Raw genomic sequence first — 56,079 nt, forward strand, 5'->3', positions numbered from 1 at the left:
GCTGCGGCCGCCCTTGGGGGCCTGGACCGCCTCGGCCTTGGTGATCTTGCCGCCGGTCACGGTCACCCGCACCTGCACCGGCCCGTACTGCGTCTGCGCGACATCACCGGTCAGCGTCTGCGCCCCGCCGGAGCCCTGCTGGGCACCGGCCGACGCCTTCGCCTTGTCCAGGGCGGACTGGAGGGACTTCTTGTAGCCGGCGCTGGTGTACGTGGCGCCCGACACCGCGTCGATCTCCGCGCTCTGCGCCGCGACCGCCGCCTGGTTGAGGCGGGGGACCGAGTCGGCGGTGATCTGGTCGCTGCGGCCGCCCTTGGGGGCCTGGACCGCCTCCGCCTGGGTGATCTTGCCGTTGCTCATGGTCAGGCGGACCTGCACCGCGCCGTACTGCGTCTGCGCCGCGTCACCGGTGACCGCGCCGTTCACGCCGCCCTGCGGGGCCTGCCCGGCCGCCGCGGGCGGGGCCTGTCCCGCCGCCTGGGCGGCCCCCGGGTCGGAGGCCGGCTTCAGGGACAGCAGCAGCACGATCCCGGAGACGGTGGCTGCGCCGGCGAGCACGGCACGCCGGACGGGGTGAGACTTCCTCATCGTTTCCCAAACTCCTGAAAAAGGGCCGTTGGTGTCCCGTCGCTCACATCTCGAACGACTCGTGATGGATGCGGCGGGCGGGTACTCCCGCTCCGCGCAGTGCCTCGTAGACCGACTGCGCGAAACCGGGCGGCCCGCACATGAAGACGTCGTGGTCGCCGATGTCCGGGATCTTCCGCTGGAGGGACTCCGCGGAGATGTCCGGGCGTTCGCCCTCCGGGCTGTTGACCGCGTACATCAACCGGGCGCCGCGCTCGTCGGCGATCTTGGCGAGTTCGCCCCACAGCGCCAGGTCCTGGGTGGTGTTGGCCCGGTAGAGAAGGGTGATGTCACCGGACGCGCCGGGCAGCGTCTCGAACAGCGCACGCATCGGCGTGATGCCGACACCACCCGCGACCAGCAGGACCTTGCCACGGCTGCGGCGCTGCGCGGTCATCGCCCCGTACGGGCCCTCGGCCCACACCTTGGTGCCGGGCTCGAGGTCCCGCAGCCGGGAGGTGTGGTCACCGATCGCCTTGACCGTGATGCGCAGCATGTCCGGACGGGGGGCCGCCGACAGCGAGTACGGGTGGGAACTGAAGCGCATGCCCGGCGCCTTGAACCGCCAGCGGAAGAAGTGCCCGGCCTCCGCGCCCATCCGGTGCAGCTTGCGCCCGCTGATCAGTACGGACACGATTCCCGGAGTCTCCTCGATGACCGCCGCGACGCGCATGCGGTGTCGCAGGTTCAGCCGGATGGGGGTGAGGATCCGGTACCAGACGACCAGCGCGGTCACCACGCCGTACAGCCCGTACCAGAAGGTCTTCGCGGCCGGCTCGACGGCGAACTCGTTGCCGGTCGTGATCTGGTGCCAGAACGTCATGTACACCGAGGCGTACGTGAGCAGGTGCACGTGGTACCAGGTGTCGTAGCCGATGAGGCGGCGCACGCCGCCGATCGACAGGATCCCGATGAGGAACAGCAGGCCCGTGCCGATGGCGGCCTTGCCCATGTCCGGCAGCTGGTTGACGGAGTCCACCGTCTGCTGGACGACGTCACCGAGCCCCTTGCCCGCCTGGAGCGCGTAGCCCCACATGGTGAGGAAGACGTGGGCCAGCACCAGACAGAGCGTGTAACGGCCGGTCATGGCGTGCCAGCGCGCCACCCGGTCGGTTCCCACCCGGCGCTCCAGCGCGGGCACCCGGGCCATCTGGAGCACCACCAGCGCCATGAGGTAGCCGGCGAGCAGACCGGTGATCCGGCCCGCGGCCAGGATCTTGCTCGTGTTGTCGGCGAGGGACGGTGTGTTGTCCCACCACAGCCACAGCACGGCCGCCGCACCGGCCCACAGGGCGATCAGCAGCGGAACGGCCGGGGAGCGGCGCGGGCGGATGCGGCGCATCGTCTGGCGGCGGGCGGCACGTCCGCCTGCGAGCGTGGTGGTCACGGTTCCTCCGTGGGGACTTGACCCTTGGCCCACAGATACGGACCGCGACACAGGAGTGTTCAGTCGTGCACCGGGTCGCGTCCGGGCAGGAGTGACCGCCGGTCGCGCTCACGCGCCTCCCTCCATCACAGGCGGGTGACGGCCGTGCTCCCGCTCCGCGTGCCCACGGCGATGTGCGGCCGCCGCGCGGGATCGGCCCACACGAGGATCCGCCGCATCGCCTTCTCGGACACGGAGACGCAACCGGCCGTCGCCCCCCGGCCGTTGACGTGGAGGAAGATGCCCGCACCGCGCCCCCGGACGGGCCGCTCGTAGTTGAAGCCGATGACGAGCGCGTGCGCGTACTGCGCGGAGTAGGTGATCAGGTGCTCGGACTCGGCGGCCCGGCAGTCGGCCGCACGCGGCTCGCTCCAGCGGTTGTAGGACCGGGAGCCGTTGTCCTGGCACCACCAGGAATCCTGGCGCACCCGGCGGTAGGTGTACGCCGTCCCGCGCGGCGCGGCCTTGATGCCGAAGGCGTACGGCAGGTGGTAGAGGCCGGTGGGTGTGGTGTTCGTGCCCTGCTTGCGGGTGGCGCCCGCGGCGAGTCCGTTCGCTCCGAAACGGGCGGGGGCGGAGCCCCTCTTCACCCAGCGCCCGTCCTCGCGGTCCCACCAGGTGACCGTGCCCGTCGTCGAGGCCCGCTTCGGGGCCACCGCGGTGATCAGCTGGGTGCCGCCGCCTGTGTCCGCCATCCGGGCCGGCAGCGGCGGCGCGGGGGCGGCCGGCCCGGCGCCGAGCGCGAGCAGGGAGGAGACGGCGAGGGCGACGGCACCGGGGCGCATGCCTCAGACGGTAGAGGGCGGCAGCGGCAGCGGCAGCCCGGGTAGTCCGTCCAGGCTGGTGGCGATGTGCTCCTTCTTGCCGAAGTACGCGTTGAGCGAGGCGTCGTCCTCCCGGGCGAACCGCTTGCCGTGCAGGTCCCGGTCCTCCTCGTACGCCATGAAGGGGACGCCGTAGCCGCAGGTGTCGCGGACGAGTTCGGCGGTGACGACGATGATCGCGCGCAGGCCGTGCCGCGCCGGGTCGATGTCCGGGAAGTGCGCGAGCAGTCCCCGGAAGCGGGGGTCGTCACGGAAGACCGGCTCGCCCCTGCCGTGCACGCGGACGATGTTCGGCGGGCCCTGGAAGGCGCACCACATCAGTGTGATCCGCCCGTTCTCCCGCAGATGGGCGATGGTCTCGGCGTTGGAACCGGCGAAATCGAGGTAGGCCACCGTGAGCTCGTCGAGCACCGCGAAGGAGCCCGTGAGGCCCTTGGGGGAGAGGTTGACGGTGCCGTCGGCGGCCAGGGGCGCGGTGGCGGTGAAGAAGACCGGCTGTGCCTCGATGAAGGCGCGGAGCCGGCCGTCTATGCGCTCATAGGTCTTTCCCATGTCGAACGATTATGACCGCATATCTTTTGGCCGTCTAAGGAATAGCGGGGTCCGGTCACCTCTGCCGGACCCCGCGTGCGGACGTCTGCCGTGGCCGCCCCGGCCGGCGCTCCCACGGGGCGGCCACAGCACCTGTCACCTCACTTGTTGAGGGTGCAGGCGGCCAGGGAGTCCAGGCCCTGGGGCTTTGCGGCGGTGCGGCCGATGGCGGTGGCGATGCGGTTGACGGTCGAGACGCGCTTGTCCTTGAGGGGGCCGAGGATGGCGTTCTGGACGAAGTTGGGGCCGCCCTGGCCGACGGTGTTCACCAGACGGGTGTTGGCTTCCCGGATCTGGGTGTCGAGGAGGGCGAGGTTGCGGTCGACCTCGGCCTTGGCGGAGGCGGGGACCGCCGGGAGCTTGGAGCGGACGTCCGGGCAGGTGATCGTGCCGGCGGCGGCGTTGCCGGCATTGCCCGCATTCCCGGCGTTGCCCGCATTCCCGGCGTTGCCCGCATTCCCGGCGTTACCCGCGTTGCCCTTGTTGCCGCCGGCCTGCGGCTTGCCGGCCGCGCCGCCGCCCGCGTTGGTGCCCGCGCCGTTCAGCGTGCAGCCGGCCAGGGCGTCCAGGCCCTGGGGCTTGGCGGCGGTGCGGCCGATGGCGGTGGCGATGCGGTTGACGGTCGCGACGCGCTTGTCCTTGAGGGGGCCGAGGATGGCGTTCTGGACGAAGTTGGGGCCGCCCTGGCCGACGGTGTCGACCAGGCGCTTGTTGGCCTCCTGGATCTGCGTGTTGAGCAGAGCGAGGTTGCGGTCGACCTCGGCCTTGGCGGAGGCGGGGACCGCCGGGAGCTTGGAGCGGACGTCCGGGCACGTGATGGTGCCGGGGCCCGCCAGCGTCCGGGCGTTCTTGGCCCCGCTGTCGGGCGACTCCCCGGCGAGGGCGAAACCGGCGATGACCGTGCCGGACAGAGCCACCGCGGCGGCGCCGCCGATGAACGTGACGCGACGCTTGTTGTACTTCGGAAGAGCCCTGGACATGCGGATGCCTCACTAGGGAGTCGGAGTGTCGTCGGTGTCGTAACGCGGCGCCTGCGTTCGGCGAGAGGTACGGGTAAGCGGTTTCCCGTGTTCAACGGATCTTCAAATTCCTCAAACTTCTCTCATGCGACCGGAAACCGACCCTCGGCCCCACCGAATTGACGAATCATGCAGTCGTCTGCATACTCATGCATGACGGTGAGGCACATCCACACCCCTTGAGGAGCGCGCAGGTGAGCAGCAACAGCGGTGACGTCCGGCTCTGGGGCGGCCGTTTCGCCGACGGTCCCGCCGAGGCGCTGGCGAAGCTGTCCGCGTCCGTCCACTTCGACTGGCGGCTCGCGCCGTACGACATCGCCGGTTCGCGTGCCCACGCGCGCGTGCTGCACAAGGCGGGTCTGCTCACCGAGGACGAGCTGACCCGCATGATCGCCGGCCTCGACCGGCTCGAGGCGGACGTCGCCGACGGCTCCTTCGTGGGCACCATCGCCGACGAGGACGTCCACACCGCTCTGGAGCGGGGCCTCCTGGAGCGTCTCGGCCCCGACCTCGGCGGAAAGCTGCGCGCGGGCCGCTCCCGCAACGACCAGGTCGCGACCCTCTTCCGCATGTACCTGCGCGACCACGCCCGGATCGTCGGCGGCCTGATCGCCGAGCTCCAGGACGCGCTGATCGGACTCGCCGAGGCCCACCCCGACGTGGCGATGCCCGGCCGCACGCACCTCCAGCACGCCCAGCCCGTCCTGTTCGCCCACCACGTGCTGGCCCACGTCCAGTCCCTGTCCCGGGACGCGGAGCGGCTGCGCCAGTGGGACGCCCGCACGGCGGTCTCGCCCTACGGCTCGGGCGCCCTGGCCGGTTCCTCCCTCGGGCTGGACCCGGAGGCGGTGGCCGCGGACCTCGGCTTCGAGCACGGCTCGGCCGGCAACTCCATCGACGGCACGGCCTCCCGGGACTTCGTCGCCGAGTTCGCCTTCATCACGGCGATGATCGGGGTCAACCTCTCCCGGATCGCCGAGGAGGTCATCATCTGGAACACGAAGGAGTTCTCCTTCGTGACCCTGCACGACGCGTTCTCGACGGGCTCGTCGATCATGCCGCAGAAGAAGAACCCCGACATCGCGGAGCTGGCCCGTGGCAAGTCGGGCCGTCTGATCGGCAACCTCACGGGCCTGATGGCCACGCTCAAGGCCCTCCCGCTCGCGTACAACCGCGACCTCCAGGAGGACAAGGAGCCGGTCTTCGACTCCATCGACCAGCTGGAGGTCCTGCTCCCGGCCTTCACCGGCATGATGGCCACCCTCACCGTCCACCGCGAGCGCATGGAGGAACTGGCCCCGGCCGGCTTCTCCCTCGCCACGGACATCGCCGAGTGGCTGGTGAAGCAGGGTGTGCCCTTCCGCGTGGCCCACGAGGTGGCGGGCGAGTGCGTGAAGGTCGCCGAGTCCGAGGGCAAGGAACTGGACGCCCTGACGGACGAGCAGTTCGCCAAGATCTCCGCCCACCTCACGCCCGAGGTGCGGACGGTCCTGAACGTCCCGGGTGCCCTGGCCTCCCGCAACGGCAGGGGCGGCACGGCCCCGAGCGCCGTCGCCGTCCAGCTGGCCGAGGTGAAGGCCGACGTGGCCGCCCAGCACGAGTGGGCGGTGGCGAAGAAGCAGGCCTGAGAGGCACGCCCCCTCAGGGGTGCGGGGAACTGCGCGACCAGCCGCACACATCCCGCACCCGCCGAAACACCGCACGTCCCGAGCTCCGAGGCGAAGGTCGTCGCGGGTTACGTTGAGTCGAAGCCGAACCGGAGCCGACCGAACGGAGCCCGCGATGCCCTTCGCCCGCCTGGCCACCGCGACCACCCCCACCTGCCACATCGGCCTCGGCCTCGCCGCCGTAGGGCGCCCCGGCTACATCAATCTCGGCCGGGACGAAGACCTCCCCTCGGAGCGCACGGTCGACGCCCTGCGGGAACGCACCCACGAACTCCTCGACGCCGCCTACGCCCAGGGCGTCCGCTATTTCGACGCGGCCCGCTCCTACGGCCGCTCCGAGGAGTTCCTCGCGGACTGGCTGAAGGACAGGCCCGGCCTCGACGACATCGTCGTGGGCAGCAAGTGGGGTTACACCTACACCGCCGACTGGTCCACCGACGCCGAGAAGCACGAGGTCAAGGACCACACCCTCGCCACCTACGAACGGCAGCGCGCGGAGAGCGACGCCCTGCTCGGCGACCGGCTCGACCTCTACCAGATCCATTCGGTCACCCCGGACAGCCCGGCCCTCACCGACAAGCAACTGCACGCGCGGCTCGCGGAAGCCGCCGCCCAGGGCCTCACCGTCGGGTTCTCCACCAGCGGCCCCGCCCAGGCGGACGCGATCCGCGCCGCCCTCGCCGTGACCGTCGACGGCGAACCCCTCTTCCGGACCGTGCAGTCCACGTACAACGTGCTGGAGACCTCCGCGGCGCCCGCCCTCGCCGAGGCCCACGACGCCGGACTCACCGTGATCGTGAAGGAGGGCATGGCCAACGGCCGGCTCGCCGGGCCGCACGCCCCGGACCTCGTACGGGAGATCGCCGAGCGCTCCGGGCTCGGCTGCGACGCCGTAGCCCTGGCCGTCATCCTGCGGCAGCCCTGGGCCGGTGTCGTCCTGTCCGGCGCGGCCACCACCAACCAGCTCGCCTCGAACCTGCACGCGGCCGTGGTCGACCTCGACGACGACCAGCTGACCCGCCTCGCCACGCTGGTGGAGGAGCCGCACGCGTACTGGCAGCGGCGCGCGCAACTGCCCTGGCACTGATCACCCCGTCACCCACAGAGTGCGGCCGGCGTGAGTCACGCACGCACCGGATGAGACATCAGTGTCTCATCCGGGTTATGGTTGTCTCATGGCTGTCGACCCCGAGCACGTGCTGCGCGCCGCCGCTGCCCTGCTGACCCGCAAATCCACCGCGACCTTGGACGAGGTCGCCAAGGCCGCCGGCATCAGCCGGGCCACACTGCACCGGCACTTCGCGGGACGTGACGCCCTCGTCCGGGCGCTGGAGGCGCTCGGCATCGCGGAGTGCGAGGCCGCCCTGGACGCGGCCCGGCTCGACGAGGGCTCGGCGAGTGACGCCGTGCGCCGACTGGTCGGGGCCATCGAGCCCGCCGCGGGGCTGCTCGCGTTCCTCTACACCGAGAACCAGCTGTTCGAAGGCGAGGAGCAGAACGCCGGCTGGGCCACGATCGACGACCGGATCTCCGCGCTGTTCCGGCGCGGCCAGCTCGGCGGTGAGTTCCGCATCGACCTCACGCCCGCCTGGCTCACCGAGGCGCTGTACGGCCTGATGGCCTCCGGCGCCTGGATGGTGCACAGCGGCAAGGGCGCCCCCAAGGACTTCCAGCACATGATCGTCGAGCTGCTGCTCGGCGGCGCGCTCAGAAGAGAGGAATCATGACCAGCACCCTGCAGCCGGCGAAGACCACCGAGGCGGTGGAGCGCCCGGGCCGCTGGCTCGCGCTCGGCGTCCTCGTGCTCGCCGTGCTGCTGGTGGCCGTCGACGCGACCGTCCTCGGTCTCGCGACCCCCTACATCAGCGAGGACCTGAAGCCCTCCGGCACCCAGCTGCTGTGGATCGGGGACGTCTACTCGTTCGTCATCGCCGGTCTGCTCGTGTCGATGGGCAGCCTCGGCGACCGGATCGGCCGCAAGCGGATCCTGCTGATCGGTGCCACGGCGTTCGGTGCGATATCCGTCGTCAACGCGTACGCCACCACGCCCGAGATGATGATCTTCGCGCGGGCGCTGCTGGGCGTCGCCGGAGCGACCCTGATGCCGGCCACCCTCGCCCTGATCCGCAACCTCTTCCACGACCCGCGCGAACGCAGTCTCGCCGTCGGCATCTGGGGCGCCACCGCCTCCGCCGGCACGGCGGTCGGCCCGATCGCCGGAGGGTTCCTGCTGGAGCACTTCTGGTGGGGCTCGGTCTTCCTGATCAACCTGCCCGTGATGGCCGTCCTGGTCCTCGTCGGGATCAAGCTGCTGCCCGAGTCACGCACCGCGAACCCCGGACCCTGGGACCTGGTCAGTGTCGTGCTGTCGCTGGTCGGCATGATCGGCGTGGTGTACGCGATCAAGGAGGCCGCTTCCCACGGTTTCGGGTGGAGCACCCTGGCCGCGGGACTGCTGGGCGCCGGGGCCCTGTACGGCTTCGTCCGCCGTCAGCTCAGGCTGCCGACGCCGCTGCTGGACATGCGGCTGTTCCGGCACCGGGGCTTCAGCGGGGCGGTGCTGGCCGACCTGCTGACCATCCTCGGCCTGTCCGGACTGGTGTTCTTCCTGTCCCAGTATCTCCAACTCGTACAGGGCAGGCGCCCGTTGGAGGCCGGGCTGGCCGAGCTGCCCGCGGCCGTCGGCGCGGTGGCGGCCGGACTGGTCGCGGGGCGTGCGGCACGGCGCTTCTCCGTGCGGGCCGTCGTCTCCGGGGGCCTCGCGGCGATCGGCCTCGCGCTGGCCGTGCTCACGGTGCTCGACCGCTCCACCGGCTACCCGATGCTCGGGATCGCGCTGCTGGTGGTCGGCGTCGGCGCCGGCCTGTCGTTCACCGTGACCGCAGACGTGATCCTCTCCAGCGTGCCCAAGGAGCACGCGGGCTCCGCGTCCGCCGTGTCCGAGACCGCGTACGAACTCGGTGCAGCGCTGGGTATCGCCGCGCTGGGCTCCATCGTGACCGGCGTCTACCGCGACTTCACCGGGCCCGCGGGCACACCGGCCGCTGCCCACGAGTCGCTGGGCGGCGCCGTCGAGGCGGCGGCCCACATGCCCGCCCACACCGCCGTTCCGATGCTGGACGCGGCCCGCACGTCGTTCGTCGACGGCCTGGCCCTGGCAGCGGGCGCGGGCGCGGCGGTCCTGCTGGCAGCGGCGGTGGCGGCGTGGTTCCTGCTACGGGGCCAGCGCCTGGAAACCTCCCCGGACCACCCGTGACCCGCCCGGACGAAACAACGCCCCTGAGGTCCTGCCCTCAGGGGCGCCGGGAACTGCGCGACCTCGGGCACAGGGCTGCACGCGGCCACGCCCTGCAGGTCATGCCCTCAGGGGCGCGGGGAACTGCGCGACCAACCCCCACGACCCGCAGCCGCCCACGGCCCCCAGCAGCCCGAGCCCGCCCACCAGAGCAAGCCCACGCCCGACAAGAACTACGCCGCTTCCTTCGCCTTGCTCGCGTACATGTCCACATACTCCTGCCCGGAGAGCCGCATGACCTCGGCCATCACCGAGTCGGTCACGGCCCGCAGCACGTAGCGGTCCCGGTCCATCCCCTCGTACCGGGAGAACTCCATCGCCTCACCGAACCGCACCGTGACCTTGCCCGGCCGCGGCAGCCCGGCCCCACCCGGCTGCAACTTGTCCGTGCCGATCACGGCGAAGGGAACCACGGGCGCACCCGTCATCAGGGTCAGCCGGGCGATCCCCGTCCGCCCCCGGTACAGCCGCCCGTCGGGCGACCGCGTCCCCTCCGGGTAGATACCGAAGACCCGGCCCTCCTCCAGCACGCGACGCCCCGTCATCAGCGCGGCGACACCGCCCCGGCCGCCGTCGCGGTCGACGGGGATCATGCCGACGCCGGTGAAGAACCAGGCCATCAGCCGGCCCTTGAACCCCTTGCCGGTCACGTACTCGTCCTTGCCGATGAAGAAGACCTGCCGGTCGCAGACCAGCGGCATGATCATCGAGTCGATGAAGGTCAGGTGGTTGCCGGCCAGGATGACCGGGCCATCACCCGGAATGCGCTCCGCACCCTCCACCTGTGGGCGGAACATCAGGCGCATGATCGGACCGAGCACTGCCTTGATGAGCACGAAGCGGGACAACGGACCCTCCGGTGTCAAGGAGTTCTGTATGAGTCTGTGCAGGTGAGGACGATACTCGTGGCCCCGGCCCTCGCGCACATCGGGCACGGCGACTTCACCGAGGCCTTACGCACTGTTGACGCACGTTTACCTGCGGTGGTGCCCCGCCGACGGCGCGAAACGCGACCGACATGCTGTGACGCACATCGCCCCGGTGGCCCCCGCACGCGTTCCCAGAACGGCCGAGCCGAATCGAACAGACACGACGAGCCGTCACATCATCCTCCCCACCAGCCTCTACGACATCCCACATCACCCGCGTGTTCCGCCCGCGGTCTCCCACTCGTCATGTACGCGCCCCTACGATCGGCGCGCACGGACGAGCCGAACCGGCGGAGAGGGCGCTCATGGGAACACGGGAGTCGAACGAAGAAACGAGTGGTACCGGGCGGCGGGCCCTGCTCGGCGCGGCGGTGCTCGGCGCCGGGGGAGCGGTCCTCGGCATGGCCGGCGCGGCGCGTGCCGACGGCGCCCGGCACGGCGGCGGAGCCGGCGGCGTCAAGAGCCTGCGCAAGCCGACCATCATCGGCCACCGCGGCGCCAGCGGATACCGCCCCGAGCACACCTTCGGTTCGTACCAGCTGGCCCTCGACCTCGGTGCCGACGTCGTCGAGGCGGGCGACCTGGTCCCGACCAGGGACGGGCACCTGGTCTGCCGTCACGAGCCGGAGATCGGCGGCACCACGGACGTCGCCGACCACCCCGAGTTCGCCGGCCGCAAGAAGACCAAGCTGCTCGACGGCGTCTCCACCACCGGCTGGTTCACCGAGGACTTCACGCTCGCCGAGCTGAAGACGCTGCGCGCTGTCGAGCGCATCCCGGCCAACCGCCCGCACAACACGCTGTACGACGGCCGCTGGGACATCCCCACCTTCGAAGAGGTCCTCAGGTGGCAGGACGAGCAGACCCGCAGGCGCGGCAAGCAGGTGTGGATCTACCCCGAGCTCAAGCACCCGACCTATTTCCGCAAGCAGGGCCTGCCCCTGGAGGAGCGGGTAGCCAAGCTGCTGGGCAAGTACCGCAAGGACCGGCGCACCTCCCCGGTCATCCTCCAGTCCTTCGAGCCGACCAGCGTCCAGCGCCTGCGCAAGCTCGTCGACAACCCGCTGGTCGTCCTGCTGTCCTCGGCGGGATCCCGGCCCTGGGACTTCGTCGAGACCGGTGATCCGCGCACGGTCGCCGACCTGGTCAAGCCGGCCGGCCTGAGGGAGATCGCCTCCTACGCGCAGGGCATCGGCCCGACCCTGGACCTGGTGATCCCCCGCGACGCCCAGGGCAGGCTCACCGAGCCGACGACGCTCGTCTCCGACGCGCACAAGGTGGGCCTGATCCTGCACCCCTACACCATGCGCAACGAAAACCCCTTCCTGCCCGCCGACTTCCGCAAGGGCGCGGACCCGGACGCCTACGGTGACGTCTTCGGTGCCTACGAGGCGTACTTCGCGACGGGCATCGACGGCGTCTTCACCGACCAGCCCGACACGGGTCGGCTGGCCCGCGAGGACTTCACCGGCTGAGCCGGGTCAACGTCCGGGCCCAAGGCCCCCGGACGAGTGAGCTTCGGCCGCCCGGGCAACCCGCCGCCCGGGCGGCCGCGTCGCTCCGCATATGACGCACGACCTGGTCGCCGCCCTGCGCCCGCTGCTCACCGCCGAGGCCTCCGCCGAGGCATATTCCACCGGAACCGAGCCGGGTGACCTGGAACAGGCGGTCTGGCTCCGTCTGCTGGAGCGGCTCGCCGCCGAAGGGCCGCCGCTCGACCCCGCGCGGTGGCTCCGCAGAGCCGTCCGCTCCGAGGTGCGCCGCGCCCGCCGGACCAGCCGCCTCGAACGGCCGTACTCAGGTGAACCGGTCGACGACGGGGGCCGCGACCCCGAACAGCTCGCCCTCGCCGCGGCCCGTGGCCGGGCCCTGCGCGAGGCCGTGCGCCGCCTCCCGGGCCGCTGCCCCCGGCTGATGGAGGCGCTGCTCTCGCCTGAGGACCTGACATACCGGGAAATCGCAGGGGAGTTGGGTATCTCACAGGGGAGCCTTGGCCCGGAACGTTCCAGATGCCTGGGATGTCTCAGGAGATTACTGACGCCGGAGGTTGCGGCCCGCTGAGGACGGGGATAGGAGTGGGGACACCAGGTGATCAGATGAGCGGGAGGCGTGCGCACATGGGCATGAGCGTGACCATCTCTGCGGCGACCGGGCAGGACGCGGAGCAGATCTTCAGACTGCAGTACCTGTGCTTCCAGTCGGAGGCGGCCCTGTACGGGAACTACCGCATCGACCCGCTCGTCCAAACCCTCGACTCGGTCCGCGAGGAGGTCACGCGCGACTGCGTCTTCGTGGCTCGGCTCGGCGAGGAGGTCGTCGGCTCGGTCCGGGGCTCGGTCACCGAGGACGGCGCCGCCGCGATCGGCAAGCTCTGCGTCCACCCCCGCCTTCAGGGCCACGGCATCGGCGCCCGTCTTCTCAGGGCGGCCGAATCGGCCCTCGCCGGCGACCACGGCGCCACCCGCTTCCGCCTCCACACCGGCCACCGCAGCGAGGGCAACCTCCGCCTCTACCGGAAGGTCGGCTACGAAACGGTCGGCACGTCCCAGGGCACGGACGGTGTCCCGATGATCGTCCTGGAGAAGCCGGCGAGCACCTACGCGGCGACGGCGTGATCTTCGCCCCATCAGGGGCGCGGGGAGTTGCGCGAGCAACCACACACGGCCCGCGGCCGCCTGACGAACCTCAGGCGGCACCGTCGCGAGGCGCACCCTTCCGCAGCCAGTAAATGGCGGACACCGGCAAGATCACGGGGATGAACAGATACCCCATCCCGAAGTCCGACCACACGGTCGCATCCGGGAAGGCGGACGGCTCGACCAACGTCCAGGTCCCCACCGTCAGCACACCCACCAACTCGGCGACACAGCAAGCCAGCGCAGCCTTCCGCGCTGTCTCCCCACCCCGCACCAGCGAGTACGTGATGAACCCGTACACGACACCGGCCACGGCCGACAGCGAGTAGGCCAGCGGCGCCCGGTCGAACTCCGTCGCGATCTGGAACGCGGACCGCGACACCGCCCCCACGACCATCACGCCGTACAGCCACACCAGCAGCGTGCCCGGTCCGCTGATCAGCCTGCGCCGGCTCACCTCAGCCTCCCCAGATGTCATAGAGACGCACCTCCAGCACCGCCAGCACCACACCGCCGGCGGCCACCGTCACCGAACCCCACCGGGTCCGCTCGGCCAGCGACATGAACCCCGCCGCCGGGACGCACGCGAACGCCCCCAGCAGATACGCCACGAAGATCGTCGTACCCTGCTCCGGCTTCTCGCCCTGCGCCAGCAGCACGATCCCGACGACCAGCTGGACCAGCGACAGGAGCGTGACCACGGCCATCCCGATGAAGTGCCAGTCCTTCGTCGGCTGGTCGCGGTAGGCCGCCCAGCCGCACCAGGCGGCGAGCAGCAGCGCGGCGACGCCGGTCACCAGCGTCAGGGCATTCAGCATGCAGCGACCTTATTACGGCCGAAAAGGCCCCCTGCTTCCGGCCCTGGCCTGCACCGTAGGGTCGAGGCCATGACGATCCACGCCCAGGCCCTGCTGTTCGACAACGACGGAACCCTCGTCTCCTCCCTCGCCTCGGTGGACCGCTGCTGGACGCGGTGGGCCGGGGAGTACGGGATCACGGCCGAGGAGTTCGCCCGCGTCGAGCTGCACGGACGGCCGGCCGCGGAGATAGCCGCCGACCTGCTGCCCGCCGAGATCGTGCCGGCCGCCGTCGCGCGGATCGAGGACCTGGAGGTGGAGGACGTGCCCAACGACGGGGTGCACCTGCTGCCGGGCACCCGGGCCTTCCTCGACGCGCTGCCCGCCGAACGCTGGGCCGTCGTCACCTCGGCCACCCGGCGCCTGGCCGAGGCCCGGCTCGACGCCGTCGGCATCCTGCCCAAGACCCTCGTCGCCGCCGACGACATCACGCGCGGCAAGCCCGACCCCGAGCCCTATCTGCTCGCCGCCCGCGCGCTCGGCGTCGACCCGGAGCACTGCGTCGTCTTCGAGGACGCCCCGGCCGGCCTGACGGCCGGCCGCGCCGCGGGCATGACCACCGTGGCGTTGACCACAACCCATCAGGCCCACGAACTCCACGCCGATCTGGTCGTCGGGAATCTGTCGGCCCTGTCCGCACTGGTCACCGAGCGGGGTGTGGAGATCTCCGTGCGCGGCTGACACTCCGGGACCCCGTCCACCGCTGTCCAGCATGCGGACAGCGGAGGGCCGGTCAGGACCGTACGCGTGTTTTACTGACGGCATGACCACGACGAGCGACCGCATCCCCGCGACCGAGGCGACCATGACGCCCGGTGCTCGTTGTATGTGTCGAATGTGCGCCTTCTAGAGGGCCCCTGCACCACCCCTGAGCTCGCGCCCCGAAGCGAGACGCGGCCTGTCCGCACGCCCTGAGCGTCGCGTGACCCGAGCCGCCCCGCGCACATGTTCTCCCCGGTTCCACTCCCCAGCGAGAACCGTGTCGCGTCTCTGACCGAATGCACCTGTGCCCGGGCACACCCACGCCCGCGCACTCGACAGTGACGGAATCCCAGTGATCACCACTTCGGGCCTGACCAAGGTCTACCGTGCACGCGGCCGTGAGGTCACCGCCCTGGACGGCGTCGACCTGCACGTCCGCGAGGGCGAGGTGTACGGCGTCATCGGCCAGTCCGGCGCCGGCAAGTCCTCGCTCATCCGCTGCGTCAACCTGCTGGAACGCCCCACCGCCGGGACCGTGACCGTCGCCGGGCAGGACCTGACCGCCCTGGCCGGCCGCGGCCCGCGCGCCGGGAGGGAACTGCGTCAGGCGCGCAGCCGTATCGGCATGGTCTTCCAGCATTTCAACCTGCTGTCCTCCCGGACCGTGCAGGACAACGTCGAGCTGCCGCTGGAGATCCTCGGGAAGTCCGGGCGGGAACGCTCCCGCAAGGCGCTGGAACTGCTCGACCTGGTCGGCCTCGCCGACAAGGCCAAGTCCTACCCGGCGCAGCTATCCGGCGGCCAGAAGCAGCGCGTCGGCATCGCCCGCGCCCTCGCCGGGGACCCGAAGGTCCTGCTGTCCGACGAGGCCACCAGTGCCCTCGACCCGGAGACCACCCGTTCGATCCTGGCGCTGCTGCGCGACCTGAACCGCCAGCTCGGCCTGACCGTCCTGCTCATCACCCACGAGATGGACGTCGTCAAGTCGGTCTGCGACTCGGCCGCCCTCATGGAGAACGGGCGCATCGTCGAGTCCGGCACCGTCAGCGAACTCCTCGCGACCCCCGGTTCGGAACTCGCCTCGGCGCTGTTCCCGCTCGGCGGCGAGGCCTCCGGCGAGGACCGCACCGTCATCGACGTCACCTTCCAGGGCGAGAGCGCCACCCAGCCGGTCATCTCGCAGCTCGCCCGCACCTACAACATCGACATATCGATCCTCGGCGCCGCCATCGACACCGTCGGCGGCCTCCAGGTCGGCCGCATGCGCATCGAACTGCCCGGCCGCTACGAGGACAACGTCGTGCCCATCGGCTTCCTGCGTGAAAAGGGCCTCCAGATCGACCTCCTGGGCCACGACTCCGAACCGGTGAAGGAAGGTGCCAAGTGACCTGGTCCGAGATGCAGCCCCTGCTGGAACAGGCGTGTTGGGACACGCTCTACATGGTCGGCTGGTCCACGCTCATCGCCGTCGCGGGCGGACTGCCGCTCGGCATCCTGCTCGTCCTCACCGACCGTGGCGGACTCCTGCAGAACCTCGCCGCCAACAAGGTCATCGGGCAGGTCGTGAACATCGCCCGCTCCCTGCCGTTCATCATCCTGATGGTCGCGCTGATGGGCTTCACCCGCTCGATCACCGGCACGACCATCGGCGTGGAAGCCGCCATCGTGCCGCTCGCCGTCGGCGCCATCCCGTTCTTCGCGCGCCTGGTGGAGACGGCCGTCCGCGAAGTGGACCACGGGCTCGTCGAGGCCGTGCAGGCCATGGGCGGCAACACCTGGACCGTCGTCCGCAAGGTCCTCGTCCCCGAGTCCCTGCCGTCACTGATCTCCAGCGTCACCACCACGATCGTCGCCCTCATCGGCTACTCGGCCATGGCGGGCACCGTCGGCGCCGGCGGTCTCGGCGACATCGCCATCCGCTACGGCTACCAGCGCTTCGAGACCCAGCTGATGTGGATCACCGTCGCGATCCTCGCCGTCGTCATCTCGGTCATCCAGTTCGCCGGCGACTACGCGGCCCGCTCCCTGCACCGCCGCGGCGCCCACTCCGGCCCCGCCCCCAAACTGCGGCTCCTCAAAGCCGCCTCCTGAGCCCCTCGTCCACCCACGACGAGGTCGCACCACTCGCAAGGTCATAAGGAAAGGCACTTTTCGTGCGTAACACCGCCAAGATCACCACCGCCGTCCTCGCTGCCGGAGCCCTCACCCTCGGGCTCAGCGCCTGCGGCGCGGACAGCTCCGACACCGACGGGCCCCTGATCGTCGCCGCCAGCCCCGTCCCGCACGCCGAGATCCTGAACTACGTCAAGGACAACCTGGCGAAGAAGGAGGGCCTCGATCTGCAGGTCAAGGAGTTCACCGACTACGTCACGCCGAACACGGCGACGCAGGACGGCTCCGTCGGCGCCAACTACTTCCAGAACAAGCCGTACCTCGACGACTTCAACAAGAAGAACGGCACCGACATCGTGCCCGTCGTCACGGTCCACCTGGAACCGCTCGGTCTTTACTCCCACAAGGTCAAGAAGGCCGACGACCTGAAGAGCGGTGCGACCGTCGCCATCCCCAACGACACGGTCAACGAGGCCCGCGCCCTCAAGCTCCTCGCCGCCAACGGGCTCATCACCCTCAAGCCGGGCGTCGGCAACGAGGCGACCCCCTCCGACATCAGCAAGAACCCCAAGAACCTCAAGTTCAAGGAGCTGGAGGCGGCCCAGACGCCGCGCTCCCTCGACGACGTGGACGCCGCCGTGGTCAACGGCAACTACGCCATCGAGTCCGACCTCAAGCCGTCCAAGGACGCCCTCGTCCTGGAGTCCCCGAAGAACAACCCCTACGGCAACTTCCTCGCCGTCAAGAAGGGCAACGAGGACGACCCGCGCGTGAAGAAGCTCGCCAAGCTCCTCACCTCTCCCGAGGTCAAGAAGTTCATCCAGGACAAGTACGCCGGCTCCGTGCTCGCCTCCTTCTGAGCCCACACCCGGCACTCGCACACGGGATCCTCCCCCCACCCGGTGGGGAGGGTGCCGTGGTGCGGATCAGTGCTTTCATGCTGCATGCTGGGCAGTTCAGCATGCCCTGAAGGTTCACCGAAGGTTACGGAGCGGCGCATGACGAGCACCTTCCCCAACATCTCCATCAGCACGGAGCGGTTGGTGCTGCGTCCCCTCGACGAAGACGACGTCGCCTCCCTGGCCGCGATGATGAACGACGAACAGGTGGCGGCCTGGACCTCCGTACCCCAGCCCTTCACGGAGGACGGCGCACGCACCTGGATCAGCGAGTACGCCCCCAAGCAGCGCACCGAGGGACACGGAATCGACTTCGCCGTCACCGAGTTCCTCACCCAGCGCCTGGTCGGCGTCATCCAGCTCACCAAGACCAACTGGCACGTCCGATCCACCGAGCTGTCGTACATCATCGCCCCCTGGGCGCGCGGTGAGGGCTACGCTTCCGAGTCCGCCCTGGTCACCGCCCGGTGGCTCTTCACGGACCAGAAGTTCGAGCGCATCGAACTGCGCACGGCGGCCGACAACACCGCCTCCCAGCAGGTCGCCCAGAAGATCGGCTGCATCAGCGAGGGCGTGCTGCGCAACGCCTGTATAGCCCGGGCCCGTGCCGAGGACGGCACATGGACCGACGTACGCACCGACTTCATCGTCTGGAGCCTGCTCCCCGAGGACCTGGAGGGCGTCGGGGAGCAGCTCCGCGACGGCTTCACGTCCTTCGGCGACTGGAACTGACCGGAAGCACCCGGAGGACACCGGCACCGACGGCACCGGTACTCCCCGCTCACCTCCACCGGGTACCCTCACGAAGCCCGCCCCCGGGCTGCTCCCCACCACGCCACGCAGACGACCTGCGAAAACCCCTGGAGACTGACGACGATGGCCGACCGCGTCACGGTGATCGGCTGGGACGGTTCGCCGCTGACCGCCGCGGCGAGCGCCGCCCTGGGCGCCGCCACGCTGGTGGCCGGCGCCGCCCACCACCTGGCGCTCCCGGAGGTACCCGCGGGCGCCGAGCGCATCCGCCTCGGCAGTGTCGCCCTCGCCGCCCGCCGCATCGCGGCCCACCGCGGCACGGCCGTGGTCCTCGCCGACGGCGACCCGGGCTTCTTCGGCGTCGTACGCACCCTGCGGGCGCCCGAGTTCGGCCTCGAGGTGGAGGTCGTCCCCGCCGTCTCCTCCGTTGCCGCCGCCTTCGCCCGCGCCGGGATGCCGTGGGACGACGCACAGGTGGTCGTTGCACACCCCCGTACCCTGCGGCGCGCGGTCAACGTGTGCCGAGCCCACACCAAGGTGGCGGTCCTCACCTCACCGGGCGCCGGCCCCGCCGAACTCGGCCTGCTCCTCGAAGGAGTCCACCGCTCCTTCGTCATCTGCGAGGAACTCGGCACCGCCCGCGAACGCGTCACCGTCGTCACCTCCGACAAGGCCTCCGACCACACCTGGCGTGACCCCAACGTCGTCATCGTCCTCGGCGGCCCGGCCAGGCCGGACACGGCGGGGGAGTCCGGCGGCTGGATCTCCGGCCGCGACCCGGCCGCCGGACCGCGCGGCTGGACCCTGCCCGCGGACGCCTACGGCACGCACCTCGGCGAGGGCGAGACCCAGCTGCTGCGCTCCTCCCAACTCGCCCGTCTGGGGCCCCGCGTCGGCGACCTCGTGTGGGACATCGGCTGCGGCAGCGGCGCCTTCGCGGTCGAGGCCGCCCGGGCCGGCGCCGCCGTCCTCGCCGTAGACGGCGACCGGGCCGCCTGCGTCCGCACCGACGCCACGGCCCGCCGCCTCGGCGTCCAGCTCCAGATCGTGCACGGCGCCGCCCCGCACATCCTGGAGAACCTCCCCGAACCGGACGTCGTCCGCGTCGGCGGCGGGGGAGCGGCCGTGGTGTCGGCGGTCGCCGACCGCCGCCCGCAGCGCATCGTCACGCACGCCGCCACCCGCGACGCCGCCGAACTGATCGGCCGCGACCTGACCGAGCACGGCTACGGCGTCGAGTGCGCTCTCCTCCAGTCCGTCGAACTCGACACCAGGGCCTGGACGGAGAAGGAACGGAGCGTCGCGTTCCTGCTCAGCGGCGTGCTGCCCAAGCGCGGCGCCTGACGCTGCGTCCGTCCCCACGACCGTCCCCGTGATCGGTTTGTCGTACTGCGCGCGGTAGGCTGGCCGATCGCTGCACCGCACAAGGACGCCCGGCGCTTCGTCGGTCAATGTCCGGAAAACCCGCCCGCTTTGGGGCGTGTGTGGTACGGCGGATGCGGAGGACGCGCAACGTGGCGCAGTCCACAGCGCAACCGTGGCGGATCAAGCTGCCGTGGGGGTGGTCCGACCGCGACAATGCCAGTGAATGGCTTTGTCGCCTTTTCCGGCGGACCGTTCGTGCCGCTGGGGACGCACGCTCGTTCTTCACTGCGGGGCGGTCGGTGCGCCGTTCCGGGCGAGCTGGTCGTAGGAGCACTAACCGATGGGCGAGGGGTACGCATGACCGACACCGGCCAGGTCCCGGGCGAGGGACTGCCGGAGAGCGCAGGCATGGTGGAGCAGCCGGACGCCCCCGCGCCCGGTGCGTACCCCTACCTCTCCGAGACCACCGCCGAGGACGAAGACCTGCTGCTGTTGCCGGGCGCCCAGGGCGCCTGGGGCAACGAGGTCCCGCCGCCCGCGCCGGAGCCGGTCCAGGAGGCCGTGCACCAGCCCGGCCCGCACGAGATCTCCGGCCGCGACAGCGGCTCCGTGGACCTCGGCGGCGTCCGGCTGCCCGACCCGCCGCCGATCCCGCCCATCACCCCCCGCCGGCCCCTGCACCTCGGCCCGCCGCTGCCCGACAGCTCGTCGAGCCCCGTCCGCTCCCTCGCCGACCGGGGCCCCGCCGACGCGCCGGTACGCCAGCCGTCACCGTCCCCGGCGGGCCCCGAGTACCTCGACGGCCCCCGTGCCGCAGAACCCCCGGCGCAGCCCGCCACGCCCTGGGGCGTACCGGCCCCGCACCCGGCCCAGGTGAGCGCCGGGGCGGCGCCTGCGGAAACGGTTGTTCCGGCAGCGGAACCGATGGGCACGGCCCAGGCCGTCGCGACCCGGATGCCGACGGAGACCAACCCCACGGCACCGCCGGCCCAAGCCGCACCCGAACCGCCCGCACCCGCACAGCCCGTTCACGCCGAGCAGCCCGCGGGCGTGCCGGCGGCGTCCGCCGAGCCCGAGCAGGTCGTCCTCGAGGCGGACACGGCCGCTCAAGGCGATTTCGTGGTTCCGGACGCGGGCCCGGCGGAGGGTCGGCCGGCCGCGGCCGAGGCCGGACAGGCTCCGGTGGGTGTTCCCGACGGTGCGGCTGTCCCCGCCGGCGCGGGTGCCGGCCCTGACGGGGCCCACGTCGTCGCCCAGCAGCAGGCCATGGCCACGCAGGGGGCAGACCCCGCGGTCCTGGCCGTGGACGCGGCGGTGGGCCGAGTGACCGCTGCCCAGGCAGGCCTGGTCGCTGCCGACGGTGCCGCCGGTGTGGCCGAGGCTCAGGTGGCCGGGGCCGGGTACGCGGCTCCCGAGCAGGTCGCGGCAGCCGCGGGCGACCCCGTCGGGGCCGGGACCGGTCCCGACGCGAGCCAGGTGACAGCCGCCGACGCGGGGGCCGTTGCTGCTCCGGAAGCGGTCATGCCGCCGGTACCGGAGCCGGGACCGGTCGTGAACGACCCCGCGTCCAACGGTGAAGCCGCCGGTGCGTCTCCTGAGGCCCACGGGCCGGACGCCACCGTCGAACAGCCCCCGGTGACCGCCGCCGAGCAGGCCGAGGCACCGGTCCCCGCCCCGCAGGCCGACCCGGCTCCGCAGGCCGACCAGGCTCCCAAGGCCGACCAGGCTCCCCAGGCCGGCCAGGTCCCGGAAGCGATGCCGCTCCCGGATGCCGCGGCTGCCCCGGAGCACGCGGTCGTCACCCCGTCCGAGCCCACCGGCGGAGAGGCTCCCGCCCCGGTACCGGACGAGGCAACCCCCGAGGCCGTCGCCACCGCGCCGGACGGAGCGGAGACCCCGGCTCCGGAGGCCGTTGCGCAGATGCCGACTCCGGACGTCGCCCCCGAGACCGCAGGACCGGGCCCGGACGAGGCCGCCGCTCCGGCCGCGGACGCCACCGCCACCGTGATGCCGGAGCCGGGGACGGAGGCCACCGCCGAAGACGCCGTGCCGCAGCCGCAGCCGCAGCAGGTAACCGACACCGCGCCGGCCGCGCAGGAACCCGAGGCGGCGGTGATTCCGCAACCCACCCCTCCCGGCCCTCACCTCGAGGCACCCGGCCAGGTCGCCGCTGCCCAGGCCACCGAACCGGTGGGCCCGGAAGGCACCGCTCCGCCCGCCGGGGCCGCCGCCGACTCCGCGCCGGTCCCGATCGCCGAAGGTGCCTCCGCCCCGGCAGCCGAAGGTGTCGTCGCCTCCGCCCCGGCAGCCGAAGGTGTCGTCACCCCGGCCCCGGAACCGGCAACCGAGGCCCCCGTACCCGTCGACGCACCCGCCTCCGCCCCCGCGCCGGACGCCACGTCGAGCCCGACCGCCCCGGCCCAGCCCCTCGCCGCAGCGGCACCGGACGAGGACCCCGTCGCCCCTCAGACACCCGAGGCGACCGAGGCACCCGTCCCTGCCCCCACCGCCGACGCGGCGGACCCGGCGGCCGGGACCACGGAGCCGGCCACGGGCGCGCCCACCGCCGGAACGGCCGAGCCGGACCCGGCCGCCGACGCCCCCGCGTCCGCCGAGGACGTCACCGTCGTCCTCCCCGCCCCCGCCGCGGAGGAACAGCCCGTGCAGCCGGTACAGGGCCCGCAGCAGTCCCGGCCGACGGCCTCCGGGACGCCGGGGCCGCCCGCACCCGCCATCACCGTCCCGGCACCCCGCGACGGCGACGCCGAACTCGTACAGAACGCCGACGACCTGGACACCCGGGCCGCCGAACAGGAAGACCTCGCAGACCAGGAACGCCGAGAAGAGAGCGCGGCCGCAGTGGCAGAAGCCCGTCAGTTCACCGGCCCAGCGGCCCCCGGCTACGACCCCGCCGAGCGCGAGGCCGTCCTGAAGGTCATGCGTGAGCGCCGTGACATCCGCAACGGCTTCCGCAGCGATCCCATCCCGCACGAAGTGCTGCTGCGCGTCCTGGAGGCGGCTCACCACGCGCCCTCCGTCGGCCACTCGCAGCCCTGGGACTTCGTCGTCATCCGCTCCGCCGACACCCGGCGCGCGATGCACGAACTGGCCATGCGCCAGCGCGACGCCTACGCGAAGTCCCTCCCCAAGGGCCGGGCGAAGCAGTTCAAGGAACTGAAGATCGAGGCCATCCTCGACACGCCGGTGAACATCGTGGTCACCGCCGACCCGACCCGCGGCGGCCGCCACACCCTCGGTCGCCACACCCAGCCCCAGATGGCCCCGTACTCGGCCGCCCTGGCCGTGGAGAACCTCTGGCTCGCCGCCCGCGCCGAAGGCCTCGGCGTCGGCTGGGTCAGCTTCTTCGACGAGCGCGAGATGGTCCGCGCCCTCGGCCTGCCCGAGCACCTGGAGATCATCGCCTACCTGTGCGTCGGCTACGTCGACGAGTTCCCGGACGAGCCCGAGCTGTTGCAGGCCGGCTGGTCCAAGCGCCGCCCGCTGTCGTGGGTCGTGCACGAAGAGACATACGGCCGCCGTGCCCTGCCCGGAGAGGAACCCCACGACCTGCTCGCCGAGACCGTCGCGCAGATCCGCCCGCTGGACGCCAAGGCGCTCGGCGAGGCGTGGGAGCGCCAGAAGCGAATGACCAAGCCGGCCGGAGCGCTGGGCATGCTGGAGATCATCTCCGCACAGCTGTCCGGCCTGTCCCGCCAGTGCCCGCCGCCCATCCCGGAGCCCGCGGCCGTCGCGATCTTCGCGGGCGACCACGGTGTGCACGCCCAGGGCGTCACCCCCTGGCCGCAGGAGGTCACGGCCCAGATGGTGGCCAACTTCCTGGGCGGCGGCGCCGTGTGCAACGCCTTCGCCACCCAGGTCGGTGCCGAGGTCTGCATCGTCGACGTGGGCGTCGCCGCGGACCTCCCGGCCACCCCGGGCCTGCTGCCCCGAAAGATCCGTGCCGGCACGTCCGACCTGACGGCCGGTCCCGCCATGACCCGCGAGGAGGCCAAGCAGGCCATCGAGGTCGGCATCGAGACCGCCCGGGACCTGGTCGCCGCCGGCAACAAGGCCCTGCTGACCGGTGAGATGGGCATCGCGAACACCACCGCGTCCGCCGCCCTGATCTCCGTCTTCACGGGCGCGGACCCGGCCGAGGTCACGGGCCGGGGCACCGGGATCAACGACGAGACCCTCGCCCGCAAGACCGAGGTCGTCCGCCGGGCCCTGGAACTCCATCAGCCGGATCCGGCCGACCCGATCGGCGTGCTCGCCGCGATCGGCGGCTTCGAGCACGCGGCCCTCGTCGGCCTGCTCCTCGGCGGCGCCTCCCTGCGTACGCCGGTGATCCTGGACGGCGTCAGCGCCGGAGCCGCCGCCCTGGTCGCCCGCGCGATCGCCCCGGAGGTCCTGGCCGCGTGCATCGCGGGCCACCGCAGCGCCGAGCCGGGCCACGTCGCCGCCCTCAACAAGCTGGGTCTGCGCCCCCTGGTCGACCTCGACCTCCGGCTCGGCGAGGGCACCGGCGCCCTGCTCGCCCTGCCGCTGGTCCAGAGCACGGCCCGGGCGATGCACGAGGTGGCGACGTTCGACTCGGCAGGAGTGACGGAGAAGTAGGGCTCCACGCCGCCGTAGCCGTGGGTCCGTGGGCGGATTCCGCAGGGCGGACCACCCAACGGACCGCCTCGGACCGCCCACCGGCGGCGCCCTCGGGTGCCCAGCCACTGGACCACCTGGGCCGCCTTCCCTCCCGCCCACTAAAATCCGCACGTCAGGGCACTGAACACCGCCGCAACAGGAGCCGCACCTCATGGCCGAACATCCCGCCTACCCCGTAGGTCTCCGCCTCACCGGCCGTCGTGTGGTCGTCCTCGGCGGCGGCCAGGTCGCCCAGCGCCGCCTCCCGGCACTGATCGCGGCGGGCGCGGACATCCTCCTCGTGTCCCCCGAGGCGACCCCCTCGGTCGAGGCCATGGCGGACGCCGGTGAGATCACCTGGCACAGGCGCCCCTACCAGGAGGGCGACCTCGCGGACGCCTGGTACGCCCTGATCGCCACCAGTGACACGGAGGCGAACGGCAGGGCATCGGCCGAGGCGGAACGCCACCGCGTCTGGTGCGTCCGGTCCGACGACGCCGACAAGGCCACGGCCTGGACCCCGGCCACCGGCCACAGCGAGGGTGTCACGGTCGCCGTCCTGACCACCGACGTCAAGGGCCGCGACCCCCGCCACACCGCCGCCGTCCGCGACGCGGTCGTCGAGGGTCTGCGCGACGGCACGCTCGTGGCCCCGCACCACCGCACCCGCACCCCCGGAGTCGCCCTGGTCGGCGGCGGCCCCGGCGACCCGGACCTGATCACCGTGCGGGGCCGCCGGCTGCTCGCCGAGGCGGACGTCGTCATCGCGGACCGCCTCGGCCCGCGCGACCTCCTCGCCGAACTCCCGTCCCACGTCGAGGTGATCGACGCGGCGAAGATCCCCTACGGCCGTTTCATGGCCCAGGAGGCCATCAACAACGCGTTGATCGAGCACGCGAAGCAGGGCAAGTCGGTCGTCCGCCTGAAGGGCGGCGACCCGTACGTCTTCGGCCGTGGCATGGAGGAGCTCCAGGCCCTCGCCGAGGCCGGCATCCCCTGCACGGTCGTCCCCGGGATCTCCAGCTCGATCTCGGTCCCCGGCGCGGCCGGCATCCCGGTCACGCATCGTGGCGTCGCCCACGAGTTCACCGTGGTCAGCGGCCATGTCGCGCCCGACGACGAGCGCTCCCTGGTCGACTGGCCCGCCCTGGCCAGGCTGACCGGCACGCTGGTGATCCTCATGGGCGTCGACAAGATCGGAAAGATCGCCGAGACGCTCGTCGGCCACGGGAAGCCGGCCGACACCCCCGTCGCCCTCGTCCAGGAGGGCACGACCGCCGCCCAGCGCCGCGTCGACGCCACCCTCGCGACGGTCGCCGAGACCGTGCGCACCGAGGGCGTGAAGCCCCCGGCCGTCATCGTCATCGGCGAGGTCGTGAAGGTCGGCGCCCCGGCACCGGCGACGAACGAGTAACCCCGGGTAACCCAACCCGTCCCGAGCCGTTGGCACCGCACCCAGGACAAGGCAGTATCACCCTGTGGCCGATCTCATCACCGTCGAGGATCCCGACGACCCGCGTCTGCGCGACTACACCGGCCTGACCGACGTGGAGCTGCGCCGCAAGCGCGAACCCGCCGAGGGCCTGTTCATCGCGGAGGGCGAGAAGGTCATCAGAAGGGCCAAGGAAGCGGGCTACGAGATGCGGTCCATGCTGCTCTCGGCCAAGTGGGTCGACGTCATGCGCGACGTCATCGACGAACTCCCCGCCCCCGTCTACGCCGTCAGCCCCGAGCTCGCCGAGCAGGTCACCGGCTACCACGTACACCGCGGCGCGCTCGCCTCCATGCAGCGCAAACCCCTGCCGACGGCCGCCGACCTCCTGCGGACCGCCCGGCGGGTGGTCATCATGGAGTCGGTCAACGACCACACCAACATCGGCGCGATCTTCCGGTCGGCCGCCGCCCTCGGCATGGACGCCGTCCTGCTCTCGCCCGACTGCGCCGACCCCCTCTACCGCCGCAGCGTGAAGGTCTCCATGGGCGCGGTCTTCTCCGTCCCCTACGCCCGCCTCGACACCTGGCCCAAGGGCCTGGAGTCGGTCCGCGAGGCGGGCTTCACCCTCCTTGCCCTCACCCCCGACGAGAAGGCCCGGTCCCTCGACGAGGCCGCCCCGCACACCATGGACCGCGTGGCCCTCATGCTCGGTGCCGAGGGCGACGGCCTGTCCACCCAGGCCCTGGTCGCCGCCGACGAGTGGGTCCGCATCCCCATGTCCCACGGCGTCGACTCCCTCAACGTGGGCGCGGCCGCCGCCGTGGCCTTCTACGCCGTGGCCACCGGCCGGCCCCGGACATAGGGGCCAGGCGTGGAGCGACGCGAGGCGATCGTCGCCGTGCTGCTGCGCGGCGAGCGCCTCCTCGCGATCCGGCGCGGCCCGGCCGTCGCACGTCCCGGCTACTGGCAGCCCCTCAGCGGCAAGGTCGAAGCGGGCGAGACCCAGGAGCAGGCGGTCGTCCGGGAGGTCCACGAGGAGGTCGGCCTCACCGTCGTACCGGAGGCCAAGGTCTGGGAGTCGGAGACCGACGACCGCCGCTTCCGTCTCCACTGGTGGACCGCCCGGGCCGACACCGGCGAGGTGATCCCCGACCCGCGCGAGGTCGCCGAGACCCGCTGGGTCACCCCCGGGGAATTCCTCGCCCTGGACCCGGTCTTCGACGGCGACCGCGAGTTCTTCGAACGGATCCTGCCGCGGCTGTGACACCCCGCTCGGGCCGGGCGTCGTTCCACGGCCGGGGTCGCGCGACCGGGCCCCTACGGCGCGAAACTGCGCGGGGGGTCCTCCTGCTGAACGTGCTCGTGCCGCACGCCGCCCCCGTCGCCGCCGAGTCCGCGGGCCGGCCCCTGGCAGCCCTGCACGAGGGCGATACCGACGGCCACCAGCAGCGTCACCACCACGAACACGAACAGCCGCTGCCGCAGCAGCCGCGGATTGGCGGGCCGCAGTCTGGTGCCGGTGTTCCTGGACGCCGGACGTCCGGCGCCGCTGTGCGGAGCGGGGCGCCCGCCGCTGCCCGACCGGATCCCCTCGCGCCCGGTGGGTGTCGGGCGCGCTCCCGACCGTGACGGGGCACCACCACGCGAGGCGCCGGGCCCGCGCACCGGGGCCCTGCCGCGGCTTCCGCCCCCCGTCGCCCGGTTTCCGCCCCCCGTCGCCCGGGCTCCGCCCCCCGTCGCCCGAGCTCCGCCCCGCGCGCCCGTCCCGCTCTGCGAGGCCGTTCCGTCCGGAGAGGCATGGCCGTCCCGGGAGGGAGCGGAGCCCCGGGGCGGGGGAGTGCCCCGTCCACGCTGCGCCCCGGATCCCTGCTGCGCCTGCGGGCGCCGGACCCGCTCGGGGTAGGTGTCGACGGGCCGGTCGCTGTCCGCACCGCGCGGCGCGGGCGGCCGGACGCCGGTCAGGTCCTGCGACTCCCGGGCCGCGATCTCCTTGAGCCGCAGCGACAGTTGGAGCGTGCTGGGCCGCTCCTCGGGATCCTTCGCCAGACAAGCCCGGACGAGCGGAGCCAGCGCGTCGGGCACACCGTGCAGCTGCGGCTCCTCGTGCACCACGCGGTACAGCATCACCTCGGAACTGCCGTGCCCGAAGGGCGAGTCGCCCATGGAGGAGTACGCGAGCGTGGCACCGAGGGAGAACACGTCCGTGGCCGGCGTGACGGCGGCCCCGCGCACCTGCTCCGGCGCGAGGAAGCCGGGCGAGCCGACCGCAGTGCCGACATGGGTGAGCGTCGAGGCGCCGGTGGCCCAGGCGATGCCGAAGTCGATGATCCGCGGCCCCTTCGGGGACAGCAGGATGTTGGACGGCTTCAGGTCCCGGTGCACCACCCCGGCCTCGTGCACCGCGACCAGACCCTCCGAGAGGGCGGCACCCACGGCAGCGACATCGGCCGCGCCGAGCGGCCCCTCGGCCGCCACCTTGTCGTGCAGTGAGGGGCCGGGTACGTACTGCGTGGCGAACCAGGGGCGGTCCGCGTCGAGGTCGGCTGCCACCAGCCGGGCCGTGCAGCCGCCGCGGATCCGCCGGGCTGCCGAGACCTCACGGGCGAACCGGGAGCGGAACTCCTGGTCCTCCGCCAGATCAGGCCGGATGACCTTGAGCGCGACCCGCTGCCCCTTCTTGTCGGAGCCCAGGTAGACCACGCCCATCCCGCCCGCGCCGAGCCGTCTGTGAAGCTTGAACGAGCCGACGACGCGCGGGTCCTCGCGCCTCAGGCGCATCATCGCCATGTTCATCCCCGCTGCCCGGTCCTGTGACGAGCCACAGCTTACGTTTCCGCGGCCGTCCGCGCGCAGAGGCCGCGCCCTCTCGGAGTGATGGATTGTCAGTGGTGGGTGGGAGACTTGAAGGGTGGTCAGGGAGGGCGCGCAGAGGCGGACTTCGCGTGCGAAGTGATCCCAACCACCCGTCGCAGAAGGGGGATTGGTCCTGTGAAGGGTGATCGTGTGGAGATAGTCGTGGACGCGGGGGACACGACGCGCACCTACGAGGTCGTGGCGAGCAGAGCGGGCCGCAGGGTGGAGACGGCGGTGCGCCGAGGTGTGGTGGAAGTGAGCGAAGTCACCCGAAGCGGTACGGTCGTCCGTACCGCCCGCTTCATGGCGAATCGGGTGCTGGCCCTGGTGGAACAACCCGTTCCGCGCGAGGAGAGCTCGGACAAAGAGGGATGATCCCGGCGTCCCGTCGGGGAAGACCCTGAGACCGGCGTCCCCGTCTCCACCCAGGGGAGTACATCGCAGGTGGCGGCTCATCCTCGGGGAGGCCCGGCAATCGGTACGAGGGCATGACGCCGGGGAGGGTCCGGACGCCTAGATTTGAGGTCAAGCGGCGGGTGGCAGCACTCGTCCCCCGAGGTCAGACGCCCGCCGCTGCCCACCACAACCGAGAACGGTCAGAAGAGGGACCATGGCCCAGACGGCACCGCGGACACTGCTCCGCGAGGAGGGACGCAAGGCGTACGCCGCCGCGTTCCGCCCCCGCCGCCAGGGCCGCCGCCACCCGCTGGTGGCGACGCTGATGGCCCTTCCCCTGGCGGTCCTGCTCCTCCTCGTCTTCGACGGGTGGGAGACAGTGGCCACACAGGCGTCGTCCGTGGGAGAGATGCTGGGGCGCTGAGCGGCGACCCCAGGCCCGGAAGAGCGGTCCGGGCGGGGACATCACACCCATGAAACCCCGTGGGGACGGGGGTGCGGCGGACGGCACAGATGCCGGCGCAGCTGGGGAGCTGCGCCGGCATTGCTTTGTGCCTCCGGTGCCGGGCATCCATGACCGGCGCTTTCCCTGCGGCCGGGCCCCGGCCTGCACGTACGCTCAGCCGGTGAACTCCGCCCCCGCCCCCTTCCTGCGCGCGCTCGCCGCCAGGACCCGAGTCGCCGCACACGAGCGGTCGTCGGCCTGTCCCTGCGGCGCGGCCACGCTCGCGGACCGCCCCGACGGCGTCGTCGTACGCCACGCGGACACCGTCGCGAAGGCGCACCCGCCGGACAGCGACCCGGCCGAACTCGCCGGCCGCCTCGCCCTGGCGACCCGGCTCCCCGCCATCCTCCTGCCCCCACTCGACCCCACCCCGCTCGCCCTGCACGGACGCCTCGTGACGTTCTGGCCGTACGGCGCCCCGGTGGATCCCGACGACCCGGACGCCGCCCCCTGGGAAGCCGCCGCCACTCTCCTCGCCCGCCTCCACCGCACTCCGGCCCCGCCGGGCCTGCCCCTCATGCGCGGTCCCGTCAAGGCGGCCCGGGCCGTGGCCCGGCTCCGCGAGGCCGGACCGCACCCCGCGGCCACCCCCGTCCTGCGCGCCTGGGCCACCCTCCCGCCCTGGGCGCGGGCCGAGGCCCCGATGCCGCACACCGGCACCCTCTGCCACGGCGACCTCCACCTCGGCCAACTCGTACGCAGCCCCGCCCCCGACGGCCCCTGGCTGCTGATAGACGTGGACGACCTCGGCACCGGTGTCCCCGCCTGGGACCTGGCCCGCCCCGCCGCCTGGTACGCCTGCGGCCTGCTCCCGCCCGAGGACTGGACCCGGTTCCTCGCCGCCTACCGCGACGCCGGCGGCCCCGCCGTCCCCGCCGAGGGCGACCCCTGGCCCGCTCTCGACGTCGCCGCCCGCGCTCTCACCGCACAGACCGCGGCCCGGGCCGTGGCCAAGGCGGTGGCGGCCGGGCGCGCGCTGGACGAGGTGGAGCAGTCGGTCGTGGACGCCTGTGACCGAATGGCTACCGTCCCGGCACAGTTGGCGCAGGAGTATGCGAAGTAGGGTGCAACCGACTGCAACGGGACAGAGTCTGTCCTGGCGAGATGTGAAGCAGGACCGACCGGCGAGGAGTTGAACGACCATGCAGTGTCCGAAGTGCCGTGCGCCGATGCACACGTACAACCGCAACGGTGTCCAGATCGAGCAGTGCAGCGGCTGCCGCGGGATCTTCCTCGACTACGGCGAGCTGGAGTCGCTGACCCGCCTGGAGGCCCAGTGGTCCCAGCCCGCCCCGCCGCCCCCGCCCGGCCCGCAGGGCTACCCCGTCCCACCGGCTCCCGCCTGGGGCGCACCGCACGGCAGCCATGGCCATCATGGTCATCACGGCCATCACCGCAGCAAGAGCTTCGGTCACATGCTGTTCTCGTCCTGACACGCCTCGCGGCACGACGACGCGAAACGCACGGAGCCCCCGGCCGCGAACGGCCGGGGGCTCTTGTGTGATGTGGACGATACTGGGATTGAACCAGTGACCTCTTCCGTGTCAGGGAAGCGCTCTCCCGCTGAGCTAATCGTCCTCGGGGCCATGCATACGGAACGCATCCGTTCATGGGCACTGCGTGCGCGATACTGGGATTGAACCAGTGACCTCTTCCGTGTCAGGGAAGCGCTCTCCCGCTGAGCTAATCGCGCGGGTGGGATCGTGAGGGATCCAGTGGACGATACTGGGATTGAACCAGTGACCTCTTCCGTGTCAGGGAAGCGCTCTCCCGCTGAGCTAATCGTCCTTGGAGGTGGAGACGGGATTTGAACCCGTGTAGACGGCTTTGCAGGCCGTTGCCTCGCCTCTCGGCCACTCCACCAGGAGTGTAGGGGTTCGGGAAGATCCCCTTGCTCTTTCGAGCGAACGACGAGGTTCGAACTCGCGACCTCAACCTTGGCAAGGTTGCGCTCTACCAACTGAGCTACGTTCGCCTGTCTTTCCGATCCGCTCTCGCGGCCCGGCGACGTGTTGAACTCTAGCGGATACCGGGGCCAGTACAAAAACGCGTTTGTGCAGCGTGCTGCGCTTCCCCTGTTCGCAGGCGTCACAGGGCCGTCCGACGGGACATCCCCCGGCCCCCCGCGAGACACCCGCCATAGACTCGACTGCGTGCTCGACCTCCCTCCCCTCGCCCGCTTCGGCGACCGTGTCGCCACCGGGCTCCTCGACGTCACCGACGACCCCGAAGCCCTGGAGTCCAGCGGCTTCTGGGCCGTCTGCGCCGACTTCGAGGGCCGGCTGACCTGCGCCCGCTTCGCGCAGGTCCGGACCGCCGACGTGCCCGCCCCCGTCCCCGGCGGATGGCACGGGCCCGCGGCCGGTGACTGGACGTCCTCGCTCGACCGCGCCGCGTACACAGCCGCCGTGCGGCGGATCCGCGACCACATCGCGTCCGGCGAGGTCTACCAGGCGAACCTGTGCCGGGTGCTGTCGGCGCCCGTCCCGCCCGGCGCCGACGTGGACGCCCTCACGGCGCTGCTCGCCCAGGGCAACCCGGCGCCGTATGCGGGAACGATTCGCCTGCCCGGGCACGGCGTGGAGATCGCCACGGCCTCGCCCGAACTGTTCCTGCGGCGCGACGGCCGGGTCGTCGAGTCCGGGCCGATCAAGGGCACCGGAAGGACGGAGGCGGACCTGCTGGAGAAGGACTACGCCGAGAACGTGATGATCGTGGACCTCGTCCGCAACGACATCGGGCGGGTGTGCGCCACGGGCAGTGTCACGGTGCCCGACCTGTGCGCCGTGGAGAAGCACCCGGGGCTGGTCCACCTCGTCTCGACGGTCCGCGGTGAGCTGGCGCACGGGGCCGGCTGGGCCGAGCTGATCGGCGCCGCCTTCCCGCCCGGCTCGGTCACCGGCGCTCCCAAGTCCAGCGCGCTGCGGATCATCGACGCGCTGGAGACGGCGCCCAGGGGACCGTACTGCGGCGGGATCGGATGGGTCGACGCCGACCGGGGGACCGGAGAGCTGGCCGTCGGCATCCGCACCTTCTGGATCGACCGCGCCGAGGGCGTGCTGCGCTTCGGCACGGGCGCCGGCATCACCTGGGGCTCCGATCCCGAGGGGGAGTGGCGGGAGACCGAGCTGAAGGCGTCCCGGCTGCTCGCGATAGCGTCGGGAGCGTACGAGGTGAGCGGAGAGGACCTGCGGGAGGACCTGACGTGAAGATCTGGCTCGACGGCGCACTGCAGGACATCGAGTCCGCCCGCGTATCCGTCCTCGACCACGGCCTGACCGTGGGCGACGGCATCTTCGAGACGGTGAAGGCCGTGCACGGCCGGCCGTTCGCCCTCACGCGGCACCTCGACCGGCTGACCCGCTCCGCGCGCGGCCTCGGACTGCCGGACCCGGACCACGACGAGGTGCGCCGTGCCTGCGCCGCGGTCCTCGACGCCAACCCCGTCCCGCTCGGCCGTCTCCGCATCACCTACACCGGCGGTCACGGCCCCCTAGGCTCCGACCGCGGCGGCCACGGCCCGACCCTCGTCGTCGCCGTCGGCGAGACGACCCGCCGCCCCGACTCCACCGCCGTGATCACCGTGCCCTGGACCCGCAACGAACGCGGCGCGCTGACCGGCCTGAAGACCACCTCGTACGCCGAGAATGTCGTCGCTCTGGCCCGGGCCCGTGAACAGGGCGCCTCCGAGGCCCTGTTCGCCAACACGGTGGGACAGCTGTGCGAGGGCACCGGGTCGAACGTCTTCGTCGTCCTCGACGGCGAGATCCACACCCCGCCGGTCGCCTCGGGCTGCCTCGCCGGTATCACCCGCGCGCTGGCGGTCGAATGGACCGGCGCGAGGGAGACCGACCTGCCGCTTGACGTCCTGGAGCGGGCCGAGGAGGTCTTCCTGACATCCACACTGCGGGACGTGCAGGCGGTGCACCGCGTCGACGGCCGTGAGCTGCCCGAGGCGCCCGGCCCGGTGACCGCCAAGGCCATGCGGATCTTCCAGGAGCGGGCCGCGAACGACCTGGACCCCTGACAGCACCCGGAAATTCGGCTGAACGGGGCCGGGGTTGCGGGTAGAACACCCCTGATGACCACGACCCTGCGGCCGACCGAGCCGCTTCAGGAGGACGCCGACGGGACGCGCTCACGCCGCTACCAGGTGTGCGTGAACAGCCGTCCCGTGGGGGCGATACACCTCGGCACGCATCCCGTGTTCGGCCGGGCGGTGGCCCGGATCACCAAGCTCCACATCGATGAACCGGACCGCAGGCGGGGCCGGGGCACGGTCGCCGCTCTCGCCGCGGAGGAGGTGGCGCGCGGCTGGGGGTGCCGCCGCATCGAGGTGTCGGTGCCCGCCACGTCCGAGGCGGGCCTGCGGCTCGCCACGGCGCTCGGCTACGTCGTCCGCAACCGTGGCATGGAGAAGCAGCTCGGCGACACCCCGCCGGCGCTGCCCGAGGGCAGCCGCGCCCGGCCCATGACCGAAGCGGAGTTCGGCCCCTGGCTGGAGAAGGGCAAGGAGGACTACGCACACAGCTGGATCGAGCGGGGCGTCCCGGAGGCCGAGGCCCGGGCCAAGTCGGAGCGCGACCACGCCACTCTGCTGCCCGAGGGCCTGGCCACCCCTGGCATGCTGATCAGCGTCGTCGAGCACCTGGGGACACCGGTGGGCACGCTGTGGCTGGCGGTGCGCGCGGACAGCGCGTTCGTCTTCGACGTGGAGACCGACGCCGCCCACCGCGGAAAGGGCCACGGCCGCACCCTCATGCTGCTGGCCGAGGCGCAGACGATCGCGGAAGGCAGGCGGACCCTCGGTCTCAACGTCTTCGCCGGCAACACCCCTGCCGAGCGGCTGTACGCGTCACTCGGCTACGAGACCGAGCAGTACGCCATGTACAAACCGTTGCTCTGACGGCGCCGGAGCCCGGAGTGGGGCGGGGGAGTCAGTGCTCCCGCCCGGCCAGCAGCCGGTCGGCGATCTCCTCGATCCGCTCGCGCAGCCCCTCCTGGCTCTTGCCGCCGTCGAGCCGTTCACCGCCGATGAAGTACGTCGGGGTGCCGGTCACGCCGATCGCCTTGCCCTCGGCCTGGTCGGCGTCCACGATCAGGATGTGCCGGCCGTCGACCAGCGCGGTGTCGAACTCCTCGGCGTCCAGGCCCAGTTCGCGGGCCAGCTCGACCAGTACGGGTTCCCCCTCGCGGGCCAGCTCCTCGACCCGCCCCAGCAGGGCCTCCGCGTACGGCCATCCCCGGCCCTGCTCATACGCCTCCTCCGCTGCCTGGGCCGCGGCGAAGGCGTGCTTGTTCTTCTCCAGCGGGAAGTGCCGCAGCCGCAGCTCCAGACGGTCGCCGTAGCGGGCGCGCAGGGCATGGAGATCGTCGAGCGCGGTACGGCAGTCCGGGCACTGGAGGTCGCACCAGACATCGAGAACGGGGGTGGCGGAACGGTCGGAGGGGAAGTCGCTCATACCGACAGTCTTCCAGCAGGTACGACCGGGAGCGCAGCCCGCATCGGCACCTGCGGAGGAGGCGACCCGGAGATGTCCCCGATCTCGGGCCCCGGGCATGGCCCGTCGGGGTGCGGCGGGTGCAGGATGGAAGGGACGAACGTGTTCCGACCGCACCGTCACGCCTGGAGGACCGGATGATTGCCGAGACCGTCTGCTCCGCCGTGTCCGCGGCAGGCCTGGGCATCGCGGTCGTCACGGCGTACCGCAAGCGCTACCTCACCGCGGTGCGCATCACGGCCTACTCCCTCGTCCCGATCGGCCTGGTGATGACGGGGATCGTCGAGTGGCTGGCCGACACCGCGTTCAGCCCGACGGCCTGGGCCGGTTTCGGGGTGCTCGGCCTCGCCTGGGTGCTCTTCATGACCACCCGAGCCGTGGAGCGCCGCCGCGGCGGCACCCGCAAGGAGCGCAAGGCCGCGGCCCGCGCGGCCGAGCGGCCCGACGCGGTGGCCCCCGCCCCGGCACCCTCCCTGGGTCGGAGCTCCCGCCCGGCGAACCGGCCCGCGCCGGCGTCACGCGGCGAGGACGACTTCAGCGACATCGAGGCCATCCTCAAGAAGCACGGCATATGACGGCCGCCGACCTTCCGTGACGGAATCGTCACACTGAGTCCGCTGACGCGCGGAAGTGATCACAACCCGAACCGGACCTCGCGGAATCGGCGCACTCCCGCACGGAACGAGCGCGCTGATCGCGTTCGGCCGGGCGACTGCGTCATCATCGCCGCGAGATGCTGGACACGACGAAACAGAGCGACCCCGCACCGCCGCAGGACGAGCCAGGTCCGCCGCGGGACGAGCCCTTTCTCCCTCCGGACGAGCCACGTCCCCGGCAGGACGAGCCGCGCGGTTGTCTCTTCGCCCTCTCCCAGCCACCGCTGATGATCTTCCTGGCGGTGATCGGGAGCCTGCTGCTCATGGCCTCGTTGCACGATCTGCTGTTGCTGTGAGCCTGACCCGCGGTGCCCGGCGCCACCCGCCGGGGGCCGCGCCGGCATCGACACCCTCGGCATGGGCCGGCCGCAAGCGACGAGCTCCGCGCTCCGCGCCGCCGCGACTGCCGTCAGCCCGCCGCTTCCTTGCGACGCGCGCGATACGCGGCCACGTGCAGGCGGTTTCCGCAGGTGCGGCTGTCGCAGTAGCGCCGTGAGCGGTTGCGGGACAGGTCGACGAAGGCGCGCCGGCAGTCGGGCGCCTCGCAGCGCCGCAGCCGCTCCTGCTCTCCGGCGACCACGAAGAACGCCAGCGCCATCCCGCAGTCGGCGGCCAGGTGATCGGCGACGGAGGCGCCGGGGGCGAAGTAGTGCACATGCCAGTCGTAGCCGTCGTGGTCCGTGAGCCGGGGTGTGGTGCCGGCGGCAGCGACCAGGTCGTTGATCTGCCCTGCGGCGGCCCGGGCGTCGGGGGCGGCGAAGACGGCGGCGAAGCGTGCGCGGATCTTGCGCACCGCGGACAGGTCGAACTCCGAGAGCACCCCGACATCGCTGATCTCGTGGTTCCGCACGAAGTTTGTGAGGGCCGCCACGTCCGGCAGCCCGTCCGTCGTCGTGTCGTCCTCCGGTGCGGTGTTCACCAGATCGACCACGGTGTCGAGGGCGCACCGGGTGTCGTGGGTGATCAGCACGATTCGCTCCCTGGCCTGAGGGTCGGGCGGGCGCCCGCCGATGCTGGCCGATGGTAATGGTTGTGCCGCCGCCGGACCCTCCGGATGCCCGCACATGGCTTCGAATACAACGCCGCGGGGCCCACGGGGGTTCCCGAGCGGCCGCCGGTGGGTGCGGACGGGTGGGGGAGGGGCGCGCACGTGAACCGGCGCCGTACCGCGTGAGCAGCGGTATCGGCGCCGGTGTCATCCCGTAGGGGGTTGTCCTGGCCCGAGCCGTCTCCCCGAGTGGACGGCGCCGGGCGGCTTCGTGGGGGCCTCGCCCTAGCTTTCCGCCAGGATGTGCGAGAGCTCCTGGTCGAGGTCGAAGTGCCGGTGTTCCGTGCCGGGCGGCACGGCGGCGTCGGTCCGCTTCAGGAAGGACTCCAGGGCCCGTGCCGGGGCCTCCAGCAGGGCCTCGCCCTCCGGCGAGCTCAGGGCGATGCACACGACGCCCTGGCCGTGACTGCGCGACGGCCAGACGCGGACGTCGCCGGTGCCCGTAGGGCGGTGAAGTCCCTCGGCGAGGAGGTCGCGGGCGAACACCCACTCGACGGTCTCCTCGGCTCCGGTGTGGAAGGTGGCGTGCACGGCGTAGGGGTCGGCCGTGTCGTACCGCAGGCCTGCGGGGACAGGCAGGGAGGACTCGCTCGACACAACGAGGCGCAGGTGCAGCTCGCAGCTGACCGTGGTGTTCATAAGCGCCAGGGCCTTTCGCTCAGTGTGCGCTCGGGGATTCGCACGTCGGCGAAATCGACATGCCACCTACGGTGCCGTTGTAAACCCCTCTGAGTGTTTTGCGTGCCTTTACGTAACTCTTCCGGCCGAGAGGTCGTTCGCGTCGTGCGTCCATTCCGGTGACTGGTTTCGCTCGGGTAGTGTTTCGCCGTATGAATACGGGGAGTAACGAGCCGGGCGAGGTGGCCGTGGCATCGGACGGGACGGGGCCGGGCGAGGTGCACGGCGAGCAGGACCGGGGACTCGGCTCGCGGGCGCCGGAATTCGTCAAGGCGCGCCGGGCGCTGCACGTGAGCTGGCAGGTCGGTGTCTTCATCATCGGCCTCGCGGTCGTCGTGGCCGGCATCATCATGCTGCCGCTTCCTGGGCCGGGCTGGGTCGTGATCTTCGGTGGCATGGCGATCTGGGCGACGGAGTTCGTCTGGGCCCAGCTGGTGCTCCGCTGGACCAAGCGGAAGGTCACCGAGGCGGCCCAGCGGGCCCTCGACCCGAGGGTGCGGCGGCGCAACATCATCCTGACGTCGATCGGGCTGGTGATCGTGGGCGTCCTGGTCGGTGTCTACCTGTGGAAGTTCGGCATCGTCATGCCGTGGAAGATCAAGGACCAGTGAGCGTCACAGGCACCCGCTGACATGGGGTAATGTTCTTCCTGCGCCCGGGCGATTAGCTCAGTGGGAGAGCGCTTCGTTCACACCGAAGAGGTCACTGGTTCGAACCCAGTATCGCCCACCCGGACCGGCAGCCCATCTGCGATGACGCAGGTGGGCTGCCGTCGTCGTACCGGCGGGAGTCTCCTCGGGCCGCCGGCCGGGAAGCCGGTGGCCGGGGGGTGCGTGATGGCCGAGGGAGGGCTTGCCCGCGGCGGTCTGCGCCGTCCGGCGGCGTGGCCGGAAGGTCGCCCCCGCCGATCCGCCGGAGCGGATGCCGTCCGCGTCTCCAGGGGTTCCGGCGACGTCGAGCCCACGCGAGCTCAGGGCAGCCGCATCCTCCATGGGGCGGCTTGACGTCAAGCCACGGGGAGCGGTTGCGCCCTGGGCGTCGGTCCATGCGCGCCGTCACCCTCGGCCCCTCTGCCGTCCCGAGTCGGGGCAGCCGGCTCGGTCGCCGTCACTCCGGGGGCGCCGCAGACCACGACCCAAGGAGCGGCCTGGCCGGAAAGGGCCCCCGTTCCCGCGCCCTCCCTCCGCAGGACCACCGTCGCTTTTCGGTCGCACCCGTCAGCGGCTCCGCATGCCCCGCTGCGTCCGGCGTTCCGGTCGCACCGTCGTCACCAGCGATGTCGCCCGAGCCGGTCGCCGGCCCCACCCGCACGGACCTCTCCATCACCCACCTCCCCGGTAAGAAATTCTTGTCCGAATCATTGACGCACTCTCAGCCCCTCCGTACCTTGTGCCAGCAAGCGCTTACTTGAAACGATTCATGCGAGCGGGACGACATGCGGGGAGGTCCAACCGTGGTGAACGGCAGGAATGTTGAGAGACGTACGATCCTGAAGGCGGCCGGAGCCACGGCAGCCACGCTGGGGCTGGCCGCGACGACCGGCTGCGGCGGCGACGGAGGGGCCTCCGCGGACGGGACGGTGACGATCCGTTACGCGTGGTGGGGTGCGGAGGACCGGGCCGAGCGAATCAACAAGACGATCGCCCTCTTCGAGAAGAAGTACCCGAAGATCAAGGTGAAAACGGACTTCCAGCCTTATCCCGACTTCTGGAAGAAGTTCAACACCCAGGCCTCCGGCGGGAATCCGCCGGACGTCTTCCAGAATGCCATCGGCTTCCTCCGGAAATACGACGCGAAGAACGTGCTGCTCGATCTCAGCGAGCAGGCGAAGGCTGGCAACCTCCGGATGGATGGATTCCGCGCGGGCCTCGAGAAGTTCGGCGAGGTCGACGGCAAACTCCTCGGCGTTCCGGTCGGTTCGAACTCCATGGCCCTGGTCATCGACAAGCCCGTCTACGCGCGGGCCGGCGTGAAACCGGAGCAGGGCTGGACCTGGGACGACTACCACGCGGCCATGAAGAAGATCCGCCAGAAGACGGGGCGTGCCGGGGACACCGGCCCGTACAACGTCATGTACCTCTACGACCTCTACCTGCGCCAGAACGGCAAGGCGTTCTTCACCGAGGACGCGCTCGGCTTCACCGAGGCGGATCTGACGGACTGGTGGACGAAGGCAGAGCAGGGCGTCGAGGACGGCAGCTACGCCAACCAGAAGAAGGTCGCCCAGATCAAGCCCAAGTCGGCGGTCGCGGGGGAGATCTCCGGCGGTGAGTTCACCTGGGACAACTTCACCGTCCGCTACACCTCCGAGGGCAAGAGCGAGTACGGCCTGGCCCCCATCCCGACCACGGACGGCAAGAAGACCGGCCAGTACCTCGGCTCCCTCATGCTGAGCGCCTCCAAGCGCACCCAGCACCCCAAGGAGGTCGCCCGGTTCATCGACTTCATGGTGCACGACCCCGAGGTCGCCAAGATCATGGGCTACGACCGCGGCGTGCCCGCGACGCAGGCGCAGTACGACGCGTACCAGCCGACCGACGAGGTCAACAAGGCGATCGCCGCCTACGAGGAGTCCCTCGTGAAGGCGGGCGTCCTGGAGCCCATCACTCCGCACCCGAACGGCGCGGACGTCTGCGAGGCCGCCTTCCTGCGCATCGGCGAGGAACTCGGCCTGGGCAAGCGCTCGGTGGACGAGGCCGTCAAACAGTTCTTCACCGAGTCGAAGACGGCTCTCGGCACCTGATGGGAACCACCGTGACACACGCCCCTGCGATGGAGGGCCTGTCCCGGGACTCCGAGCCGCGGCACGGTCCGGTGAAGCCCGAACGCCCCGCCGCCCTCAAGCGGCGGCGGCGCCGGGAGAACCTGGCCGGCTATCTCTTCATGTCCCCGTGGATCGCCGGGTTCCTGCTGCTCACCGCGGGCCCGATGATCGCCTCGCTCTACTACGCCTTCACCGACTACAACCTCTTCGACGCCCCCAGGTGGATCGGTCTCGGCAACTTCTCCGAGATGTTCGGTGATCCGCGCTGGCGCCACTCGGTGCAGGTGACGCTCTGGTACGTCGCCGTCGGCACACCGCTCAAGCTGATCGCCGCCCTCGGCGTGGCCCTGCTGCTCGCCCAGAGCCGGCGCGGGCAGGCCTTCTACCGGGCCGCCTTCTACGCGCCGTCGCTCATCGGTGCGAGCGTGTCCGTCGCGATCGTGTGGAAGGCGATCTTCTCGGACGACGCGATCGTGGACCGTACCCAGAAGATCTTCGGTATCGACGCCGGCGGCTGGACCGGCGATCCGGACCTGATCATCTACAGCCTGGTGGCGCTCACGGTCTGGCAGTTCGGCGCCCCGATGGTCATCTTCCTGGCCGGACTCAAGCAGGTCCCGCGCGAGCTGTACGAGGCGGCCGAGGTCGACGGGGCGGGCAAGCTGAGGCGGTTCTGGAACATCACGCTGCCGATGATCTCCCCGGTCCTCTTCTTCAACGTGCTGCTGGAGACGATCCACTCCTTCCAGATCTTCAGCTCGGCGTACATCGTCGGCGGCGGCGCCGGAGGCAACGCCTGCGGTCCGGCCGACGGGTCGATGGTCTACACCTGCTACCTCTACGTCCAGGGCTTCGAGAACAGCCGCATGGGCCTGGCCTCAGCGATGGCCTGGCTCCTGCTGATCGCGGTCGCCCTGGTGACGGCGGTGCTGTTCTGGTCCCAGAAGCGCTGGGTGCACTACGAGGAGGGCGCCCGATGAGTTCCCCCAATCTCTCGACTCCGCTCGATCAGGGGGCACCCCCATCGGCCACCGAGATCAAGTCCGCCGGGACGCTCCGGCACAAGCTGCCCGGGTCCCTCGCCTGGCACATCGGGTCCCTGCTGATCCTCGCGGTGATCCTCTACCCGGTGATCTGGGTCGTCGGCGGGTCCTTCAAGAAGAGCGAGGACGTCGTCGGCAGCCTGGACCTCTTCCCGGGCGACCCGGTCATCGCCAACTACACGAGCCTCGCCGACGGCATCGCCGACATCCCGATCTCCACGTTCTTCTTCAACTCCCTCTTTCTCGCCGTCGGTTCGGTCGTCGGCATCCTGGTGTCCTGCTCGCTGACGGCCTACGCCTTCGCGAGGATCCGGTTCGCGGGCCGCAATCTGCTGTTCACCCTGATGATCGGCACGCTCCTGCTGCCCTACCACGTGCTGCTGATCCCGCAGTACGTGCTGTTCCGCAACCTGGAGCTGATCAACACCTACACGCCGCTCCTGCTCGGGAAGTACCTGGCCACCGAGGCGTTCTTCGTCTTTCTGATGGTGCAGTTCATGCGCAACATGCCGAAGGAACTGGACGAGGCGGCCCGCCTCGACGGCTGCGGACACCTGCGGATCTACTGGTCGATCGTGCTGCCGCTGGCCCGGCCGGCCCTGATCACCAGTGCGATCTTCACCTTCATCAACTCCTGGAACGACTTCATGGGCCCGTTGATCTACCTCAACGAGCCCGACAAGTACACGGTCTCGCTCGGCCTGAAGATGTTCGTCGACCAGGAAGGACTGGCCAACTACGGCGGCATGATCGCCATGTCGCTGGTCGCGCTGCTGCCGGTGCTCGCCTTCTTCCTCGCCTTCCAGCGCTATCTGATCGACGGCATGGCCACGTCGGGTCTGAAGGGCTGAGGCGGCATGGCCGGGACACGGGTGAAGGCACGTGGCGAGTCGGTGTCCGCCGAGAGGTTCGCGGTGTTCGCCGAGTGTCTGCTGACGGGTGTGTGGATCGCGGTGGCCTCTCTGGGAGTGGTCACCTACCCCGCCGCGTTCGCCGCCGGGGCGCGGCATCTGCGGCGCCGTACCGCCCACGAGGGCGGTGGCTGGCGGGAGTTCGCCGCCGACTTCCGCACGGCCCTGCGCGGCGGGTGGCTCGCCGGACTCGCCGGGTGGGCGGCCGTGGCCGCGGTCTGGGTGGACGTGCAGGCGGCCCGGGCGGGGATCCCCGGCGGGCCGCTCGTCGGAGCTGTCGGCGTCGTCGCGCTCATCGGGCTCGTCGTGGCAGGGCTGCGGGCGGCGGCGGTCTGGGAGCCGGACGCACTCTGGCGGACGCTCCTCGCACGTGCCGGGCGCCGCACGGTGCTCGACCCGGCCGGGTCCTTCCTGATCGTCGGCGGGCTGGCCGTGGTGGCCGTGTCCGCCTGGTTCGCCGCGCCGCTGGCGGTGGCCGTCCTCGGGGCTGTGACGGCGGCGGCCATCGCTGTGGAGGAGCGGTACCGGCACCGCTGAACGGCCCCCCTTCCAGGTCGGCCCGGGCGCCGCACCTCTCTCTGTCATGCCTACGGAACCGCTTCCCGCACGGACAAGGAAAGGCATCATCGCCATGTCTCCCATCCCCCGCAGGTCCCTCCTCAAGGCAGCCGCCGTCACCGGAGCCGCCGCCCGGTTCAGCTGGGCGCTGGGAGCCCGGGACGCCCAGGCCGCGCCCGGAGCCGAACCGGCCGGCGCGGACCCGGTGACCCTGGACTGGCTGGAGGACGGCGGTCTCGGCGCCGCCCCCGGTTCCACCGTCGGTGTGCCCTGGCCGAAGGGCGCGTACCGGAAGGACCAGACCTTCGCGCTGACGGACGCCGGCGGCAAGGCCGTACCCGTGCAGTCCTGGCCGATCGCCTACTGGCCCGACGGGTCACTGAAGTGGACCGCCCACGCGGTCGCCTCGGGTGACGGCAAGCTCACCCTCGCCGCCGGGACGCCCGCCGCCCCCGAGAAGAAGGTCACCGTCGAGAAGCGCGGCGGCACCATCGGCATCTCGACCGGCGTCATCACCGCGAGGATCGGCACATCCGGCTCCACCCTCGTCAAGTCCGTCACCCGCGGTTCCACCGAGATCGCGAAGAACGGCCGGCTCGTGCTGATCCGCCAGCCCGAGATCGAGGACGAGGACCAGGGCGCGGTCAGGACCGAGCGCTTCGACGGCGTGATTTCCAAGGCCGAGGTCGAGCAGGCGGGACCGGTCCGCGCGGTCGTCCGCATCGACGGCAAGCACCGCAAGGGCGGCCGCAGCTGGCTGCCCTTCTCGATCAGGCTCTACTTCTACGCCGGCGCCGACTCCTTCCGCATGGTGCACACCATCACCTACGACGGCACGCAGGAGCCCGGCAAGGCCAGTGGTGACTTCATCCGCGGCCTCGGAGTCCGCTTCACGGTGCCGATGCGGGACGAGGGTTACGACCGCCACATCCGCATCGGCGGCGACGGCACCGGACTGCTGCGCGAGGCCGTCAAGGGCATCACCGGACTGCGCCGGGACCCGGGCGCGGCCGTGCAGTCGGCCCAGTTCGAAGGCAGGAAGCTGCCCGACCCCGCCACCTGGGACCAGCGGGTCACGACCCGCCTGCAGTACATCCCCGAGTGGGGTGACTACACCCTCTCGCAGCTGTCCGCCGACGGCTTCACGCTGCGCAAGCGCACCAAGAAGGGGCACGGTTGGGTCGGCGCGGGCGGTGGCCGGCGCGCGTCCGGCTTCGGCTACGTGGGCGGGTCGAGCGGCGGGTTCTCCTTCGGGCTGCGCGACTTCTGGGAGAAGTTCCCCGCCCAGCTCGACATCCGGGACGCCCACACCGACGAGGCCGAGGTGACCTTGTGGCTCTGGTCGCCCGAGGCGCAGCCCATGGACCTGCGCTTCTACCACGACGGCATGGGCCAGGACACCTACCCCGAGCAGCTCGAAGGCCTCAACATCACCTACGAGGACTACGAGCCGGAGTTCGGCACCCCCTACGGCATCGCCCGCACCTCCGAACTCCTCTTCTGGGCCAACGAGTCGACCCCGGGCCCCGGCCGGCTGGCCGAGCAGGTCGAGGCCGTCCGTGTGCTGCCGCAGCTGGCCGCCCCGCCCAGGCAGCTCATCAGGGCCAAGGCCTTCGGGCCGGGTCTGTACTCCGAGCCCGACCGCTCCACCCCGGCCAAGGCGAAGATCGAGGACCACCTCGACTTCCTCTTCACCTACTACAAGGACCAGGTGGAGCAGCGCCGCTGGTACGGCTTCTGGGACTACGGCGACATCATGCACACCTACGACACCGTCCGGCACCAGTGGCGGTACGACGTCGGCGGCTACGCCTGGGACAACTCCGAACTGTCGCCGGACCTGTGGCTCTGGTTCGCCTACCTGCGCTCCGGCCGCGCCGACATCTTCCGCTTCGCCGAGGCGATGACCCGGCACACCGGCGAGGTCGACGTCTACCACCTGGGCAAGTGGGCGGGCCTGGGCACCCGGCACGGCGTGCAGCACTTCGCCGACAGCGCCAAGCAGCAGCGCATCGCCAACACCACCTACCGGCGCTACTACTACTTCCTCACGGCGGACGAACGGGTCGGCGACCTCATGCACGCCAACGTCGACTCCGACGAGACGTTCCTCGTCCTCGACCCCATCCGCAAGATCCGCACCGAGCCCTACACGCCCGACCGGCACGCCCTGTCGATCGGTTTCGGCACGGACTGGAGCGGCCTGGTGTCGGCCTGGCTGACGGAGTGGGAGCGCAAGGGCCCGAAGTGGGAGAAGGCCAAGGCCCGCGTGCTGTCCACGATGGAGACCATCGCCGCCCAGCCCAACGGCTTCGTCCAGGGCACCGGGCTCTACGACCTGGACACCGGCAGGTTCGCCATCGCGGACAAGCCCGCGGTGAGCGTCTCCCACCTGTCGGCCGTCTTCGGCCTCAACGAGCTGTGCGCCGAGCTCATCGACCTCGTCGACATGCCGAAGTTCAACGAGGCGTACTTCGACTACTGCCGGTTCTTCAACGCCACCAAGGCCGAGCAGAAGACCCGCTACGGATCCGACTTCGGCAGTCTGCTGCTGTTCCAGGGCCACTCGCGCCTGGACGCGTACGCGGCCGTCAAGACCGGGGACGAGAAGCTCGCCGAGCGGGCCTGGGAGAAGTTCTACAACTCCGACGGATACAAGGAGTCGGCGCCCTGGCGGACGGAGAAGGTGACCGGTCCGGCCGCCCTGGTGCCGGGCAGCGAGGCGACCTGGGTGTCCACCAACGACACCGCGCTGTACGGCCTCGCCGCCATCGAGAACCTGGCGCTGCTCGGCGACAGGATGCCGTAGGCACGGACACGGACGGGTTCCGGAGCGGCGCCCCCGGAACCCGCCCGGCTAGTCGATGATCTGGTGGAAGAACAGTACGGCCGGTGCCGTCACCCCGCCGCCCACGCTCACCGCGACGGGCCAGGTGTTGCCGGCCAGTGCCGACAGGACGGTGGCGCCGATGCCGACCAGGGCCGCGAGCAGGAACACGATGGCGGCGCGCTGGGTGAGGAGCGGCCCGTCCCGGCCGGTGCGCCGACGGTTGGCCTGTGCCACCCGAGTGCTCCCTACCCCACTCCGGCGGCGGGCTCGAGCACGGGTACGTCCCACGGGTCCTGCGCGGGACGCATGAGCTCGAAGCGGACGCCGCCGCCACCGCCCGTGCGGACCCCGTACACGGCGGGCTCGGGCAGGCTGTTGTAGTGGAACGGCGTCGAGAAGTAGTAGGCGCCGGTGTCCGGGACGGCGACGATGTCACCGGGTTCCAGGAGGGGCAGAGCGCGGTCGCGCGCCAGCAGGTCCCCGGCGAAGCAGGCCGGTCCCGCGATGTCCTGGCGGACCGGTCCGCCCCGCTTGGCCCCGCCGCTCGCGTCGTGCGCCTCGATCCGCAGCGGCCAGGCGTCGGGGTTGAACACCGTCCGGGTGGCCACCTGCACACCGGCGTGGGTGACCGCGATCGGCCGGCCGCCCATGTTCTTCGTGTACTCGACGTACGCGGCGATGAACCCGTTCTTGGCGAGGACGGACCGCCCGAACTCGGTGACGATCTCGTACCCGCCGGAGAACAGGGCGGGAGCGTGGGCGCGCAGTTGCCGGACGTACGTGTCGAAGGTCGGTGTGATCTCGTCGTCGGCGAAGTTGACGGGGAGCCCGCCGCCGATGTCGATGCCGACGACCTGGCGCCGTCCGAGCGAGGCGTTGACCTCCTCGGCGAACGCCACGGCCTGTCCGACCCCGCCGGCCATGAGGTCGAGCGGGCAGCCCTGCGAACCGGCGTGGGTGTGCACCCAGGTCAGCCACGGGTGGTCGTGGTAGGCGCGCAGCAACCGCTGCCGGCTTCCCGGGTCGGCCAGGGGGACGCCGAACTTCGAGGTGCTCGTCGCCGTGCTCATCGCGGCGATGCTGCCGCCGCCGAGCTGGGAGTTGACACGTACCCCGATCCGCGAGACCGGGACACGGCCGCCCAGCGCCCGGTCGATCCTCGCCAGTTCCTGGTGGTTGTCCGCGTTGACGGTCACACCGAGGTCGAGGGCGCGCCGCAGTTCGCCCTCCGTCTTGGCGGGGGAGTCGAAGACGATCTTGTCCGGTGCGAACCCGGCTGCCAGCGCTCGGGCCAGCTCACCCACGGTGGCCACCTCGCAGCCCATGCCCAGCCGCCGCAGCTCCGCCAGCACCGGCACCAGGCAGTTCGCCTTCGCGGCGAAGGCGTGCAGCACGGGCGGCGAGGAGGGAAAGGCGCGGTGCAGCGACTCGACCGTCGCGGCGACGCCGTCGAGGTCGACGAAGGCGGCCAGCTGGGACCGCTCGGCGTCCAGCAGTCCCTGCCGCACCGCTTCCCGCAGGATCCGTTCGCGCCGCTCGGCGGCGGGGGTCAGTCCGGTCATGGTGAGCCTTCCGGTGTCGTACACGCCGCCCGGGACCACCCCGGGTGGAACACCAGGCTGCGGTCCGCCCCGGCGCCGCGTCTTCGTCGAGTCGTCAAAGACGCGGGCCGCACCGACGGCCTTCGGACGCAACAACCCCTCCGCAGGGCACAGGCGTTGTGCGATACGACAACAGCCAGGCCCATCGATGGTGGCCCGGACCGAACGGCCGGCACGGGCGCGGTCGCGCCCCGCTGCCGTCGGTGATGCCGGTGCGCCTCAGGTATCCCCGCCCAGCCGCAACTGCAATTGGGCGAGCAGGCGGGCGTCGGGACTCTCCAGGTCCAGTCCCGACACCTGCCTGATCCGGCGCAGCCGGTAGCGCAGACTGTTGGAGTGCACGCCCAGCGCGCGCGAGGCGGCGGACACGTCGCCGAAGTGGTCGAGGTAGGCGCGCAGGGTCTCCACCAGGCAGCTGCCGCTGTGATCGGCGTCGAAGTCCCTCAGCCGGGCCACGGAGGTCCCCGCGGGCAGCGCCAACCCGCGCAGGGCCTCGACGACCTGGAGAATGCCCACGGTGTCGGCGACGTCCGCGCTCCGCGCGACAGTGTGCGGCCCGTCGGCCGCGATGAGCGCCTGCAGGGCCTGCTCGGCCGACCGGCGGGAGGCGGACGCCCCGGCGAGGCCCGGAACCACGTCGCCGAGCCCCACCCTCACCGTCGAGCCGATCGTCGCCGACAACTGATCGGCCAGTGCGTTCCCGAGCCGTCCGACCTGGCCGTCGGCCCGCTCGGGGTCGCGTCGCAGCCCGCTCAGCAGCACCAGGGCCCCGCCGCCCGCCGGGACCACCACGACTCGGTGGCCCAACGCCGCGCAGTGCAGGGCCAGCAGAGCGGGCAGCCCGGACGGGCCCTCGTCCGAGGGGCGGCCGGACCCGACGCCCACCGCGAGGACGGCACAGGGCTCCCGGGGCGGCAGCGAGGCGCGTTCGGCGAGCACAGCGACGGATCCGCGCTCCTCCAGCAGCGCCCGGGCCGCATCCTCCACCAGCCGGCCGTCCGAACTGTGGGTGCGGTGATGGAGCAGATGGGCGGCGGCGGTCCGGGCCGCCGCCCGCAGCGTCTGCGCGGCGTTCGGCGACAGCGGGCGGCCGGCCACCGCCGCCACCCAGATGGACCCGAGCGCCTCTCCGCCCGCCCGGACCGCGCCGACCAGGCGCTCCGGGTTCTGTCCGTGGGCGGGCCGGTGGAGCACGTCGCCCGCACCCCACAGGGCCTGGAAGAACCCCGCCTCCCGCATGGCCGCCACCCGCCAGGGCGGCACCCGGCGGCCGAGGATGGTCAGCCGGCGCATCTCGTCCACGTTCTCCTCGGTCGACGAGTACGCCAGCACCCGCGACTCCGTGTCCTCGATCGTCACCGAACCCCCGACCAGGGCGGCCACCGCATCGGCCAACGAGTCCAGATCGCCCAGGGGTACACCGCTGGTGGCGGGCATCGGGGGAGCGCCCGCCGCGGCCAGCCCGGCCCTGAGCACCCCGACGAGCTGTGCCCAGGTGCACCATGCGGTGCGGAAGAGCACCGCCGTGCCGGCTTCCTCCGCGGCCGCCTGCAACGCCCGAGCGCCGGGATCGGGCCGGCCCGGGCCGAACACCACACCCGCCGCACCGTCCTCACCGGCCCGGCGCACCACATCGACCGCGTGGGCAGACGCCGGGTCGACGCCGACCGCGAGCAGTAACTCCCGAGGTCTGATGACCGGTTCCAGGGCGTCCAGCACATGGACGCCGGTGACCGGCGTCCGCAAGCCCTCCGGGGCCGTGTGCAACTCCACGGCTCCCACACCCACCACTGAGAGCAGGCGCTCCAGTGTCCCCTGGTCCCCGGCGTCCGTGCCCCCGCCAGGCGATGCCCCCAGGTCCGTCATGATGCCCCCCGTCCACGCCCGAGCATGCCGCTGTCTCGGCAGCCGGTCGGAGAACGTATGACATCACGGGACTTGTCCGCGGTCGAGACGGCCTCAGTGCTCCTACTCCATGCTCCCCAGCACCTCCCGAACCCGCCGGACGTCCCGGATCCGCTGCTCGTACGTCGCGCCGAGGGCGAGCAGCAGGAGGCCGGCGAGGGCGGGGGGTGCCCAGCGGGGGAGGGCCCCCGTCACCTGCACGACGTACGGCGCGAGTTCGTGCAGGGTGACCAGGGTCAGCACCGAGCCGCCGAGCACCAGCGGTGCCCGCAGGCGGTGCCGGGCCCCCAGCAGGGTGACCAGCAGTGCCGCGCCGCCGAGCAGCAGCGGCCGCGTCCACTGCGGATCGGTCCAGGCCGCGACCAGGCTGGGCAGGAGCGTCGCGGCGAGCCCGGCTCCGTACGCCGTCCAGGAGGAGGTCTGCGGGTCGCGGCGCCGGCGCAGGGCTCCGACCAGCAGCGCCGGGACGGTCACCGGCAGGGTGTACGCCTCGGGCGTACCGACGTCCCAGGCGGCCAGCCGGACCCAGGCGGCCAGCACGAACAGGGCCGTGGCCGCGTAGCCGACGGGACGGCGCCCGGCACGCAGGGCCGTGCCCGCGGCGATCACCCCGCACAGGGCCAGCACCAGGGCGAGCATCGGCGGGTCGGTGACGGCCAGCGCCACGGCCAGGAGACCGACGGCGGCTCCCACGGCCTCGACGGGCACCGTCGCCCGCGACTCACCGAGACGCGCCGCCAGCACGGCTGCGGCAGCCGCAACCGCCAGGACCGCCAGGGCGGTTCGGGCCGTCGGCCAGTCCGCCGCGGCACCCGACGCCGAAGCCAGCGCGGCGGCGTGCACGAGAGCCGCCGGAGCCGTGAACGGCGAGACGTCCGCCCGCCACGAGGCCACGGCGAACAACGTCGTCAGGGCGGACAGCACCACCAGGGTCGCCGACTGGGACGCGAGGGAGACCAGCGTGAGACCGGCGGCCGTGACCAGGGCGAGGACAAGAGCCGTGACCTGCGCCGCCGCCGCCGTGACCCGGCACGCGGCCAGCGCGGCCGCCGTCATGACGCCCAGCACCAGCATGCCGACGGCATACGGAATCTCCAGGACCGCCGGAAGGATCAGCGCCGTGGCCCACAGGAGGCCGAGGGCGCCGAGCCGGGCCCGGGAACGCCACACCTGCCCACGGACCACCAGGGCGAGCACGGCCGCCACGGCCACCGGCACCACCGGAGCCACGGCCGCGTGCGGCGGCCAGGGAACATCGACGACCACCGCGGCACGGGCGTCCGACGGCGCCCCGCCCCACACCCGGCCCAGCCATCCGGCCGGCCCCAGCAGCACCACGGCCACGACGGGCAGTGTCCACAGCACGGCCAGGGCCTGCACGGCACCGGAGGCCCAGGCGAGACCCCGCCGCATCGCGCCCGGCACGCGTTCGAGGCGTACGGCCGCCAACAGGGCGATAGCGACGACCAGGTGGGCCGGAACCGCCCACTGCGACGGCAGCCCGGAACGCGCCACCCCACCGAGCGCCCCCACGACGAGCAGCCCGGCCGTGATCGCGAGGCCGAGGGCATGCCCGGCACCCGGCCCTCGCAGGGCCGAACCCACGGCGATCGCCGTGGCGAGCAGGAGCAGCGACGCGGCGCGCGAAGCGTCGACCGGGCCGTCCGCCGTCAGGGACAGCCAGCCGGCACCCACAACACCCCAGCCGCCGACACCGTACGCACCCACGACGGCGGCGACCCGCGGCACCCCGGCCGGCAGCAGCACCAGTGCGACCGCGTCGAGACCGGCCGTCACCAGCAGCGCGGCCGCCATCGGATACGGCCCCGCGTCGGCGGCCAAGGCCCCCAGCAGCAGCGGGAACTGGGCCGCCGCCAGAGCGCAGGGCCCGGGGAGGCGCAGCGCGGATGTGACCGGCAGCAGGCCGTACGCCGTCCAGATCAGGGCCAGTACCGCCGTCGCCGCGGCCGCGTACCCCATCCCGTCCGTCCCGGCGAGGGCGGCCGTGTGCAGCGCGTACGCGTCCAGGACGGTCAGGGCGAGCCCGAGACCCGTCACCGACTCGGCCGTCGACCGCAGCCCGCGCTTCAGCAGGGCCACGGGTGCGGTGAGCGTGGCCAGCGTGACCGCGCCGAGCACCAGGGCCCGCCCCGCGGTCCCCATGTCCCCCCAGCTGACCAGGGTGAACACCGCCGCCGCGAGGGTGAGCAGGACACCGCCGAGGACCAGCAGCACGTTCTGCACGCTGGGCGCGGCGGCCTCGGGGCGGGGCGCGGTGGCGGACGGCGTCCGCGGGTGCGCCCAGCGCCGCGACGGCTGCCCCGTCTGCTGCAGAGCCGCGACCAGCCAGGCGCGGCGAGTCAGCAACTGGGCCCGGCGGGCGTCCAGTTGCCTCAGTTCGGCGTCGAGGAACCGCAGTTCCTCGGCCGGAGGCGGAAGGTGCGTCATGGCAGGCAGTGTGGTCCGCGTCACCGTGCCGGGCATGAGTGCGGATACTCAGGCGCGTACTCAGCCGGTTCCCGTCCTGAAGTGGGCACACTGCGGGCATGGACTGGAACCACTACCGCTTCCGCAGCCTGTGGCCCCTGCCCGCACCGCCCGCCACGGTGTACGAGGTGCTGCAACGCCCCGAAAACTATCCCCTCTGGTGGCGCCAGGTCCGAGAGGTGATCCGGCTCGACGACACCACCGGGGTGATCCGCATCCGCTCCCTCCTGCCGTACGACATGACCTTCAGAGCGCGGGAGGTGCGGCGCGACCCCGCGGCCGGGGTGCTCGAGACGGCCCTGTCCGGGGACATCGAGGGCTGGGCGCGCTGGACCGTCACACCGCACGGGAACGGCAGTCTCGCGCGCTACGACCAGGTCGTCAGCGTGCACAAGCCGCTGCTGCGACGCCTCGCCGTACCGGGACGGCCCCTCTTCCGCGCCAATCACGCGCTGATGATGCGGTCCGGGCGGTGCGGACTGAGCCGGCATCTCCGGGCGGTTTGAAGGAAGCGTGCCGGGACCTGTATGGTTCAGTGCGTTCCCGGGCGATTAGCTCAGTGGGAGAGCGCTTCGTTCACACCGAAGAGGTCACTGGTTCGAACCCAGTATCGCCCACCGGAAACGGCCGGTCCGTCGCAGACGGACCGGTTTTTTCATGCCCCGGGCGCTCCGGAGACAGGATCTCAGGCCGCGGCCGGCAGGTCCGGGCGCAGCGGCCAGGCCGGGTCGACCACCTCGTCCACACCACTGCGCGCGAACCACGCCTGCAGGCCCCGCGCCTGCGCCGCGTGCCACACCGCCTGCAGGGTGTGCAGCTCACCCGGGGCGAGACGCTCCAGCCGGGACGCGAACCGGCGGCCCACCGCCCGGGTGACCTCCAGCGCCGCCACGGCGTCGGCCGCCGCGTCGTGCGCGCCCTCCAAAGCCACGCCGTAGTGCGCGCACAGATCGGTCAGCGTGCGGCGGCCCTTGCGGTAGCGGTCCAGGTGCTTGTCCAGAACCCGCGGGTCCAGCACGGACAGCGGCGCCGCCTCGAACCAGCGGCCGAGCGCCGAGGCGCGGTGGCGGCGCAACTCCCGGTCGAGCAGAGTGAGATCGAACGGCGCGTTCATCACCACGACCGGCCGCCCGGCGTGCGCCTGCTCGGCCAGCGCCTGCGCTATCTCGTACATCACCGGCGCCGGCCAACGGCCGTTGCGCTGCAGGTGCTCCTCCGTCAGCCCGTGCACCGCCGTCGCCTCGGCCGGCACCGGCACCCCCGGGTTCACCAGCCAGCGGCTCACCCGCGGCCGGATGCCCGGCGCATCCTGGACGACCACGGCGGCCGACACGATCCGGTCGGTCTCGACGTCCACGCCCGTCGTCTCCGTGTCGAAGGCGGCCAGCGGCCCCTCGTACCAGCACGTCGTCATCGGCCCCACAACCCCTCCGTCACCTTCGGCAGTTGACGCACCGTCCGCTGCCCGATTCGGTGATACCCGTGCTGTTTGCGCCGTACGCCGGACGGAGACAACAGGAGTACGGGTCGTCGCAGTTCAGCGGCCCGCCACGGGGAAACACTGGTTCTGGAAGGCTGTTGGCCATGGCCATTGCGCAGCCCGAACGGGGCGGGCTGCTGCCCGAGCGCACGGCTCCCTCCCGCGGCACCCTCGCCACCACCGCCTGCATGGAGACACTGCAGGTCGGCTATCTGCACGCCGTCGCGGCCGCCGCGGGCTGCTCACTGTCCCAGCCCTTTCCCGACAACGGCATCGACTGGCACGTCAGCCACAGCGCCCCCGGGCACACGGTCGACGACGAGGTCACCATCAAGGTGCAGCTCAAGGCCACCTATCAGGTGCCGCCCAATCCGCCCGGCCGCACCTTCTCCTTCACCCTCGACAACGACCACCTGGCGAAGCTCGCCCGCACACCCGTGTCGGTGCACAAGATCCTCGTGGTGATGCTGGTGCCGCGCTCACAGGACGACTGGCTGCGCGCCGGCCACGACCGGCTGGATCTGCGGCACTGCTGCTACTGGACCAATCTCGCCGGACAGCCCATCACCGGCCGCCGCCGCACCACGGTGCGGATACCGACCTCACGCATCTTCGACGACCGGGCCCTGTGCGAGATCATGACGCGGGTCGGGACGGGAGGGAAACCGTGACGCACCGCCCGACCGAGGAGCCGCTGAGGCAGGTCCGGCCGCATCCCGTCGGCACCACACGGAGCGGCTCGACGCCCGAGCCGCCCGAGCCCGCCGGCACCGACCCGGCCGTGCTGGGCGCCCTGCTGCGCCGGCACGGCTGGCAGCGGCGCGGCGGCGCGCCCGGACGCTACGGCCGCTGGACCCCGCCCGGCCCCGGAGGCAGCGGCACCAGCCTCCTGGTGCCGGAGAGCCGTGCCTTCCCCGACAGCGACGAGCTGCTCGGCGAGGCCCTGCTCGCCCTGTCCCGCAGCGGCTCGCCCTCCGCCCGTGAGGTCCTCGTCTCCCTCGCCGTGCCCAGCGACGAGATCCGCTGGTGGCACGACGTCCCCGCGGGGCCCGCCGGAGCCGCGTCCTGGACCGTCGAGGACCGGCTGCGCGGCGCCGCCCGCCGGATGCTGCTCGCCGCGGCCCTCGCCACCCGCGCCCGGGCCGGCTACCACGGTGCCCGTCACCGCCGTACCGCCGCCGCGGCCCTGGAGAACGTCCTCGTCGGCTCCGCCACCGACGGCCGGCTCACCGCGTTCGTGCCGGTCGCCGGCGGCCGCCCCCTGGCCGTACGCCTCCACCAGGCGCTGTTCGCCGCCCGGGAGGCCATCGACTACCAGCGGGCCACCGGCGGCATGGACGGCTTCGACACCGCTGTCGGGGCAGGAGTGAGCCACGAGCTCACCGAGGCCCTGGTGACCCTCGTCCAGGGCACGGAGGGCGCCCGGATCGCCGTCGAGTGGGCCCCGGCGGCCGGGGTACCCGAGGGGTGCGCCCCCTCTGCCGAGCCGGTCGAGTTCTCGCCCGGCGACCTGGCCGTGCTGCGCGAGGCGGGCGCCCGCTACCTGCGTGAGGAACCCGCGGTGCCGGTGCGGCTCACGGGAGCGGTGGTCCGGCTGCGCCGGTCCGGGCCGCGCGGCGAGGGCACCGTACGGCTGCGCGTCCTGGCCGGGGCCGACGTGCCGAACGTCCGGATCACCCTCGACGAGGACGCGTACCGGATCGCCGGGCACGCCCATCTCGTGGGACTTCCGGTCCGGGTGCAGGGGCGGCTGGAGAGCCGGAGCGGGTTCCGCCGCCTCACCGGCGCCCATGGTGTCGTCCCGGTCCAGGTCGACGACGCCGAACGGGACCGCCTGATGAAGGAGCTCCACGAGAACCTCGACTTCTTCGAAGGGGCCTGCGAAGGGGACTGACGACCCCTGCCGAGGGGACGGACCGAGCCTGCGGCGGGGGCCGGGCGGGAACGATTTCGCGTCGGGCGGCCCCGGGTCGGTACGATCCTTACTCGTGCGCGCGCTCGGGTATGGCGCCGCAGCCCCCTTCAGTCAGGAGAGACCGGTGTCAGACGTCCGTGTGATCATCCAGCGCGATTCCGAGCGGGAAGAACGCGTGGTGACGACGGGCACTACGGCCGCCGAGCTCTTCGCCGGCGAGCGCTCGATCATCGCCGCGCGCGTGGCCGGCGAGCTCAAGGACCTGTCGTACACCCTGTCCGAGGGCGACGAGGTCGAGGGCGTCGAGATCTCCTCCGAGGACGGCCTCAACATCCTGCGCCACTCCACCGCGCACGTCATGGCCCAGGCCGTGCAGGAGCTCCACCCCGAGGCCAAGCTCGGCATCGGCCCGCCCGTCAAGGACGGCTTCTACTACGACTTCGACGTCGAGAAGCCGTTCACGCCCGAGGATCTCAAGGCCATCGAGAAGAAGATGCAGGAGATCCAGAAGCGGGGGCAGCGCTTCTCCCGCCGTGTGGTGACCGACGAGGCCGCCCGCGAGGAACTGGCCGACGAGCCCTACAAGCTGGAGCTGATCGGCCTCAAGGGCTCCGCCTCGTCCGACGACGGCGCGGACGTCGAGGTCGGCGCCGGTGAGCTGACGATCTACGACAACCTGGACGCCAAGACCGGCGACCTGTGCTGGAAGGACCTCTGCCGAGGCCCCCACCTGCCGTCGACCCGGGCCATCCCGGCGTTCAAGCTGATGCGCAACGCGGCCGCCTACTGGCGCGGCAGCGAGAAGAACCCCATGCTCCAGCGCATCTACGGCACCGCCTGGCCGACCAAGGACGAGCTGAAGGCGCACCTGGAGTTCCTCGCCGAGGCCGAGAAGCGCGACCACCGCAAGCTGGGCAACGAGCTGGACCTGTTCTCCGTCCCCGAGCAGATCGGCTCCGGCCTCGCCGTCTTCCACCCCAAGGGCGGCATCATCCGCCGGGTCATGGAGGACTACTCGCGCCGCCGCCACGAGGAAGAGGGCTACGAGTTCGTCTACACCCCGCACGCGACGAAGGGGAAGCTCTTCGAGACCTCGGGCCACCTGGACTGGTACGCCGACGGCATGTACCCGCCCATGCAGCTCGACGAGGGCGTGGACTACTACCTCAAGCC

General features: G+C 71.8%; 53 protein-coding genes and 7 tRNA genes (1 of these 60 only partly in view). 38 read left to right on the top strand and 22 right to left on the bottom strand.

Going from position 1 to position 56,079, the window contains the following annotated elements; translation table 11 throughout:
* The 5 genes from ADK65_RS03130 to ADK65_RS03150 all read right to left on the bottom strand — a co-directional run.
* The coding region (locus ADK65_RS03130) for an FMN-binding protein (protein ID WP_159038709.1) at positions 1 to 588 on the bottom strand (588 nt) is incomplete at its 3' end.
* Between the two features lie 43 nt (positions 589 to 631).
* Complete coding sequence (locus ADK65_RS03135; RefSeq protein ID WP_053668231.1) at positions 632 to 2,014, bottom strand: ferric reductase-like transmembrane domain-containing protein; 1,383 nt, start codon at positions 2,012 to 2,014, stop codon at positions 632 to 634.
* Between the two features lie 125 nt (positions 2,015 to 2,139).
* Positions 2,140 to 2,838, bottom strand: a complete 699-nt coding sequence (locus tag ADK65_RS03140) for a L,D-transpeptidase family protein (RefSeq protein WP_053668232.1) — start codon at positions 2,836 to 2,838, stop codon at positions 2,140 to 2,142.
* A gap of 3 nt (positions 2,839 to 2,841) precedes the next feature.
* Positions 2,842 to 3,429: a pyridoxamine 5'-phosphate oxidase family protein gene (locus tag ADK65_RS03145; protein WP_053668233.1), complete on the bottom strand. Its 588-nt coding sequence runs from the start codon at positions 3,427 to 3,429 to the stop codon at positions 2,842 to 2,844.
* Between the two features lie 140 nt (positions 3,430 to 3,569).
* On the bottom strand, positions 3,570 to 4,448 hold the full coding sequence (locus tag ADK65_RS03150) for a hypothetical protein (RefSeq protein WP_053668234.1): 879 nt from the start codon (positions 4,446 to 4,448) through the stop codon (positions 3,570 to 3,572).
* Between the two features lie 233 nt (positions 4,449 to 4,681).
* On the opposite strand from ADK65_RS03150, the gene argH reads away from it, so the two are divergent.
* The 4 genes from argH to ADK65_RS03170 all read left to right on the top strand — a co-directional run bounded on the left by argH (position 4,682) and on the right by ADK65_RS03170 (position 9,410).
* The gene (gene argH, locus ADK65_RS03155; RefSeq protein WP_053668235.1) at positions 4,682 to 6,115 is read left to right on the top strand and encodes an argininosuccinate lyase; all 1,434 of its coding nucleotides are present in this window, start codon (positions 4,682 to 4,684) and stop codon (positions 6,113 to 6,115) included.
* A 154-nt stretch (positions 6,116 to 6,269) separates the two neighbouring features.
* Entirely contained in the window at positions 6,270 to 7,241 is a 972-nt protein-coding gene (locus ADK65_RS03160; RefSeq protein WP_053668236.1) for an aldo/keto reductase, read from the top strand.
* 88 nt (positions 7,242 to 7,329) lie between these two features.
* Positions 7,330 to 7,881 carry a TetR/AcrR family transcriptional regulator gene (locus ADK65_RS03165; RefSeq protein WP_053668237.1) on the top strand — a complete coding sequence of 184 codons (552 nt, stop codon included), beginning with the start codon at positions 7,330 to 7,332 and terminating at the stop codon, positions 7,879 to 7,881.
* Complete coding sequence (locus ADK65_RS03170; protein ID WP_053668238.1) at positions 7,878 to 9,410, top strand: MFS transporter; 1,533 nt, start codon at positions 7,878 to 7,880, stop codon at positions 9,408 to 9,410. The genes ADK65_RS03165 and ADK65_RS03170 overlap by 4 nt, the downstream gene beginning before the upstream one ends.
* 212 nt (positions 9,411 to 9,622) lie before the next feature.
* Here the strand turns inward: ADK65_RS03170 and ADK65_RS03175 are convergent, their stop codons facing one another.
* Positions 9,623 to 10,297, bottom strand: coding sequence for a lysophospholipid acyltransferase family protein (locus ADK65_RS03175; protein ID WP_053668239.1), 675 nt, complete (start codon positions 10,295 to 10,297; stop codon positions 9,623 to 9,625).
* A gap of 386 nt (positions 10,298 to 10,683) precedes the next feature.
* Here ADK65_RS03175 and ADK65_RS03180 point away from each other — a divergent pair, with 386 nt between their 5' ends.
* The 3 genes from ADK65_RS03180 (at position 10,684) to ADK65_RS03190 (ending at position 12,993) form a co-directional block, all read left to right on the top strand.
* The gene (locus ADK65_RS03180) at positions 10,684 to 11,853 is read left to right on the top strand and encodes a glycerophosphodiester phosphodiesterase (RefSeq protein ID WP_053668240.1); all 1,170 of its coding nucleotides are present in this window, start codon (positions 10,684 to 10,686) and stop codon (positions 11,851 to 11,853) included.
* 91 nt (positions 11,854 to 11,944) lie between these two features.
* On the top strand, positions 11,945 to 12,439 hold the full coding sequence (locus tag ADK65_RS03185; RefSeq protein WP_053668241.1) for an RNA polymerase sigma factor: 495 nt from the start codon (positions 11,945 to 11,947) through the stop codon (positions 12,437 to 12,439).
* A gap of 56 nt (positions 12,440 to 12,495) precedes the next feature.
* The gene (locus tag ADK65_RS03190; protein WP_053668242.1) at positions 12,496 to 12,993 is read left to right on the top strand and encodes a GNAT family N-acetyltransferase; all 498 of its coding nucleotides are present in this window, start codon (positions 12,496 to 12,498) and stop codon (positions 12,991 to 12,993) included.
* A gap of 70 nt (positions 12,994 to 13,063) precedes the next feature.
* Here ADK65_RS03190 and ADK65_RS03195 read toward each other — a convergent pair whose 3' ends face one another.
* Positions 13,064 to 13,492 carry a hypothetical protein gene (locus tag ADK65_RS03195; protein WP_053668243.1) on the bottom strand — a complete coding sequence of 143 codons (429 nt, stop codon included), beginning with the start codon at positions 13,490 to 13,492 and terminating at the stop codon, positions 13,064 to 13,066.
* Positions 13,473 to 13,832, bottom strand: coding sequence for a hypothetical protein (locus ADK65_RS03200; protein ID WP_053668244.1), 360 nt, complete (start codon positions 13,830 to 13,832; stop codon positions 13,473 to 13,475). Before ADK65_RS03200 ends, ADK65_RS03195 begins: the two co-directional genes overlap by 20 nt.
* Positions 13,833 to 13,901: 69 nt before the next feature.
* Between ADK65_RS03200 and ADK65_RS03205 the strand changes: the two genes are divergently transcribed.
* The 10 genes from ADK65_RS03205 (at position 13,902) to ADK65_RS03250 (ending at position 27,039) form a co-directional block, all read left to right on the top strand.
* On the top strand, positions 13,902 to 14,552 hold the full coding sequence (locus tag ADK65_RS03205; protein ID WP_053668245.1) for an HAD family hydrolase: 651 nt from the start codon (positions 13,902 to 13,904) through the stop codon (positions 14,550 to 14,552).
* Between the two features lie 373 nt (positions 14,553 to 14,925).
* Positions 14,926 to 15,960, top strand: coding sequence for a methionine ABC transporter ATP-binding protein (locus tag ADK65_RS03210; protein WP_053668246.1), 1,035 nt, complete (start codon positions 14,926 to 14,928; stop codon positions 15,958 to 15,960).
* Entirely contained in the window at positions 15,957 to 16,664 is a 708-nt protein-coding gene (locus ADK65_RS03215; RefSeq protein ID WP_053668247.1) for a methionine ABC transporter permease, read from the top strand. The genes ADK65_RS03210 and ADK65_RS03215 overlap by 4 nt, the downstream gene beginning before the upstream one ends.
* Positions 16,665 to 16,726: 62 nt before the next feature.
* Complete coding sequence (locus ADK65_RS03220) at positions 16,727 to 17,545, top strand: MetQ/NlpA family ABC transporter substrate-binding protein (RefSeq protein ID WP_053668248.1); 819 nt, start codon at positions 16,727 to 16,729, stop codon at positions 17,543 to 17,545.
* A gap of 138 nt (positions 17,546 to 17,683) precedes the next feature.
* Positions 17,684 to 18,316 (top strand): GNAT family N-acetyltransferase, encoded by a 633-nt coding sequence (locus ADK65_RS03225; RefSeq protein ID WP_053668249.1) that lies wholly within the window; start codon positions 17,684 to 17,686, stop codon positions 18,314 to 18,316.
* A gap of 144 nt (positions 18,317 to 18,460) precedes the next feature.
* Positions 18,461 to 19,681 carry a precorrin-6y C5,15-methyltransferase (decarboxylating) subunit CbiE gene (cbiE, locus tag ADK65_RS03230; protein ID WP_053668250.1) on the top strand — a complete coding sequence of 407 codons (1,221 nt, stop codon included), beginning with the start codon at positions 18,461 to 18,463 and terminating at the stop codon, positions 19,679 to 19,681.
* Positions 19,682 to 20,059: 378 nt separating this feature from the next.
* Positions 20,060 to 24,319, top strand: coding sequence for a nicotinate-nucleotide--dimethylbenzimidazole phosphoribosyltransferase (cobT, locus tag ADK65_RS03235; RefSeq protein ID WP_053668251.1), 4,260 nt, complete (start codon positions 20,060 to 20,062; stop codon positions 24,317 to 24,319).
* Positions 24,320 to 24,512: 193 nt separating this feature from the next.
* Positions 24,513 to 25,754 carry a uroporphyrinogen-III C-methyltransferase gene (cobA, locus tag ADK65_RS03240; protein WP_053668252.1) on the top strand — a complete coding sequence of 414 codons (1,242 nt, stop codon included), beginning with the start codon at positions 24,513 to 24,515 and terminating at the stop codon, positions 25,752 to 25,754.
* A 64-nt stretch (positions 25,755 to 25,818) separates the two neighbouring features.
* A complete protein-coding gene (locus ADK65_RS03245; protein ID WP_053668253.1) occupies positions 25,819 to 26,637 on the top strand; it encodes a TrmH family RNA methyltransferase in 819 nt (272 codons plus the stop codon).
* A 9-nt stretch (positions 26,638 to 26,646) separates the two neighbouring features.
* Positions 26,647 to 27,039, top strand: a complete 393-nt coding sequence (locus ADK65_RS03250) for an NUDIX domain-containing protein (RefSeq protein ID WP_053668254.1) — start codon at positions 26,647 to 26,649, stop codon at positions 27,037 to 27,039.
* Positions 27,040 to 27,092: 53 nt separating this feature from the next.
* Here the strand turns inward: ADK65_RS03250 and ADK65_RS03255 are convergent, their stop codons facing one another.
* The gene (locus tag ADK65_RS03255) at positions 27,093 to 28,568 is read right to left on the bottom strand and encodes a serine/threonine-protein kinase (protein ID WP_053668255.1); all 1,476 of its coding nucleotides are present in this window, start codon (positions 28,566 to 28,568) and stop codon (positions 27,093 to 27,095) included.
* A gap of 195 nt (positions 28,569 to 28,763) precedes the next feature.
* Here ADK65_RS03255 and ADK65_RS03260 point away from each other — a divergent pair, with 195 nt between their 5' ends.
* The 4 genes from ADK65_RS03260 to ADK65_RS03275 all read left to right on the top strand — a co-directional run bounded on the left by ADK65_RS03260 (position 28,764) and on the right by ADK65_RS03275 (position 30,962).
* Complete coding sequence (locus ADK65_RS03260) at positions 28,764 to 29,003, top strand: hypothetical protein (RefSeq protein ID WP_053668256.1); 240 nt, start codon at positions 28,764 to 28,766, stop codon at positions 29,001 to 29,003.
* A gap of 235 nt (positions 29,004 to 29,238) precedes the next feature.
* A complete protein-coding gene (locus ADK65_RS03265) occupies positions 29,239 to 29,448 on the top strand; it encodes a hypothetical protein (RefSeq protein ID WP_053668257.1) in 210 nt (69 codons plus the stop codon).
* Positions 29,449 to 29,650: 202 nt separating this feature from the next.
* The gene (locus ADK65_RS03270; protein ID WP_053668394.1) at positions 29,651 to 30,592 is read left to right on the top strand and encodes a phosphotransferase family protein; all 942 of its coding nucleotides are present in this window, start codon (positions 29,651 to 29,653) and stop codon (positions 30,590 to 30,592) included.
* 79 nt (positions 30,593 to 30,671) lie between these two features.
* Positions 30,672 to 30,962, top strand: coding sequence for a zf-TFIIB domain-containing protein (locus ADK65_RS03275; protein WP_053668258.1), 291 nt, complete (start codon positions 30,672 to 30,674; stop codon positions 30,960 to 30,962).
* Between the two features lie 73 nt (positions 30,963 to 31,035).
* Here ADK65_RS03275 and ADK65_RS03280 read toward each other — a convergent pair.
* From ADK65_RS03280 to ADK65_RS03300, 5 genes are all read right to left on the bottom strand, one after another.
* Positions 31,036 to 31,107, bottom strand: a tRNA-Val gene (locus ADK65_RS03280).
* A gap of 43 nt (positions 31,108 to 31,150) precedes the next feature.
* Positions 31,151 to 31,222: transfer RNA gene (locus ADK65_RS03285), tRNA-Val, on the bottom strand.
* Positions 31,223 to 31,245: 23 nt separating this feature from the next.
* Positions 31,246 to 31,317 (bottom strand) — tRNA-Val (locus ADK65_RS03290).
* Between the two features lies 1 nt (position 31,318).
* Positions 31,319 to 31,392: transfer RNA gene (locus ADK65_RS03295), tRNA-Cys, on the bottom strand.
* A 39-nt stretch (positions 31,393 to 31,431) separates the two neighbouring features.
* Positions 31,432 to 31,504: transfer RNA gene (locus ADK65_RS03300), tRNA-Gly, on the bottom strand.
* 178 nt (positions 31,505 to 31,682) lie between these two features.
* Between ADK65_RS03300 and ADK65_RS03305 the strand changes: the two genes are divergently transcribed.
* Genes ADK65_RS03305 through ADK65_RS03315 form a run of 3 tightly spaced genes read left to right on the top strand, consistent with a single transcriptional unit; the run spans position 31,683 to position 34,435 of the window.
* The gene (locus tag ADK65_RS03305; RefSeq protein WP_053668259.1) at positions 31,683 to 32,738 is read left to right on the top strand and encodes a chorismate-binding protein; all 1,056 of its coding nucleotides are present in this window, start codon (positions 31,683 to 31,685) and stop codon (positions 32,736 to 32,738) included.
* Positions 32,735 to 33,556: an aminotransferase class IV gene (locus tag ADK65_RS03310; protein WP_053668260.1), complete on the top strand. Its 822-nt coding sequence runs from the start codon at positions 32,735 to 32,737 to the stop codon at positions 33,554 to 33,556. The genes ADK65_RS03305 and ADK65_RS03310 overlap by 4 nt, the downstream gene beginning before the upstream one ends.
* Positions 33,557 to 33,610: 54 nt before the next feature.
* Entirely contained in the window at positions 33,611 to 34,435 is an 825-nt protein-coding gene (locus ADK65_RS03315; RefSeq protein ID WP_053668261.1) for a GNAT family N-acetyltransferase, read from the top strand.
* Positions 34,436 to 34,466: 31 nt separating this feature from the next.
* On the opposite strand, the gene ADK65_RS03320 is transcribed toward ADK65_RS03315, so the two are convergent.
* A complete protein-coding gene (locus tag ADK65_RS03320) occupies positions 34,467 to 34,991 on the bottom strand; it encodes a DsbA family protein (RefSeq protein ID WP_053668262.1) in 525 nt (174 codons plus the stop codon).
* Positions 34,992 to 35,167: 176 nt separating this feature from the next.
* On the opposite strand from ADK65_RS03320, the gene ADK65_RS03325 reads away from it, so the two are divergent.
* Positions 35,168 to 35,605, top strand: coding sequence for a hypothetical protein (locus ADK65_RS03325; RefSeq protein WP_053668263.1), 438 nt, complete (start codon positions 35,168 to 35,170; stop codon positions 35,603 to 35,605).
* Between the two features lie 158 nt (positions 35,606 to 35,763).
* On the top strand, positions 35,764 to 35,982 hold the full coding sequence (locus tag ADK65_RS03330) for a hypothetical protein (RefSeq protein WP_078955791.1): 219 nt from the start codon (positions 35,764 to 35,766) through the stop codon (positions 35,980 to 35,982).
* 113 nt (positions 35,983 to 36,095) lie between these two features.
* On the opposite strand, the gene ADK65_RS03335 is transcribed toward ADK65_RS03330, so the two are convergent.
* Positions 36,096 to 36,656 carry a CGNR zinc finger domain-containing protein gene (locus ADK65_RS03335; RefSeq protein ID WP_053668265.1) on the bottom strand — a complete coding sequence of 187 codons (561 nt, stop codon included), beginning with the start codon at positions 36,654 to 36,656 and terminating at the stop codon, positions 36,096 to 36,098.
* 303 nt (positions 36,657 to 36,959) lie between these two features.
* On the bottom strand, positions 36,960 to 37,373 hold the full coding sequence (locus ADK65_RS03340; RefSeq protein WP_004002642.1) for an SsgA family sporulation/cell division regulator: 414 nt from the start codon (positions 37,371 to 37,373) through the stop codon (positions 36,960 to 36,962).
* Positions 37,374 to 37,564: 191 nt separating this feature from the next.
* On the opposite strand from ADK65_RS03340, the gene ADK65_RS03345 reads away from it, so the two are divergent.
* From ADK65_RS03345 to ADK65_RS03375, 7 genes are all read left to right on the top strand, one after another.
* A complete protein-coding gene (locus ADK65_RS03345; protein WP_053668266.1) occupies positions 37,565 to 38,023 on the top strand; it encodes a TIGR02611 family protein in 459 nt (152 codons plus the stop codon).
* A gap of 46 nt (positions 38,024 to 38,069) precedes the next feature.
* Positions 38,070 to 38,141, top strand: a tRNA-Val gene (locus tag ADK65_RS03350).
* Between the two features lie 706 nt (positions 38,142 to 38,847).
* Positions 38,848 to 40,155 (top strand): ABC transporter substrate-binding protein, encoded by a 1,308-nt coding sequence (locus tag ADK65_RS03355; protein ID WP_053668267.1) that lies wholly within the window; start codon positions 38,848 to 38,850, stop codon positions 40,153 to 40,155.
* On the top strand, positions 40,155 to 41,156 hold the full coding sequence (locus ADK65_RS03360; RefSeq protein WP_053668268.1) for a carbohydrate ABC transporter permease: 1,002 nt from the start codon (positions 40,155 to 40,157) through the stop codon (positions 41,154 to 41,156). The genes ADK65_RS03355 and ADK65_RS03360 overlap by 1 nt, the downstream gene beginning before the upstream one ends.
* Positions 41,153 to 42,070 (top strand): carbohydrate ABC transporter permease, encoded by a 918-nt coding sequence (locus ADK65_RS03365; protein ID WP_053668269.1) that lies wholly within the window; start codon positions 41,153 to 41,155, stop codon positions 42,068 to 42,070. Before ADK65_RS03360 ends, ADK65_RS03365 begins: the two co-directional genes overlap by 4 nt.
* A 6-nt stretch (positions 42,071 to 42,076) precedes the next feature.
* Positions 42,077 to 42,667, top strand: a complete 591-nt coding sequence (locus ADK65_RS03370; RefSeq protein WP_053668270.1) for a hypothetical protein — start codon at positions 42,077 to 42,079, stop codon at positions 42,665 to 42,667.
* A gap of 94 nt (positions 42,668 to 42,761) precedes the next feature.
* On the top strand, positions 42,762 to 45,497 hold the full coding sequence (locus ADK65_RS03375; RefSeq protein WP_053668271.1) for a hypothetical protein: 2,736 nt from the start codon (positions 42,762 to 42,764) through the stop codon (positions 45,495 to 45,497).
* Between the two features lie 48 nt (positions 45,498 to 45,545).
* On the opposite strand, the gene ADK65_RS03380 is transcribed toward ADK65_RS03375, so the two are convergent.
* The 4 genes from ADK65_RS03380 to ADK65_RS03395 form a co-directional block, all read right to left on the bottom strand.
* A complete protein-coding gene (locus ADK65_RS03380; protein ID WP_053668272.1) occupies positions 45,546 to 45,752 on the bottom strand; it encodes a hypothetical protein in 207 nt (68 codons plus the stop codon).
* Positions 45,753 to 45,763: 11 nt separating this feature from the next.
* On the bottom strand, positions 45,764 to 47,080 hold the full coding sequence (locus ADK65_RS03385) for a diaminopimelate decarboxylase (RefSeq protein ID WP_053668395.1): 1,317 nt from the start codon (positions 47,078 to 47,080) through the stop codon (positions 45,764 to 45,766).
* 258 nt (positions 47,081 to 47,338) lie between these two features.
* A complete protein-coding gene (locus ADK65_RS03390) occupies positions 47,339 to 48,985 on the bottom strand; it encodes a helix-turn-helix domain-containing protein (RefSeq protein WP_159038710.1) in 1,647 nt (548 codons plus the stop codon).
* 102 nt (positions 48,986 to 49,087) lie between these two features.
* Positions 49,088 to 51,472: an SCO7613 C-terminal domain-containing membrane protein gene (locus tag ADK65_RS03395; RefSeq protein WP_234352784.1), complete on the bottom strand. Its 2,385-nt coding sequence runs from the start codon at positions 51,470 to 51,472 to the stop codon at positions 49,088 to 49,090.
* Between the two features lie 98 nt (positions 51,473 to 51,570).
* Here ADK65_RS03395 and ADK65_RS03400 point away from each other — a divergent pair, with 98 nt between their 5' ends.
* Positions 51,571 to 52,017 carry an SRPBCC family protein gene (locus tag ADK65_RS03400; RefSeq protein WP_053668275.1) on the top strand — a complete coding sequence of 149 codons (447 nt, stop codon included), beginning with the start codon at positions 51,571 to 51,573 and terminating at the stop codon, positions 52,015 to 52,017.
* A 39-nt stretch (positions 52,018 to 52,056) separates the two neighbouring features.
* Positions 52,057 to 52,128 (top strand) — tRNA-Val (locus ADK65_RS03405).
* A gap of 68 nt (positions 52,129 to 52,196) precedes the next feature.
* Here ADK65_RS03405 and ADK65_RS03410 read toward each other — a convergent pair.
* Positions 52,197 to 52,925: a 3'-5' exonuclease gene (locus ADK65_RS03410; protein ID WP_053668276.1), complete on the bottom strand. Its 729-nt coding sequence runs from the start codon at positions 52,923 to 52,925 to the stop codon at positions 52,197 to 52,199.
* 170 nt (positions 52,926 to 53,095) lie between these two features.
* Between ADK65_RS03410 and ADK65_RS03415 the strand changes: the two genes are divergently transcribed.
* From ADK65_RS03415 to thrS, 3 genes are all read left to right on the top strand, one after another.
* Complete coding sequence (locus tag ADK65_RS03415) at positions 53,096 to 53,662, top strand: DUF4365 domain-containing protein (RefSeq protein ID WP_053668277.1); 567 nt, start codon at positions 53,096 to 53,098, stop codon at positions 53,660 to 53,662.
* Positions 53,659 to 54,885 (top strand): hypothetical protein, encoded by a 1,227-nt coding sequence (locus ADK65_RS03420; RefSeq protein WP_053668278.1) that lies wholly within the window; start codon positions 53,659 to 53,661, stop codon positions 54,883 to 54,885. The genes ADK65_RS03415 and ADK65_RS03420 overlap by 4 nt, the downstream gene beginning before the upstream one ends.
* A gap of 145 nt (positions 54,886 to 55,030) precedes the next feature.
* A protein-coding gene (gene thrS / locus ADK65_RS03425; protein WP_053668279.1) for a threonine--tRNA ligase crosses the window boundary here: on the top strand, positions 55,031 to 56,079 show its 5' portion. Its footprint extends 928 nt past the window's final position; only the first 1,049 of its 1,977 coding nucleotides appear in the window; its start codon is at positions 55,031 to 55,033; its stop codon lies beyond the right edge, outside the window.

The sequence above is a fragment of the Streptomyces sp. NRRL B-1140 genome, assembly GCF_001280065.1.
GTDB lineage: Bacteria > Actinomycetota > Actinomycetes > Streptomycetales > Streptomycetaceae > Streptomyces.

Bases quoted from the DNA above. Each gene is read 5' to 3' on its own strand.
- ADK65_RS03415 (WP_053668277.1), top strand. From the start codon at position 53,096: ATGGCCATTGCGCAGCCCGAACGGGGCGGGCTGCTGCCCGAGCGCACG.
- ADK65_RS03330 (WP_078955791.1), top strand. From the start codon at position 35,764: ATGCTGGACACGACGAAACAGAGCGACCCCGCACCGCCGCAGGACGAG.
- ADK65_RS03320 (WP_053668262.1), bottom strand. From the start codon at position 34,991: ATGAGCGACTTCCCCTCCGACCGTTCCGCCACCCCCGTTCTCGATGTC.
- ADK65_RS03165 (WP_053668237.1), top strand. From the start codon at position 7,330: ATGGCTGTCGACCCCGAGCACGTGCTGCGCGCCGCCGCTGCCCTGCTG.
- ADK65_RS03410 (WP_053668276.1), bottom strand. From the start codon at position 52,925: ATGACGACGTGCTGGTACGAGGGGCCGCTGGCCGCCTTCGACACGGAG.
- ADK65_RS03340 (WP_004002642.1), bottom strand. From the start codon at position 37,373: ATGAACACCACGGTCAGCTGCGAGCTGCACCTGCGCCTCGTTGTGTCG.
- ADK65_RS03150 (WP_053668234.1), bottom strand. From the start codon at position 4,448: ATGTCCAGGGCTCTTCCGAAGTACAACAAGCGTCGCGTCACGTTCATC.
- ADK65_RS03185 (WP_053668241.1), top strand. From the start codon at position 11,945: ATGACGCACGACCTGGTCGCCGCCCTGCGCCCGCTGCTCACCGCCGAG.
- ADK65_RS03225 (WP_053668249.1), top strand. From the start codon at position 17,684: ATGACGAGCACCTTCCCCAACATCTCCATCAGCACGGAGCGGTTGGTG.
- ADK65_RS03365 (WP_053668269.1), top strand. From the start codon at position 41,153: ATGAGTTCCCCCAATCTCTCGACTCCGCTCGATCAGGGGGCACCCCCA.
- ADK65_RS03355 (WP_053668267.1), top strand. From the start codon at position 38,848: ATGCGGGGAGGTCCAACCGTGGTGAACGGCAGGAATGTTGAGAGACGT.
- ADK65_RS03265 (WP_053668257.1), top strand. From the start codon at position 29,239: ATGGCCCAGACGGCACCGCGGACACTGCTCCGCGAGGAGGGACGCAAG.
- ADK65_RS03180 (WP_053668240.1), top strand. From the start codon at position 10,684: ATGGGAACACGGGAGTCGAACGAAGAAACGAGTGGTACCGGGCGGCGG.
- ADK65_RS03345 (WP_053668266.1), top strand. From the start codon at position 37,565: ATGAATACGGGGAGTAACGAGCCGGGCGAGGTGGCCGTGGCATCGGAC.
- ADK65_RS03205 (WP_053668245.1), top strand. From the start codon at position 13,902: ATGACGATCCACGCCCAGGCCCTGCTGTTCGACAACGACGGAACCCTC.
- ADK65_RS03195 (WP_053668243.1), bottom strand. From the start codon at position 13,492: ATGACATCTGGGGAGGCTGAGGTGAGCCGGCGCAGGCTGATCAGCGGA.
- ADK65_RS03170 (WP_053668238.1), top strand. From the start codon at position 7,878: ATGACCAGCACCCTGCAGCCGGCGAAGACCACCGAGGCGGTGGAGCGC.
- ADK65_RS03375 (WP_053668271.1), top strand. From the start codon at position 42,762: ATGTCTCCCATCCCCCGCAGGTCCCTCCTCAAGGCAGCCGCCGTCACC.
- cbiE (WP_053668250.1), top strand. From the start codon at position 18,461: ATGGCCGACCGCGTCACGGTGATCGGCTGGGACGGTTCGCCGCTGACC.
- ADK65_RS03385 (WP_053668395.1), bottom strand. From the start codon at position 47,080: ATGACCGGACTGACCCCCGCCGCCGAGCGGCGCGAACGGATCCTGCGG.
- ADK65_RS03325 (WP_053668263.1), top strand. From the start codon at position 35,168: ATGATTGCCGAGACCGTCTGCTCCGCCGTGTCCGCGGCAGGCCTGGGC.
- ADK65_RS03190 (WP_053668242.1), top strand. From the start codon at position 12,496: ATGGGCATGAGCGTGACCATCTCTGCGGCGACCGGGCAGGACGCGGAG.
- ADK65_RS03160 (WP_053668236.1), top strand. From the start codon at position 6,270: ATGCCCTTCGCCCGCCTGGCCACCGCGACCACCCCCACCTGCCACATC.
- ADK65_RS03255 (WP_053668255.1), bottom strand. From the start codon at position 28,568: ATGAACATGGCGATGATGCGCCTGAGGCGCGAGGACCCGCGCGTCGTC.
- ADK65_RS03145 (WP_053668233.1), bottom strand. From the start codon at position 3,429: ATGGGAAAGACCTATGAGCGCATAGACGGCCGGCTCCGCGCCTTCATC.
- ADK65_RS03400 (WP_053668275.1), top strand. From the start codon at position 51,571: ATGGACTGGAACCACTACCGCTTCCGCAGCCTGTGGCCCCTGCCCGCA.
- ADK65_RS03200 (WP_053668244.1), bottom strand. From the start codon at position 13,832: ATGCTGAATGCCCTGACGCTGGTGACCGGCGTCGCCGCGCTGCTGCTC.
- cobA (WP_053668252.1), top strand. From the start codon at position 24,513: ATGGCCGAACATCCCGCCTACCCCGTAGGTCTCCGCCTCACCGGCCGT.
- cobT (WP_053668251.1), top strand. From the start codon at position 20,060: ATGACCGACACCGGCCAGGTCCCGGGCGAGGGACTGCCGGAGAGCGCA.
- ADK65_RS03390 (WP_159038710.1), bottom strand. From the start codon at position 48,985: ATGACGGACCTGGGGGCATCGCCTGGCGGGGGCACGGACGCCGGGGAC.
- ADK65_RS03370 (WP_053668270.1), top strand. From the start codon at position 42,077: ATGGCCGGGACACGGGTGAAGGCACGTGGCGAGTCGGTGTCCGCCGAG.
- ADK65_RS03395 (WP_234352784.1), bottom strand. From the start codon at position 51,472: ATGACGCACCTTCCGCCTCCGGCCGAGGAACTGCGGTTCCTCGACGCC.
- ADK65_RS03315 (WP_053668261.1), top strand. From the start codon at position 33,611: ATGACCACGACCCTGCGGCCGACCGAGCCGCTTCAGGAGGACGCCGAC.
- ADK65_RS03140 (WP_053668232.1), bottom strand. From the start codon at position 2,838: ATGCGCCCCGGTGCCGTCGCCCTCGCCGTCTCCTCCCTGCTCGCGCTC.
- ADK65_RS03275 (WP_053668258.1), top strand. From the start codon at position 30,672: ATGCAGTGTCCGAAGTGCCGTGCGCCGATGCACACGTACAACCGCAAC.
- ADK65_RS03360 (WP_053668268.1), top strand. From the start codon at position 40,155: ATGGGAACCACCGTGACACACGCCCCTGCGATGGAGGGCCTGTCCCGG.